At 35.0% G+C, this 48,481-nt stretch carries 48 protein-coding genes; 11 read left to right on the plus strand and 37 right to left on the minus strand.

What is annotated here, in order from left to right; translation table 11 throughout:
* Nucleotides 1-284 precede the first annotated feature (284 nt).
* Nucleotides 285-1,760: an alanine/glycine:cation symporter family protein gene (locus tag J2Z35_RS09625; RefSeq protein WP_209661190.1), complete on the minus strand. Its 1,476-nt coding sequence runs from the start codon at nucleotides 1,758-1,760 to the stop codon at nucleotides 285-287.
* Nucleotides 1,761-2,303: 543 nt separating this feature from the next.
* On the opposite strand from J2Z35_RS09625, the gene J2Z35_RS09630 reads away from it, so the two are divergent.
* A complete protein-coding gene (locus tag J2Z35_RS09630) occupies nucleotides 2,304-3,071 on the plus strand; it encodes a hypothetical protein (protein WP_209661191.1) in 768 nt (255 codons plus the stop codon).
* 76 nt (nucleotides 3,072-3,147) lie between these two features.
* Here the strand turns inward: J2Z35_RS09630 and J2Z35_RS09635 are convergent, their stop codons facing one another.
* The 7 genes from J2Z35_RS09635 to J2Z35_RS09665 form a co-directional block, all read right to left on the minus strand.
* Nucleotides 3,148-4,764: a mannitol dehydrogenase family protein gene (locus J2Z35_RS09635; RefSeq protein ID WP_330623425.1), complete on the minus strand. Its 1,617-nt coding sequence runs from the start codon at nucleotides 4,762-4,764 to the stop codon at nucleotides 3,148-3,150.
* A 4-nt stretch (nucleotides 4,765-4,768) separates the two neighbouring features.
* Nucleotides 4,769-5,893 carry a mannonate dehydratase gene (gene uxuA / locus J2Z35_RS09640; protein ID WP_330623426.1) on the minus strand — a complete coding sequence of 375 codons (1,125 nt, stop codon included), beginning with the start codon at nucleotides 5,891-5,893 and terminating at the stop codon, nucleotides 4,769-4,771.
* Between the two features lie 48 nt (nucleotides 5,894-5,941).
* Nucleotides 5,942-6,619 carry a GntR family transcriptional regulator gene (locus J2Z35_RS09645; RefSeq protein ID WP_209661192.1) on the minus strand — a complete coding sequence of 226 codons (678 nt, stop codon included), beginning with the start codon at nucleotides 6,617-6,619 and terminating at the stop codon, nucleotides 5,942-5,944.
* A gap of 74 nt (nucleotides 6,620-6,693) precedes the next feature.
* Entirely contained in the window at nucleotides 6,694-7,710 is a 1,017-nt protein-coding gene (locus J2Z35_RS09650; protein ID WP_209661193.1) for a zinc-binding alcohol dehydrogenase family protein, read from the minus strand.
* 14 nt (nucleotides 7,711-7,724) lie between these two features.
* Complete coding sequence (locus J2Z35_RS09655) at nucleotides 7,725-9,002, minus strand: TRAP transporter large permease (RefSeq protein WP_245330837.1); 1,278 nt, start codon at nucleotides 9,000-9,002, stop codon at nucleotides 7,725-7,727.
* Nucleotides 8,995-9,513, minus strand: a complete 519-nt coding sequence (locus tag J2Z35_RS09660; protein ID WP_209661194.1) for a TRAP transporter small permease — start codon at nucleotides 9,511-9,513, stop codon at nucleotides 8,995-8,997. The genes J2Z35_RS09655 and J2Z35_RS09660 overlap by 8 nt, the downstream gene beginning before the upstream one ends.
* A gap of 53 nt (nucleotides 9,514-9,566) precedes the next feature.
* The gene (locus J2Z35_RS09665; RefSeq protein ID WP_209661195.1) at nucleotides 9,567-10,592 is read right to left on the minus strand and encodes a TRAP transporter substrate-binding protein; all 1,026 of its coding nucleotides are present in this window, start codon (nucleotides 10,590-10,592) and stop codon (nucleotides 9,567-9,569) included.
* Between the two features lie 263 nt (nucleotides 10,593-10,855).
* On the opposite strand from J2Z35_RS09665, the gene J2Z35_RS09670 reads away from it, so the two are divergent.
* The gene (locus tag J2Z35_RS09670) at nucleotides 10,856-11,071 is read left to right on the plus strand and encodes a CDIF630_02480 family spore surface protein (RefSeq protein ID WP_209661196.1); all 216 of its coding nucleotides are present in this window, start codon (nucleotides 10,856-10,858) and stop codon (nucleotides 11,069-11,071) included.
* An 84-nt stretch (nucleotides 11,072-11,155) separates the two neighbouring features.
* Here J2Z35_RS09670 and J2Z35_RS09675 read toward each other — a convergent pair whose 3' ends face one another.
* Nucleotides 11,156-11,767: a hypothetical protein gene (locus J2Z35_RS09675; RefSeq protein WP_209661197.1), complete on the minus strand. Its 612-nt coding sequence runs from the start codon at nucleotides 11,765-11,767 to the stop codon at nucleotides 11,156-11,158.
* Nucleotides 11,768-12,013: 246 nt separating this feature from the next.
* Nucleotides 12,014-13,003 (minus strand): UDP-glucose 4-epimerase GalE, encoded by a 990-nt coding sequence (gene galE, locus J2Z35_RS09680; RefSeq protein ID WP_209661198.1) that lies wholly within the window; start codon nucleotides 13,001-13,003, stop codon nucleotides 12,014-12,016.
* A 203-nt stretch (nucleotides 13,004-13,206) separates the two neighbouring features.
* Between galE and J2Z35_RS09685 the strand changes: the two genes are divergently transcribed.
* From J2Z35_RS09685 to J2Z35_RS09705, 5 genes are all read left to right on the plus strand, one after another.
* Complete coding sequence (locus J2Z35_RS09685; RefSeq protein WP_209661199.1) at nucleotides 13,207-14,520, plus strand: putative bifunctional diguanylate cyclase/phosphodiesterase; 1,314 nt, start codon at nucleotides 13,207-13,209, stop codon at nucleotides 14,518-14,520.
* Nucleotides 14,521-14,602: 82 nt separating this feature from the next.
* Nucleotides 14,603-14,992, plus strand: a complete 390-nt coding sequence (locus tag J2Z35_RS09690) for a MarR family winged helix-turn-helix transcriptional regulator (RefSeq protein WP_209661200.1) — start codon at nucleotides 14,603-14,605, stop codon at nucleotides 14,990-14,992.
* A gap of 174 nt (nucleotides 14,993-15,166) precedes the next feature.
* A complete protein-coding gene (locus tag J2Z35_RS09695) occupies nucleotides 15,167-15,520 on the plus strand; it encodes a carboxymuconolactone decarboxylase family protein (protein WP_209661201.1) in 354 nt (117 codons plus the stop codon).
* A 91-nt stretch (nucleotides 15,521-15,611) separates the two neighbouring features.
* Entirely contained in the window at nucleotides 15,612-17,312 is a 1,701-nt protein-coding gene (lpdA, locus tag J2Z35_RS09700; protein ID WP_209661202.1) for a dihydrolipoyl dehydrogenase, read from the plus strand.
* Nucleotides 17,305-18,303, plus strand: a complete 999-nt coding sequence (locus J2Z35_RS09705; RefSeq protein WP_209661203.1) for a lipoate--protein ligase — start codon at nucleotides 17,305-17,307, stop codon at nucleotides 18,301-18,303. Before lpdA ends, J2Z35_RS09705 begins: the two co-directional genes overlap by 8 nt.
* A 33-nt stretch (nucleotides 18,304-18,336) precedes the next feature.
* Here the strand turns inward: J2Z35_RS09705 and J2Z35_RS09710 are convergent, their stop codons facing one another.
* A complete protein-coding gene (locus J2Z35_RS09710; protein ID WP_209661204.1) occupies nucleotides 18,337-19,995 on the minus strand; it encodes an HD domain-containing phosphohydrolase in 1,659 nt (552 codons plus the stop codon).
* Nucleotides 19,996-20,341: 346 nt separating this feature from the next.
* On the opposite strand from J2Z35_RS09710, the gene J2Z35_RS09715 reads away from it, so the two are divergent.
* Complete coding sequence (locus tag J2Z35_RS09715; protein ID WP_209661205.1) at nucleotides 20,342-20,986, plus strand: transposase; 645 nt, start codon at nucleotides 20,342-20,344, stop codon at nucleotides 20,984-20,986.
* A gap of 214 nt (nucleotides 20,987-21,200) precedes the next feature.
* Entirely contained in the window at nucleotides 21,201-23,276 is a 2,076-nt protein-coding gene (locus tag J2Z35_RS09720) for a methyl-accepting chemotaxis protein (protein WP_209661206.1), read from the plus strand.
* A 70-nt stretch (nucleotides 23,277-23,346) separates the two neighbouring features.
* Here J2Z35_RS09720 and J2Z35_RS09725 read toward each other — a convergent pair whose 3' ends face one another.
* From J2Z35_RS09725 to J2Z35_RS09735, 3 genes are all read right to left on the minus strand, one after another.
* The gene (locus J2Z35_RS09725) at nucleotides 23,347-25,032 is read right to left on the minus strand and encodes a catalase (RefSeq protein WP_209661207.1); all 1,686 of its coding nucleotides are present in this window, start codon (nucleotides 25,030-25,032) and stop codon (nucleotides 23,347-23,349) included.
* 181 nt (nucleotides 25,033-25,213) lie between these two features.
* Nucleotides 25,214-25,894, minus strand: coding sequence for an N-acetylmuramoyl-L-alanine amidase (locus J2Z35_RS09730; protein ID WP_209661208.1), 681 nt, complete (start codon nucleotides 25,892-25,894; stop codon nucleotides 25,214-25,216).
* A 59-nt stretch (nucleotides 25,895-25,953) separates the two neighbouring features.
* Nucleotides 25,954-26,697: an N-acetyltransferase gene (locus tag J2Z35_RS09735; protein WP_209661209.1), complete on the minus strand. Its 744-nt coding sequence runs from the start codon at nucleotides 26,695-26,697 to the stop codon at nucleotides 25,954-25,956.
* 256 nt (nucleotides 26,698-26,953) lie between these two features.
* Here J2Z35_RS09735 and J2Z35_RS09740 point away from each other — a divergent pair, with 256 nt between their 5' ends.
* Nucleotides 26,954-27,418, plus strand: coding sequence for a hemerythrin domain-containing protein (locus J2Z35_RS09740; RefSeq protein ID WP_209661210.1), 465 nt, complete (start codon nucleotides 26,954-26,956; stop codon nucleotides 27,416-27,418).
* Between the two features lie 142 nt (nucleotides 27,419-27,560).
* Here J2Z35_RS09740 and J2Z35_RS09745 read toward each other — a convergent pair whose 3' ends face one another.
* From J2Z35_RS09745 to J2Z35_RS09850, 22 genes are all read right to left on the minus strand, one after another.
* Nucleotides 27,561-28,712, minus strand: a complete 1,152-nt coding sequence (locus tag J2Z35_RS09745) for a 1-propanol dehydrogenase PduQ (protein ID WP_209661211.1) — start codon at nucleotides 28,710-28,712, stop codon at nucleotides 27,561-27,563.
* Nucleotides 28,713-28,725: 13 nt separating this feature from the next.
* Entirely contained in the window at nucleotides 28,726-29,178 is a 453-nt protein-coding gene (locus J2Z35_RS09750; RefSeq protein WP_209661212.1) for a cupin domain-containing protein, read from the minus strand.
* 1 nt (nucleotide 29,179) lies between these two features.
* Nucleotides 29,180-30,292 (minus strand): ethanolamine utilization protein EutH, encoded by a 1,113-nt coding sequence (gene eutH / locus J2Z35_RS09755; RefSeq protein WP_209661213.1) that lies wholly within the window; start codon nucleotides 30,290-30,292, stop codon nucleotides 29,180-29,182.
* 69 nt (nucleotides 30,293-30,361) lie between these two features.
* Nucleotides 30,362-30,658, minus strand: a complete 297-nt coding sequence (locus J2Z35_RS09760) for a hypothetical protein (protein ID WP_209661214.1) — start codon at nucleotides 30,656-30,658, stop codon at nucleotides 30,362-30,364.
* Between the two features lie 6 nt (nucleotides 30,659-30,664).
* Nucleotides 30,665-31,213: a BMC domain-containing protein gene (locus J2Z35_RS09765; RefSeq protein WP_209661215.1), complete on the minus strand. Its 549-nt coding sequence runs from the start codon at nucleotides 31,211-31,213 to the stop codon at nucleotides 30,665-30,667.
* 10 nt (nucleotides 31,214-31,223) lie between these two features.
* Nucleotides 31,224-32,543, minus strand: coding sequence for a 4Fe-4S dicluster domain-containing protein (locus J2Z35_RS09770; RefSeq protein WP_209661216.1), 1,320 nt, complete (start codon nucleotides 32,541-32,543; stop codon nucleotides 31,224-31,226).
* Between the two features lie 21 nt (nucleotides 32,544-32,564).
* Nucleotides 32,565-32,870 carry a EutN/CcmL family microcompartment protein gene (locus tag J2Z35_RS09775; protein ID WP_209661217.1) on the minus strand — a complete coding sequence of 102 codons (306 nt, stop codon included), beginning with the start codon at nucleotides 32,868-32,870 and terminating at the stop codon, nucleotides 32,565-32,567.
* A gap of 4 nt (nucleotides 32,871-32,874) precedes the next feature.
* Nucleotides 32,875-33,444 carry a hypothetical protein gene (locus J2Z35_RS09780; protein ID WP_209661218.1) on the minus strand — a complete coding sequence of 190 codons (570 nt, stop codon included), beginning with the start codon at nucleotides 33,442-33,444 and terminating at the stop codon, nucleotides 32,875-32,877.
* A gap of 23 nt (nucleotides 33,445-33,467) precedes the next feature.
* Nucleotides 33,468-34,106, minus strand: coding sequence for a phosphate propanoyltransferase (gene pduL, locus J2Z35_RS09785; RefSeq protein ID WP_209661219.1), 639 nt, complete (start codon nucleotides 34,104-34,106; stop codon nucleotides 33,468-33,470).
* A complete protein-coding gene (locus J2Z35_RS09790) occupies nucleotides 34,099-34,950 on the minus strand; it encodes a cobalamin adenosyltransferase (protein ID WP_209661220.1) in 852 nt (283 codons plus the stop codon). The genes pduL and J2Z35_RS09790 overlap by 8 nt, the downstream gene beginning before the upstream one ends.
* A 134-nt stretch (nucleotides 34,951-35,084) precedes the next feature.
* The gene (gene eutM, locus J2Z35_RS09795; protein ID WP_209661221.1) at nucleotides 35,085-35,375 is read right to left on the minus strand and encodes an ethanolamine utilization microcompartment protein EutM; all 291 of its coding nucleotides are present in this window, start codon (nucleotides 35,373-35,375) and stop codon (nucleotides 35,085-35,087) included.
* Between the two features lie 19 nt (nucleotides 35,376-35,394).
* The gene (locus J2Z35_RS09800; RefSeq protein WP_209661222.1) at nucleotides 35,395-36,852 is read right to left on the minus strand and encodes an acetaldehyde dehydrogenase (acetylating); all 1,458 of its coding nucleotides are present in this window, start codon (nucleotides 36,850-36,852) and stop codon (nucleotides 35,395-35,397) included.
* A 1-nt stretch (nucleotide 36,853) separates the two neighbouring features.
* Nucleotides 36,854-37,390, minus strand: coding sequence for a BMC domain-containing protein (locus J2Z35_RS09805; protein WP_209661223.1), 537 nt, complete (start codon nucleotides 37,388-37,390; stop codon nucleotides 36,854-36,856).
* Between the two features lie 8 nt (nucleotides 37,391-37,398).
* Nucleotides 37,399-38,052 carry an ethanolamine utilization microcompartment protein EutL gene (gene eutL / locus J2Z35_RS09810; RefSeq protein WP_209661224.1) on the minus strand — a complete coding sequence of 218 codons (654 nt, stop codon included), beginning with the start codon at nucleotides 38,050-38,052 and terminating at the stop codon, nucleotides 37,399-37,401.
* Between the two features lie 10 nt (nucleotides 38,053-38,062).
* Nucleotides 38,063-38,962, minus strand: coding sequence for an ethanolamine ammonia-lyase subunit EutC (gene eutC, locus J2Z35_RS09815; protein ID WP_209661225.1), 900 nt, complete (start codon nucleotides 38,960-38,962; stop codon nucleotides 38,063-38,065).
* Between the two features lie 16 nt (nucleotides 38,963-38,978).
* Nucleotides 38,979-40,343 carry an ethanolamine ammonia-lyase subunit EutB gene (locus tag J2Z35_RS09820; RefSeq protein WP_209661226.1) on the minus strand — a complete coding sequence of 455 codons (1,365 nt, stop codon included), beginning with the start codon at nucleotides 40,341-40,343 and terminating at the stop codon, nucleotides 38,979-38,981.
* A 23-nt stretch (nucleotides 40,344-40,366) separates the two neighbouring features.
* Complete coding sequence (eutA, locus tag J2Z35_RS09825; protein WP_245330838.1) at nucleotides 40,367-41,815, minus strand: ethanolamine ammonia-lyase reactivating factor EutA; 1,449 nt, start codon at nucleotides 41,813-41,815, stop codon at nucleotides 40,367-40,369.
* Nucleotides 41,816-41,900: 85 nt separating this feature from the next.
* The gene (locus J2Z35_RS09830; protein ID WP_209661227.1) at nucleotides 41,901-43,319 is read right to left on the minus strand and encodes a sensor histidine kinase; all 1,419 of its coding nucleotides are present in this window, start codon (nucleotides 43,317-43,319) and stop codon (nucleotides 41,901-41,903) included.
* Nucleotides 43,316-43,897 (minus strand): ANTAR domain-containing response regulator, encoded by a 582-nt coding sequence (locus J2Z35_RS09835; RefSeq protein ID WP_209661228.1) that lies wholly within the window; start codon nucleotides 43,895-43,897, stop codon nucleotides 43,316-43,318. Before J2Z35_RS09835 ends, J2Z35_RS09830 begins: the two co-directional genes overlap by 4 nt.
* An 18-nt stretch (nucleotides 43,898-43,915) precedes the next feature.
* Nucleotides 43,916-44,347, minus strand: coding sequence for a EutP/PduV family microcompartment system protein (locus J2Z35_RS09840; protein WP_209661229.1), 432 nt, complete (start codon nucleotides 44,345-44,347; stop codon nucleotides 43,916-43,918).
* On the minus strand, nucleotides 44,347-44,697 hold the full coding sequence (eutS, locus tag J2Z35_RS09845; protein ID WP_456298337.1) for an ethanolamine utilization microcompartment protein EutS: 351 nt from the start codon (nucleotides 44,695-44,697) through the stop codon (nucleotides 44,347-44,349). The genes J2Z35_RS09840 and eutS overlap by 1 nt, the downstream gene beginning before the upstream one ends.
* 140 nt (nucleotides 44,698-44,837) lie before the next feature.
* Nucleotides 44,838-45,728: a diacylglycerol/lipid kinase family protein gene (locus J2Z35_RS09850; protein ID WP_209661231.1), complete on the minus strand. Its 891-nt coding sequence runs from the start codon at nucleotides 45,726-45,728 to the stop codon at nucleotides 44,838-44,840.
* 327 nt (nucleotides 45,729-46,055) lie between these two features.
* On the opposite strand from J2Z35_RS09850, the gene J2Z35_RS09855 reads away from it, so the two are divergent.
* The gene (locus J2Z35_RS09855) at nucleotides 46,056-47,597 is read left to right on the plus strand and encodes a transporter substrate-binding domain-containing diguanylate cyclase (RefSeq protein WP_209661232.1); all 1,542 of its coding nucleotides are present in this window, start codon (nucleotides 46,056-46,058) and stop codon (nucleotides 47,595-47,597) included.
* A gap of 174 nt (nucleotides 47,598-47,771) precedes the next feature.
* Here the strand turns inward: J2Z35_RS09855 and cobO are convergent, their stop codons facing one another.
* Nucleotides 47,772-48,335, minus strand: a complete 564-nt coding sequence (gene cobO, locus J2Z35_RS09860; RefSeq protein WP_281063635.1) for a cob(I)yrinic acid a,c-diamide adenosyltransferase — start codon at nucleotides 48,333-48,335, stop codon at nucleotides 47,772-47,774.
* Between the last annotated feature and the right edge of the window lie 146 nt (nucleotides 48,336-48,481).

Below are 48,481 nucleotides of genomic sequence, written 5' to 3' on the forward strand. Positions count from 1 at the left end.
TGAGTAGAAAACTAAAATTAAGAACTTTTATTGTGGAATTTTCTAATTTCTGAATTAAGAGCCTAAATTATTTTTTTATGAATAATTCGGGATAAATATTTTTTTAAAAGTTAAGGGGTTGTTAATACTAAGTTAATGAACAGTTAAATATCTATTTTAATAGAATAATATAAAAAATATAGACATTAAAATATAAAACATTTTCTAAAATATTATTTTGTAATCACAAAAAGCACTTTAGAGTTTTTAAGCTCTAAAGTGCTTTTTGATAATAATATTTTTAATTAAGAAACTTTTTCTGAAGCTTTCTTTTTATATTTTACTGATATTTTTTTCCATACATCAGCATTTTTTATTCCAAGGTCTTCAGGTACGAATATTGGGTCCTTTCCTTCAGCCTTTTGCTTTTCATAATCTCTTAAAGTAGCTATACCTACTTTACTAAGCATTAATATAGCAATAATATTAAGCCACGCCATAAGACCAACACCGATATCTCCAAGTCCCCAAGCAAGATTCGCTGTACGGATAGATCCATAGAATGTCATTGCTAAAAGAGCAATCTTAGTGAAGAAGAAATAAGTCTTATGATTTTTAGAACCTTTAAACAGATATGCAACATTCGTCTCAGCATAGTAGTAATATGCAAGAAGTGTAGTAAATGCAAAGAAGAAAAGTGCTATTGCCACAAAAGCTTGTCCAAATCCTGGTATTAAAGTGTCTACAGCCATCTGAGTGTAGTTAGGACCTATCTCAACCCCAGGAATATTTTCAACTAAGAACCCACCTGCATCATCAGCAACATTGTACATTCCCGTGATTATTATCATAAAAGCCGTAGCTGAACATACGAAAAGTGTATCAACATATACAGAAAATGCCTGTACTAGACCTTGCTTTGCAGGGTGAGAAACCTCTGCCGCAGCAGCTGCCATAGGACCTGTCCCTTGACCAGCCTCATTTGAGTATATACCTCTTTTTACTCCCCAAGAAATTGCAGTACCTATTATTGCTCCAAATGCCGCATCTGCTCCAAATGCTGATCTTATTATAAGCATAAACGCATCTGGAAGTGCTGTTATGTTTACACCTATAATCACAAGAGCTACTATTATATATATTATTGCCATTATTGGTACTATTATCTCTGCAACCTTACCTATACGTTTAGTTCCTCCAAATACTACCGTAGCAAGAAGTCCTACAACTATAGCTCCAGTTAGATAAGGAGAAAGACCAAATGCCGACCCTACCGAACTTGCTATACTGTTCGCCTGTACTCCAGGAAGGAATATCCCTACTCCAAGTACTGCTGATATAGCGAAAAGTACTGCAAACCACTTTATTCCAAGACCTTTTTCTATGTAATAAGAAGGCCCACCTCTATATTCTCCATCCATTTCCTCTTTATAAACCTGTGCAAGTGCCGACTCTATGTATGCCGAACCCGCTCCAAGGAAAGCGATTGCCCACATCCAAAAGACAGCTCCTGGTCCACCGACCCCGATTGCAGTTGCAACCCCAGCTATATTACCTGTACCAACTCTTCCTCCAAGCGCCATAGCAAATCCCTGAAAAGAAGAAACTCCAGAGTCTGAGCTATCTCCACTAATCATTTGAGATACCATATCTTTAATTAATCTAACTTGTGGGAATTTTAAGATAACTGTGAAAAATATCCCTGTTCCAAGAAGTAAATAAACTAAAAAATCACTCCATATAATACCATTTAGAAAATCAACAATGACTTGTAAATCCATAAACTACCTCCTAAGTAATTTCTATCCCGAATTATAAACCATTGCATATTTTGCAATTTATTCGTTTTAACGAAAATTCAGAATATTTTTCTTAAAAGTTTATCATTGATTTTACTTATTTACAACCCAATTTAGTATAAAAATAAAATTTTATGCAAAGTCGTTAAAATATGAAATTGAAACTTCAAAAATGTTTTCTTGCTAAAAAAATAACATTATGATTATTTATTCTTTTTGAATTAATAAAAATACTTTTATTTTTTAGAATATTACTTAAAACCAATTGTAAACATTCAATTTTAAACAATTTCATTATTTCTCTTCTAGTTAAGAAGTTCCAACTTTTAATATATTATCAATGGGTACCTTCCAGTGAATTACTATATGCATAAACTTTAGGTTTGTAAAACAGAATTAAAATTCACAGAAAATTTATTTTTATAAATTACACTAGTTCTATACTAGTTCCATGAAAATATTTTTGATTCACCTTTACCGTGATATAATATTTTATATAATTATTGCCATTAAGGAGATGATAGTTTGGATAGCTTTTTATTAGAATTTATTAGCAAAGTTATATTAGCAAATCTTTGCATATATGGGATTTATTCATTCTTTGAAGAAAAAGAAAATCTATTTTCTCTTAAAAATTTAAAAATGATATTAATTTTTTCATTCCTATCATTTCTAGGCTCATTTTATCCTGAAATCTTGAAATTTTCGATTTGTTTGATTGCCCTTACTACAATAATTTATTTTTTTTACGAAGTAAATATTTTCCAGGCTTTTATTGGTTCTGCCTTAGCCACCCTAATACTTCTTCTTTCTGAAATCTTATGTATTGCCACCATATCCTTTTTCATAGATTTTGATCTTCAAACACTGGCTATGTCAAATATCGATAGAATAAAAGTTATGATAATAGTGATTTTTTATTATTCCTTAGTCACTAAACTTTTGAAAAATAGAGTTAGAAATCTAATTTTTTCAAACTCTGTTTTCAAAAAATCTCATATAAAAATAATAAACATATTTTTAATCTTTACCGTCCTCACATCTTCTATAATGCTGGCTCTTTTGAATATAAACAATAACCTCACAGAAATAAAGATATATTATTCAATGATTTTTTTAGTTGTTTTTTTGGGAATTCTTTATTTAGTTTATAAATTAGATTCAAAACTAAATGAATCAATCACGGATAATCCAGATGATATAAAGAAGGAAATTCTGCCTGGAAGGATACTTGTAAATGGAAAGCTGATTAAGCTAGCATCTTTAGATACCGATTCAGGTTATAGCCAATAGAAAAACCTCCAAGTAGAGCCCTAGTTTTAACTAGGTTATCTACTTGGAGGTTTTTATTTATAAATGTTTTTATTTATTAAGCTTTCTTCAAAGTAGCCCTTACAGCTCCTTCTCCTTTTACAAGGTCTTCAAAATACCTTTCAACCTTATCAGCAAGACCTGCTTCATAAAGATTTACACCAAATATAGTTTCATTGGAAAGAAGAGGTTTAAGGTTTTCTGAAAAAGGTCCCTTATCCCCTAGCTTTATATCCTTTACATAATCCCTTACTTCATCTAACATAGGATCAGGGCTAAGCTCCATAGGATTTCCCATATCATCTACTCCCATTAGATATCTGCACCAAGCCGCAAGTACAAGAGGGATATATTTTAGGGAAGAAGCATCAAGGTCTTCTCTCTTTATATAAGCCTTTATAGTCTCTCCAAATCTTATTCCAAGCTTTTGAGATGTGTCAGTAGCTATTCTTTGTGGAGTGTCTGGCATAAAAGGATTTGGTATCCTTACATTTATTACTTCATCTATAAATTCCTTAGGATCAAGTATCTTAGGGCCAACAACGACTGGAAGTCCTTCTTCATATCCAATCTTCTGTACAAGTGACCTTAAATCTCTATCTTCCATTTCCTTTGATATAAGGTTGAATCCAAGCAAGCATCCAAATATAGCAAGGGCTGTATGAAGAGGGTTAAGGCAGGTACAAACCTTCATTTTTTCTACCTTGTCCACAGTCTCCCTATCTGCAAATATTACCCCTTTATCCTCTATTACAGGTCTTCCGTTAGGGAAAATATCTTCAACCACAAGGTACTGAGGCTCCTCTGCATTTACAAATGATGCAATATAGGTGTTTTTTGATGTAACTATTCCCTGTGCATCCTCAAATCCATCTTTAATGAGGATTTCTTTTACGCTGTCATCTGGTCTAGGTGTTATTTTGTCTATCATGCTCCAAGGGAACGAAACCTTAGTTTCATCGTTCACATAGTCAACAAATCCTTTATCTGCGTGATTATTTTCTGCCCAGTTTTTAGCATAGTCATTTATTGCATTATATAATCTAGTACCATTGTGAGAGCAATTGTCCATACTTACAAGGGCAAGGGGTGTCTTACCATTTTCATATCTTTCATAAAGAAGGGAGGCAACCTTACCCATATAGCTTTTTGGAGATTTTGGACCTTTTTCAAAGTCCTCCTTAACTATAGCAAAGTAATTGCCCTGATTATCCTTTAGGTTGTATCCCTTTTCCGTTATTGTAAAGCTCACCATCTGAAGACTATTATTTTTAAATATGTCTTTTAGCCTGTTCCAATCAGCTTCAGACTCCGAATCTGATATCAGGGACTCTGTGATGCTAGATACAACTGTTTTTTCTATAGCTCCATCTGCTTTTAATGTCACAAGAAGACTCATATTATCATGAGGTCTATAGGTTTTTTCTATTATTTCATAGTCAAATCCCTCTGCAACTACAATCCCTATATCTGTTTTTTTATCGTTTAGGTTGTTTTGATTCACATTAGCTAAAAAAGCTCTGAAAATATTTCCAGCTCCAAAATGTATCCAATTTGGACTACTGTATGTTTTTTCATTTACAAGCTTTTGGTCAAACCTAGGAAGAATATATCCCTTTTCTTCCCAAGGGGTCTTATCCATTAAACCTTCAACTGTGAGTTTGATATGAACCACCCCTTTACTTGTTTGCTTTAGATAATTTATCTATCGCTTCCCAAAGACCGTTCAAATACGTAGCACCAAGTGCCCTGTCATAAAGCCCATAACCTGGCATAGCTACCTCATCCCAAATCATTCTTCCATGATCTGGTCTGATTGGCCCCTCCATCCCTATATCGTAAAATGCCTTCATTATTTCGTACATATCAAGAGAACCATCCGATGATAGATGGGCAGCCTCATCAAATTTTCCTGGTGCATGATGAATTAGGTTTCTTACATGCCCAAAGTGAACTCTTCCTTTAAAGCTTCTTATCATATCAGGAATATCATTATTAGGACTTGACCCTAAAGAGCCTGTACAAAGAGTAAGTCCATTATTCATTACAGGAACTGCATCAAGAATCCTTTTTATATTTTCCTTGTTATTTACTATTCTTGGGAGTCCAAACACTGGCCAAGCTGGATCATCTTGATGTATAGCCATTTTTATATTGTATTTCTCGCAAGTTGGCATTATAGCCTTGAGGAAATATATTAGGTTTTCGAAAAGTTTTTCTTCATCAACCTCTTTGTATAGCTCGAAAAGTTCCTTAACTCTTGCAAGTCTTTCAGGTTCCCATCCTGGCATTACAAATCCATTTGAATTTGAATCTATCTGCTCAAACATAGCAGTCGGATCAATCTTGTCTATAAGTTCTTGGTCATAAGAAAGTACTGTAGAGCCATCAGTTCTCATCTTTGCAAGATCTGATCTAGTCCAGTCAAATACAGGCATGAAGTTGTAACATACTAAATCTATACCAGCCTCACCTAAATTTTCAAGAGTTTCTATATAATTTTTTATATATTCGTCCCTTGTAGATGCACCTATCTTAATATCATCATGTATGTTTACACTTTCAATTCCGCTAAGCTCTAGTCCTGCCTCCTCTACCTCATCCTTCATAGCCTTTATAGCTTCTTTTGTCCAAACCTCTCCAGGCTTAGTATCATAAAGTGTAGTAATTACTCCTACACATCCTGGTATTTGCCTAATTTGCTTTAATGTAACGCTATCATGCTTGCTCCCAAACCATCTAAGTGTCATTTTCATATTATATTCACCGCTTTCATTTTTATCAACTAGTACACTAGTATACATGTTTAGATAGATGACAGAAAAAATCTGTCATCTGCTTAAGGAAGGTTATTAATCTATGATATATTCTGGGTATTTATTTCTTATAAGCTCCTCATCAAGCTTATATCTCGTAAGATGCTCAGTAAGGACTTTCTTAGCCATCTCTTTATCTCTCTTTTTTATAGCATCTATTATAGCTTTATGGTCTTCTATTACTCTATCACTTTTTATAGTTTCTATGCTCAGTCTTCTAACTCTGTCAAAATGAACAGTAGTATCTTCTACTATTTTTCTTATAAACTCCTTGTGAGCAATATTGTATAGCACTCTATGGAACTCATCATCATAATAAAATGTCTTATCATGCATATTTCTCTCTAGATAAAACTCTTGAAGAGAAACCATTTCCTCAAGCCTCATTATGTCCCTATCGGTAGCCATCTCACAGGCTAGCTCTGTAATCGAAGTCTCTACTATAAGTCTGAAAAATCTAGCTTCTTCTATAATCCTATAATCTATCTTTGATATAAAACTACCCCTTTGAGGCACTATCTCCACAAGCTTCATTTTACTCATCTCTATAAGCGCTTCTCTCACAGGAGTCCTGCTTATGCCAAGCTCTTGGGATATCTCATTTTCACTGAGCATTATTCCTGGAGCAAGGTCAAGTGATATTATATTTTCCCTGATTGTTCTGTAAGCATAATCTCTTGCAGTCTCATTAGATTCCCTTTTTAATATATTCACTTTATCTCCTCATTTATGGCAGATTTTAAACATTATAAAAATTATACCATAGGTTTTTTATCTGAAAAATCCTTCTAGAAAGTTAATACTATTTTTCGGACGCTAGGGTCTCCCTTTTCGATAAGAGCTAATGCATCCTTTACATCATTATAGTTAAAACTATGGGATACTGAACCTTCAAAGTCAATCTTTCCTTCATTTACAAGATCTATTACCTCTTGAAATTTCTTGTTTTGAAGTCTTGATCCTCTTACATCAAGTTCCTTGGCAGTTATCTTTAGCTGAGTTATAGGGGATAAATCTTCTGAAAATCCCATAGTTATTACTCTTCCTGCATTTCCAGTGACTTCAAGAAGAAAAGGAAGGGTTTCCTTAGTGCAAGCAGCATCTATTGAAACTGTAGGCCCATACCCATCTGTAATATCCCTAATTTCTTTAAGGGGATCCTCTGCCTTCATATTTATTGTATGATGAGCACCAAGTTTTCTTGCCTCTTCAAGTTTTTCTTCAAATATATCTGCAACTATCAGCTTTGCTCCGCTAAGTCTTGCAACTTTGAGTATACTGCTTCCGAGTGCTCCTGCTCCAAGTATCAACACTGTATCATCTTTAGTTACCTGTGCTCTAGATAGACATTGCACAGAAATAGTTGCAGGTTCTATCATTATAGCTTCTTCATATGATAGCTTTTCAGGTATATGATAAAGGCTAGATTCATCTGCAGTGATATACTCTCTATATCCACCGTGTACATGTACACCTCTCACCTTTAAGTCCTTGCATACATTACCTCTTCCTATCTTGCAGGCGTAACATTTACCGCAGTTCATTACCTGATCTATTATTACTCTATCTCCTTTTTTGAACTTAGTTACGCCACTTCCTATTTCCTCAACCTCACCAACTATTTCATGTCCTAGCACTCTAGGATATGTTGCAACCGCATTTGTTCCGTGATATATATGAACATCTGAGCCACATATTCCCGAAGCTTTTACCTTTATAAGAACTTCTTTTTCGGTTTCAATTACTGGTTTTTCCAAATCAACTATATCAATCTCAAAAGGTTTGTTTACAATAATGCCTTTCATGTTTTCCTCCTATTCTACATAAAGCTCGGTAACCACATTGTCACAGGTTCTACAAAAGAAACTAAAAGCAGTACAAGTAGATTCGCTATTAAAAATGGCATAATAGCTTTTGATATCTTTGCAAGACTTATTCCACCTATTTTTGATGCTACAAATAGACAAACTCCAACGGGAGGTGTCACAAGCCCTATAACTAGGTTTAATACAGCCATCACAGCAAACTGTATATCTGGCATCCCGATTGTTCTAGTTACAACTAAAAGCACCGGAAAAAGTATTACAATTGCAGATATAGTTTCCATAAACATACCTACAAAAAGAAGCAATAGGTTTATAAGTATTATAATCATGATTTTGTTTGTAGTAAGAGAAAGCATTCCATTTGCAACCATCTGAGGAATCTGCTCACTTGCAAGTATCCATGCAAATACATTTGCAAATCCTACAAGCATAAGTATGCTTGCCGAAGATCTGGCTGACTCAACAATAAGATTTGGAATCATCTTTACATTTAGTTCTTTGTAAACAAATATTCCAACAATAAAAGCATAAAGTATAGCAACAATGGCAGCCTCAGTCGGAGTAAATATCCCCCCAAGAATACCAAAGAGTATTATCATAGTCATAAGCACTGCCCAAAATGCTGATCTAAAAGATTTTAAAATTTCGATTATAGGTTTTTTCTCGCCTTTTGGATAGTTTCTTTTCTTTGAAATATAATAATTAACGAAAAACTGGAAAAGGCCTACAAGCACTCCCGGTATAATACCAGCTATAAAAAGTCTACCAACTGAAATACCAGTTAACGTTCCAGCTATTATCATAGGTACACTTGGAGGAATTATAGGCCCTATAGTGGAAGATGCTGCTGTTATCGCCGAAGCATATTCTGCATCATATCCAGATTTTTTCATAGCAGGAATCATTATTCCCCCTACAGATGCAGTATCCGCAATTGCAGTACCTGAAATTCCTGCAAATATCATGGAAGACCCTATATTAGCAAATCCAAGGCCTCCTCTAATATGTCCAAATAGATGATCTCCAAAATCAACTATCTTTTGGGTGATTCCTCCAACATTCATAAGATTACCAGCAAGGACAAAACCGGGTATGCAAAGAAGTACAAATGAGTCCATCCCCCCATACATTTTCTGAGGTATTGCAAAAAGGTCTATACCTGCACCTATTAGATAGATAAACGATGATATACCAAGTGCATAAGCAACTGGAAAACCCATCATAAGTATTATTAAGAAGGATATAAAAAGTATTAAAACCAAACTATCCATTGCTTATACTCCTCTCTTTCTTCTTTTTTAGCTCCATAAGATTTAAAACTCCCATATAAACTTGAGCTATTCCCATTCCAATTATACTGACAAGTATCAATCCATATATGTATTTCATATTAACTCTAAGACCTGGAGAAAGCTGCCTTGCTCCGAGATTCATAAACTTAAATCCAGAAGGAACAAGATATAGTAAAAAGCCAGCTATAACAAAATGTAAAAAAGAGTTGTAAATTATAAGAGCCTTTCCTTGAAGTCTTGAAATAAATAAATCTACAGCAACAAACTCATTATGTAAAACAGCAGATATAGACCCTATAGATATAAGGAATATAAATAGCATCCTTGTTACTTCTTCTGTCCAATGATAAGGTTTTGGCATCAAAGGTGTTCTTCCTATTACCTGAAGCACAACCACACATATCATTAATACAAATGATATCACTGTCAATGTATCTAAAACTTTAGTGATTGCATTTTTGATTCTCATGGCATCTCCCTCAAATTTCAAAATGATTAGAAGACAAAGCATCCAAAAAATCTAGATGCTTTGCCTTGTGAGAATTATTGTATGTTTTTAATCATGTTGTAAAGCTCAAGAAGCTCTGGAGCAAGGTTATCTTCGTAATATGTCTCAGCTCTTGAAATCATTTCTGAAGTATCAGTCTCTACAAACTCCATTCCTTTTTCATTTATTAGAGAGTTAAAGATTTCTTCTTCTGCCTCAAGGAAAAGTTGATGTTCATAATCTTGAGCAACTTTTGCAGATTCCATCATAATTTGCTGTAAGTCTTCTGGAAGAGCTTCCCACTGATCCGCTCCAACAAGCATATATATCCATCCACGTACATGGGCAGTATTATTTATGTATTTCTGAACTTCATAGAATCCGCCACTATTCATAAGGGCAAGAGGATTTTCCTGAGCCTCTATAGTATTTTGCTGAAGAGCTGTAAATACTTCTGAGAAAGCCATAGGAGTCGGTCTTGCTCCCCAATGATTCCATGTTTCTACAAACAGAGGTACATTTGGTATTCTTAGATTTAGACCTTGAAGATCGTTTATATTATTTATAGGCTTATTTGACGTAAGCATTCTTGGCCCTCTTTCAAAATAAGTAAGGACTTTAAGACCTGCTTTTTCATATATTTCTTTATCAAGCACCTGTCCAGGCTCTCCTGCTATTACAGCTTTAAGATGCTCAGAGTCTTTTATTAGATAAGGAGTAGACATTATTCCAACCTTATCAGCCCAGTTCTGAAGAGATTCTCCTGACATTACCATATCCGCTGTTCCAGCTTGAATTGCAGTTACATTGTCAATCTCATTTCCAAGCTGCTCGTTAGGATATACAGTAACCTTTATTCTTCCTTCAGATCTTGCCTCTACCTCTTCAGCAAACTTCATCGCACCCTTATGCCAAGTGTTATTTTCGTCTGCTGCGTGACCAAATTTGAATTCATAAACCTTGTCTGCATCTGCAGAGCCATTGGAAGCTGGAGCACTTCCTCCCGAACACCCGCTAAGTAACGCTGATGATAATAAAGTAAGTGCTAAGAATCCTGTCAATTTGCGAAAATTTTTCTTCATCCTTTTCACCTCAATTAATATTTTGTACTAATAAAATTAAACGCTAAAATCGTTTTCATTTTTCTGACTATTTTACTAGTATACTAGCATGTTATCACTTTAAAAATTCTCTGTCAACGTTTTCTTAAATGATTTTTTATAACACTTTTAACAAATTTTAACATTTTATCAAAAATTTCCTTTTTCTATATAGCTTATCTTTTAAAAAACTGGGTAGATAATATATGTGAACATTGATTTTTATTTTAAATAGGAGGTAAATCATGTCAAAGGATAAAAAAATATCAGAAGAACAAGAAAATAAAATAAACAAAACAAAAGATATTTGTGATGTGAATGAAAAAGATAAAAGCTCAATCCCTGCAACTGATGTTTATGACAGTGTGAAATGTCATACCCCAGATACGAATGTAGATATCCCTACCGAGGAAGCTGTAGAAAAAGCTAAAAAATGGGTAGAGGATGAAAATATAAAATAATAAAATAAACTCCAATAAATTAAATACTCTGAATACTATTAAAGACCCTGCATCAATAGACGCAGAGTCTTTTTTTGAATTAATTTAATCCCATTCCTTTATAAAAGTCTTTTTTATTTTTTTAAAATGATAGTAATTAACCGTACCTGCTTTTTCAAATCCAGCCTTCATTACATTTTTTTCTGAAGCTATATTTCCATCCATCACTATACAAGTAGCAAATTTATATCCTTTACTCTCGGCAATTTTAAGTCTAGATTTTATTGCAAAGAGCTGAACACTATTTCCTCTCATTGATTTAAAGGTATATGAATCAAATAAATAAGCCCGCTCTTCATCTTTTGGGATTTTAAAATTCATCTCTTTTTCAAAATGATTTCCAAAGCTCATGGAATAATAACCATATATATTTTCATCTTTGTCCAAAACCACAAAAGTTTTATCAGAAGAATTTTCCTCTAGGCGGGATTTTAAAACCATATATTTTTCTTCAGACAACTCTTCTTTAAAAACCTCATACATTTTATTTAATATATTTATATCAAGTGGAATAAAAAATTTGTCCTTTTCCTCAATATTTAAAGGAGTTATTCTTATTTTATATAGGAAGTGTTTTCTTAGAATTTTTTTCTGGATTCTTTGAAACAGATTATATAAATTTTGAAAATATACTTTGCTATAGTATCTATCTACCACGAAAATCACCTCCACAAGAACCTATTTATTAGCTCTATAAATATTAGTTTAGAAGTATAAAAAGCCCTTCATAACTTATATTTTTAATTATATAGTCTATGTTTACCCAATATAATCAACACTATTCTAGTATATTTTGATAATGATTTAGTAATATATTTATAAAAAATGCCTCCAAAGTAGATAGTGTAATTTTTACCACACTCTTTACTTTGAGGGCATCACATACGAAAATCTCTTAATTTCCTATACTCCCATTTCAAACCTCCAAGAATCTCTTACCATATCTTCCACCGTCCTGACGGCCTTCCACCCAAGTTCATATTCTGCCTTACTTACATCAGCGTAACAAGATGCTATATCTCCAGGCCTTCTATCAACTACCTCATAAGGAACATCAATATTATTTATTCTTTTAAATGTCTCTACAAGCTCAAGGACAGAAGTTCCCTTTCCCGTACCTAGGTTATATATATTTATGCCTTTTTCAAGCTTTTCAATCGCCTTTACATGACCTTCAGCCAAATCCACAACATGAATATAATCCCTTACACCAGTTCCATCTACAGTATCATAGTCAGAGCCAAAGATACTAAGCTTTTTAAGCTTTCCCTTGGCAACTTGAGTTATAAAAGGCATGAGGTTGTTTGGAATTCCATTTGGATCTTCACCAATAAGTCCACTCTCATGAGCCCCAACTGGATTAAAGTAACGAAGAAGAGATACCGAAAAGCCTTCATTAGCCTTAGATATATCCGAAAGTATTCTTTCGCTCATAGCTTTAGTCTCTCCATATGGATTGGTTGTTTCAAGAAGAGGCATATCCTCTTTAAAAGGTACCTTATTATCTCCATACACTGTAGCTGAAGAACTGAAAACAAACTTTGAGACCCTGTGTCTAATGCAAGCTTTGCTCAAAACCATTGTACTCACGAGATTATTATAGTAATAATCAAGGGGCTTGCTCACAGATTCTCCAACAGCCTTAAGCCCTGCAAAATGAATTACCCCATCTATATTATGCTTTAAAAATATTTCCTCAACCTTACTTTCTTCAGTTACATCTATTTCATAAAATATGATACTTTTTCCAGAAATTTTTTCAATCTTATCAATCGTCTCTATTTTACTGTTACAAAGATTGTCCGCTACAATTACATCATGTCCTGCCGCAATTAGTGATACGCATGTATGAGAACCTATATATCCAGCTCCACCAGTCACAAGTATATTCACAAAATCCCCTCCAGACTTATTCAAATTACATTGTTAAACTAATAATATCATATCTTCCATTAAAGAATATTATTTTTATAGATAATAAATAGATTTTTAACTGTCATATTTCAATACCACTAGACACAATCTTTCACTAAAGATAAAATACTTAATATATGAAAATATTGGCGCGGGAGGGAAAATAGCCTTTAGGCTTTATTATGAAAAACAATATCGAATTTAATATAGATACACTTTCAAATAAAAATCAAATATATAACTCTCTTTTTGAAATCGGAAGAGACTTCGATGCAATAGATAGTATCAGAAAAGCCTTTGTTTACTTAGATATAGACAATTTTAGATATATAAACAGTACAATTGGACATCTCAGAGGAAATCTTGTAATCTCTAAAATTCATGAAATATTGACAAATACTCTTTTATCTTGGAAATTTGGAAAAGGAAAGGCATATAGAGTTAATGCCGATGAGTTTATACTTATAATTTATGATTTTAAAAATCTCTCATGGCTAGATAGAAGTATCGGAGAAATGTTAAAAAATATAAAAAAAGACCCTTGGTTTGAAAGTCTGGGGATTTTTGTGACTCTCAGTGCAGGCATATCAATAAATAAAGTCAATGGAAGCAATATATACGACCTTCTTCCAAAGGCTGATACAGCCCTTTACTGCGCTAAAATTAGAGGAAAAGACAGACATCAGTTTTATAGTGACCATATGTCAAAATCAGTTTATGAAGAAATTGATATGAGTCATAAAATACGTACAGCTATAAATGCAAATATATTTGAAATGCACTATCAACCTATAGTTTCTACAAAACCAGGTACTCTTGTAGGCCTTGAAGCTCTTATAAGATGGAAAGATCATGAGGAGGGATATATACCTCCAGCTAGATTTATACCAATTGCTGAAAAAACAGGTCAAATGAAATCTATAGAAAAACTAGTTATAGATTCTGTATTTTTACAAGTCAAGCAATGGATAGATAAAAAAGATGCCCCCCTTTTTGTTTCTATAAATCTTTCTCCAGAAGGACTTGTACAGCAACATATAATCCCTTTTTTAGAAGATATGAAAGAGAAATATCAATTTCCACCTGAAAAGATACAGTTTGAGATAACAGAAACTGCAATGATAAGAAATGAGATTTACGTACTTCAAACTCTTAACTGCATAAAACAAATGGGTTTTAGAATTTCACTTGATGATTTTGGAACCGGTTATTCTTCAATAAATTACCTCAGAGTTCTTCCAATAGATAAGGTGAAATTAGACAAAAGCTTTCTTTTATCCATAGAAAATGACCCTAAAAATCAAGAGATTGTAGAGACTGTAATAGATTTATGCCACAAATTAAAACTTGAAGTTATAGCTGAAGGAGTGGAAACAGAGAGCCAGAGGGCCTACCTCATTGATATTGGTTGTGATTATATTCAGGGTTACTTATTTTCAAAACCACTTAACTCAGAGGAAATCTCAAAATGGATTGCAGAAACTTACTTTAAATAAAAAGATTTATCGGTACATAAAATGAGGTGAAAAAATGTTTTTTAATTTAGATAGATGAGTTGGTCATATAACTGAAAATGCTATGAAGCAGATTTCAGAAGCCTTTAGTCGAAGGCTAAAAGACACAGGAGTCACAAGAATACAGTGGATAGCCCTTTACTATATTTCAAAATACCAGCCTATATCTCAAAGAGAGCTTTCAAATCTGATGAGCGTACAAGATTCAAGTGCGGCAAGACTCCTTGAAAGAATGGAAAGAGATGGCTTAACCATAAGAACTCAAAGTGAAAAAGATAAAAGGGTTACACTTGTAAGTCTTACAGAAAAAGGCTTAGGTTTATTTAAAAACCTGCTTCCCTATGGAGATGATTTCAACAACGACCTCATAAAAGACATAGAGGAATCTGAACTTATTATATTCGAGAAGGTTCTTTCAAAAATGATTGATAATATTTCTAAAGACCAAAAATAAAGCCTAATCTTCAGAAAATCCTAGACTGTTTGATAGTTAAATTTCGAACTCTCTAGGATTTTTTATTTATTGTAGAATATTTTTTAAAATCGTTTGAAATTTATCAATTTATTTGCTATACTTAATTTATACTTGCTATAGCAAGTAAATTCAAAACTTTATCAGGAGGGCAATATGGCTTATAACGTAAGAGAAATGCTAAATAGTTTTGTAGGTGGACTTGAGAATCTTTCGGCAACAAACGGTGAACAAGTAGGAGCTTTCATGGGTCTTTTAGGAGCAGCTTACGAGCCTAAACACCTTGATTTAAAAACAAAAGAGCTAATGAGCGTGGCTATAGGATGCTACAACAGATGCGAATACTGCATAGTTTATCACTGCTACAAAGCTCTTGAAACAGGAGCTACAAGAGAAGAAATCCTAGAAGCAGCTATGGTTTCAGTTGCATTTGGCGGGGGCCCTTCTATGGCATACACTGTAACTCTTCTTAAAGAATGTATAGATGAGTTTGAGAAAGATTTTAAATAAAAGAGATTTTATTTTATTAAAGTGATATTTTAGATTACTTGTTAATGCCTAGGGGGAGAATATTCTTCCCCTATTTTTTGGAGGAAAAATCATGAATAAAGATATAATTATAGAAAAATTAAACGGTCACGATAAAGAGGCTATAGTTGGAAAATTAAATAAAAAATCAGGGGACAATATTTCAGCTGGAGAAGTGATAATGACAGTAGAGTCAAGCAAAGGAACTTTTCCCATAAAATCCGAGTTCACCGGAAAAATCCTCAACCTTACAATCAGCGAAGGGGACACAGTAAAAAAAGGGGAGAAAATTGGGGATATGGATGCAGACTCATCTTCTTCATCAAATGAAAAAAAGCAAGGCTATACCTTTGGAATAGTAAAACCAATAGACAAATCTGTGGATGTTGACCTTCTGGTTATTGGTGGTGGACCTGGAGGATATGTAGCTGCAATAAGAGGTGCTCAAAATGGTCTAAAAGTAGCTCTTATAGAAGAAGATAGATTAGGTGGTACATGCCTAAATTACGGCTGCATCCCTACTAAGGCAATGATAAGCAGCGTAAATATAATCGAAAGCATCAAATCATCAAATTCACATGGAATTACAGTAAATGATTTTGATATAAACCTTGAAAAGATGGTAGAGCGTAAAGATAGTGTTGTAGATCAGCTCATTGGAGGAATAGAGCACCTTATGAACTCAAACTCCATAGAATATATAAACGGTAGAGCTAAAGTAAATGAAGATAAGACTATAGTTGTAAATACTAAAAAATATAACTATAAATTCACTTATAAAAATCTTATACTAGCACTTGGCTCTAAAGTATCCACCCTTCCTATAGAAGGTGCAGATGACAAAGATATCCTTACAAATGAGGAACTTCTTAATCTCAAAGAAATTCCAAAATCCCTTACTATAATAGGAGGGGGAGTCATTGGTATGGAGTTTGCCTTTATATATAATTCCCTAGGAACAAAGGTAAATGTAATAGAATACACTCCACAAATTCTAGGCCTTTTAGACTCAGATGTTGCTGATGTAATAAAGGATTCTGCAAAAGAAAAAGGCATCAATATATACGAAAATGCAAAGGCGGTTGCCATAAAAAATACTTTAGATGGCTTAAAACTTCTTGAAGTAGAAATTAAAGGAACAATCCACCATATATCGTCAGAAAAATTAGCAATGGCTACAGGAAGAAAAGCAAATCTGGAAAGCCTTGATTTAAATGCCCTTGATGTAAAGCTAAATGAAAAGGGAAATGGAATTTTAGTGGATGAATTTATGAGAACAAGTGCAGAAAACATTTATGCAGTTGGAGATGTGACAAACATAATCCAGCTTGCCCACGTAGCATCCCATCAGGGAATAGTAGCTGTAGACTCCATATGCTCAGCTTCCCACAAAATAGACTATAATGCTATACCAAGTGCCATATTCGTATCACCTGAAGTGGGGCATGTAGGCCTTAGTGAAAAAGCTGCTAAAGAATGCTCTACGGATATCATAGTTAGCAAGTTTCCATTTATAGCAAACGGTAAAGCTATTGCAATGGGAGAATCTGAAGGATTTGTAAAACTTATTGCAGATAAAAACTCAAAAACTATATTAGGAGGAACCATAGTAGGTCCACACGCTACAGACCTTATGGCAGTACTTTCAAATCTAGTAGCCCAAAAAACCACTGTGGAAAAAGCTATAGATGTAATCTATGCTCACCCTACATCATCTGAATCAATCCATGAAGCACTACTTATGCTTGAAGGGAAAGGGATTCACTTTGCCTAAAAAAATCGAAATATATATATCAAATTTAAATGACGGTCCTTTAAATCTGGCACTTGAAGATTATCTACTAAGTACTTGCAGTAAAGATACTGTAATACTTTACCTTTGGCAAAATGACAAAACAATTGTCATCGGAAGACATCAAAACCCTTATAAGGAATGTGATATAGGTAAAATAAAATCTAATAGCGTAAACCTCGTAAGAAGAAAATCAGGAGGCGGAGCAGTTTACCAAGACCTTGGAAACCTAAACTTCACCTTTATATCAAGTACACAAAATCACGATATAAAAAGGCAATATAATGTAATACTAAATGCCATTGAAAGCTACGGCTTAAAGGGAGAAGCCTCAGGGAGAAATGATTTTGTAATTAATGGTGCAAAATTTTCAGGAAACGCCTTTATGGGTCATGATGACTTTCAGTGTCATCATGGAACCCTCCTTATAGACACTGACCTTGATGCACTCTCAAGATATCTTACCCCTTCTCCCCTTAAAATTAAATCAAAAAGTATTGAGTCAGTAAAAGCAAGGGTTGTTAACCTCAAAAGTTTAAATGAAAATATTAACCCCAAGGATTTATCCCTTAAAATCATAGATTCATTTAAAAAAGAATATAACCTAGACTGTGATTTGATAAATATAGATAGAGATAACTTAAACCCTATTGTTTTTGAAAAATCACTTGAATATAAAGACTGGATGTGGAGCTATGGAGCATCCCCATCCTTTGACATCCACCTTGAAGAAAAATTCAGCTGGGGAATATTTGAAATAGGTTTATCCACTAAAGACGGATTAATTAAAGATTGCTCAATAAATACAGACTGTATTTTAAATGAGGATTTTTATAAGCTAAGAAAAAAACTTATCGGAATTTATTTACAACCAGATAATCTGGTTAATTCAATAGAAAATAATCTTAATAACCCTCAAATAATTCAAGATTTAAAGATACTTTTAAACTCAAAAGGCCTCATCCATATTTAAATAAAATGGGTGAGACCTTTTAGGTATTATAGCTTAATTATCTTGTTCATTTAATATATCAAGCAGGGCTTTTACGACTTTACCATCTAACTGAGTGTCACTGCTTCTTATAAGCTCCTCTTTAATTTCTTCTTTAGTAAATACTCTTTTTCTATAGACTCTTTCGCTGGAAATAGAATCATAGGTATCTGCAACCGCAAGGATTTTTGCTTCTAATCTAATATCTTCACCTTTTATGCCATTTGGATATCCATTTCCATCTATCCTCTCGTGGTGCTGTAGCATTATATTTGCAGGCTCTTCCAGAAAATCAACTTCCTTTATTATTTCATATCCAATCATAGGGTGTTTTTTAATTACCTCATATTCTTCCATTGTCAGAGATGAAGGCTTGTTTAATATCCTATCATTTATCCCTATTTTCCCCACATCATGAAGTATACAGGCAAATCTCAAATTGTCCATTTCCCTTTCGCTTAGACCCATCTTTTCCCCTATCTTTAATGAGATTTCACCAACTCTATCACAGTGTCCCCTTGTATATTCATCAGAAGCCTCTATAGCATTGGCAAGCACTGTCACTGTCTTCAAATAGTTTTTATCCCTCTCCTTGATAAGATCTTCTATATGATCCAGCATATGATTAAAGCTATTTGAAAGTATATTAAATTCATCTTTGGATTTTGTATTTGTTCTTATTTTAAAATTTCCTCTACTTACCTCATCAGTTGCTAAAATAAGAGAGTTAAGGGGCCTTAATAGATGCCTTGAAAGTACTATAGAAATAAATATCCCAAATAAAATCACTGTACTTACTATTCCAAATATTCTATTCCTAATAAGCTTGAGCTCAGATTCTAGATTAGTTCTTGTAATTGCAACAAGCTTCCAGTCGTTAATACTAATTGGCACTGAAGAAGATACGTACTCCACAGAATCAATAGTAATAAGTTCATCAGAATTGTATGCAGCCCTTCTAACATAAGGCTTAAGCTCTGGTGGAAATTCTGAATTATGAGCTAGTATATCACCCATTTGATTAAGAAGAAAAATATATGAATGTTTTGAATAGCTAAGTTCATTTATTATCTCTGTAAATTTTTGAAGCTCTATATCAAGCCCTACAACTCCAACTAGTTCATTGTTTCTGTAGACTCCCCTAGATACAGTTTGAAGTAGCTTGCCTGATTCCCCTGCATCTATATAAGGCTCTGTCCAAAAGACATCACCATTTTCTCTTGCAGTTCCAATATACCAATCTCTTACTCTTGCATCATAGTCACTGGGCATGGTTTCATCCACAGGTGCAATAAAAATAGAACCATCTTCCTCTAGAGCATAATACATCCAGGCGATATTTTCCATAGATCTTATAATGCCTACCCACTTGCCTTGGATTTCTTCAAAATTTTCTGGAATGCTTTTCACATACCTTCCCTGTCCATTTTCCTTTTCGTAGCTAACTATATCCGAATCCTCTGCCCAAGTCTTTACAATGAACTCCATATCATATATTAGCTTTTCGAAATAATAATCGCTTATATTTCTTAGCTCAGACTGATTATTTTGTTTTAGAATATCTATGGCAAGCATTTTTGAATCAGTATAATTAGAAACCCCTAAGAACATCCCCCCCGTAATAAGCATGAAAACCATGCTAAGCACTATCTTAGTCCTTATGCTTTTAGTCATATAGCTCTCCTTTTTAAGTGTCTTATTATCTAATTGATAAATAAACTACGGAAATTGTTCAGAAAATTCTTATATATACGATTTTATCACATCTTGAAATGAATTTCTTATTTATTTTTCAGCTAAATAAATCCCAATTGAAATATTACCTTCAATGGGATTTATTTTATCCTGAATTATTCATACACTTCTTTTAAAATCTTTAAAACCATTTAAGCTTAAGCTTTACAAAGGCGTAGCCTTTTACACCTATTAGGTGAAAATACAAAAAAAATAGAAAAGGACTCAATTTCGTGTTAAAGTTTAAGTGCCTAAACCAAAACCAAACATGAGAGGAGCCTTTTCTATGTCTAGTTTACAGCAATATTCATTTAACTTCAACAAAAGTATTTCATATAATTTTCAAGGTGGTAATCTTTCTTCCGATTCTGGTCTTTTAACAATCAGGTCATTTGTTGAAAAACTTGGAGTTAAGCCGCTACTTGAAGATATTTTTAAAAGTCATTCATATAAAAAACATAGTTTTGCTTCTATCGCTGAACAACTTATTTACACTACTATTGCTGGCTATCGCCACGATTATGATTCAGATAGTTTAAGAAGTGATCCTGTATTTACAAATATCTTAGGCAAAAAAGAATTAGCTTCCCAGCCTACTATTTCTAGGTTTATCAATTCACTTGATAAAAAAGATATAGCTTCTTTAAATGATTTGCTTTTAACTTTATTTGAAAAAGGAAATACCTTTGAAACTACTGAAAATATGGTTTTAGATATAGACTCAACAAATTTTAGAACCTTTGGAAAGCAAGAAGGTAGTAACTACAACTATCATTATGCAGCTAAAGGATATCATCCTCTAATGCTATTTAATGGCCTAAATGGAGATTTAATGAAAGTAGAATTAAGAGAAGGGGGCGAGCTTCTTCCAAGAGTTACTTTTATTGCTACAACCCTTAAAAGTGAACCTGAAAATATTGTAAGAGCCTAAATTATTTTTTTATGAATAATTCGGGCTAACATAATATTTTTTTAAAAAAAGTAGTCTAAGATTATTTTGTTCATTTTGTAACAAAACCTTTTATTTATAATTTTTTATGTTATTATGAATAATACTGCTTAAAAATATTTTTTTTAGGTATATACAACTATCTATAAGTCATAAAATAAGACCAGAAGATTTTAGCGAAAGGATGATTATAATAATGAAAAGCATTACTAACAAACTTATTTTATTTGTAACCTCTATTCTTCTTATTAGTCTCATGACTACACTTGCTGTACAGATTTATGCAATATCAAATGGTATAAAAAGCTCAGCAGATAATTTACATGATGACTTAGAAGGCTTGATACATAGCACTGCCATAAATCAAATTCATGGTATAGTAGGGGCTGTAGATTCAGAACTTGATTTAATTGAACATTTTACTCATATAATCTCAACAGATCCAAATGCAATTGGAGTCTCTAATAGTCCTAGTTCTGAGAGTATACCATGGCTTATTGGAGCCATGGATAGTTTTAAAAAATCTCACGATACTATAATGGCCATTTATGTTGGAACTGAATATGGTAGTTTCATTTTAGATAGTACATCCAATACCCCTCCAGCAGATTATGACCCAAGAACTAGAGTATGGTATGAAGGCGCAAAAGACAATCCAGAATCTACATACTGGTCTGAACCTTACACAGATATGGCTACTAATGACATTGTAATTACTGCCTCAAAAGCAATACTCGGATCAAATAATCAGGTAATTGGAATTGTAGGAATAGATCTAAATATGAGACAATTATCAACCCTAGCAAGTAGCTATCACATAGGAAATACCGGAACTATATCATTGATTCATAAAAATGGAACTATTACAGGACATATAGATTCATCTAAGGTAGGTGAAAAAATAGAAATTCCCGAAATTATAGATACTCTTAGCCATGCATCTCCTAATGATGCAAAACTAGTTATTTATGAAATAGAAGAAGATAATCAAAAGAAGTCCACTGCTTCAGTGGTTAAGGCAATGCCAAGGGGTGATATGATTCTTGTTGGAAGCCTAAGCGAACGAGATTTCATAGAGGTCGTAAATCCTGTAAGATCAGAGCTAACTGCAATGGGAAAAAATGTTGCTTATACTATATTGATATCCATTCTAGTTATACTAGTAATAGCAGGTATTTTGACCCTCGTATTATCAAAGAGGTTTGTATCTCCAATAATAAAATCTATAAATGCCACTGAAAAACTTGCATGTGGAGAATTCGATTTTGAATTAGAAGTTTCTGGAAGTGATGAACTTTCCAAACTTTCAACTTCAATTAATGCCTTAAAGCAGACTCTAAGCACTATAGCCCTAAGTCTTAAAAATACGACTGATGTAATGGAGGAAGGGGTAGAAAAACTTACTAACCAATCAGAAGCATCAGCTGAGGTATCTCAGAGTATAGCTTTCGCTATAGAAGAAATAACTAGAGGTGCTGTAAGCCAAGCAGAAGAAGTGGAAAGAACACTATCTAAGTCTGAGGATTTATCCAAGGAAATCGAATTTGTTGTAGAAAACTCATCTAGATTAAATGAGTTTGTGGATATTGTAAAATCTTCTGCCCATGATGGTGATGTTAAAATAGATCAGTTATCTAGTCAAAACATTGTAACCGAAAGTTCCTTAGACAAAATTAATGAATCGATATCTAATCTTTCTATTACACTAAATGAAGTCAAAAACTTTACAGATATAATTAAAGGCATAGCAAATCAGACAAACTTACTTGCACTAAACGCTTCTATCGAAGCTGCGCGAGCTGGAGAAGCTGGCAGAGGTTTTGCAGTTGTTGCTGAAGAAATTAGAAAACTTGCAAATGGAACTGTTGATGCTAATGAAAATATCCAGAGCCAGATAGAAAATATAATGTCAGAAATGAATTCTGTACTTTTAAATTCACAGGAAATCAACGCAAATATATCTTCACAATCTGGTCTTACATCTGATGTCAAAAATGCATTTAATACACTTGAAAAAAATATAGAAAAGGCAATTGATGATATACACAAAATAGGAACTAGTGCTCAATCCATGAATTCTGCAAAAGAAGAAGTAATGGATTCAGTAAAATCTGTGGCTTCTATATCAGAAGAGACTGCAGCATCAGCAGAAGAGATATCGGCATCCACAGAAGAGCAATCTGCTTCCGCTTCCGATTTAGCTCAAAGAGCTGCCGACCTCAAAAAAATAAATGAAGATTTAATAAAAATTTCTGCTCAATTTAAAATATAGATATCTTAAACTATATAAACAATAAAAGAGGACCATATGATTAGTATGGTCCTCTTTTATTGTATGCATATTACAAAAGATATGGATCTTTCATAGGATCTATAAACGATTTTGGATCATAATCAGTCTTTATTTCTTGCCAATCTTTTTTTGACATATCCTCACTAGGTTTATCTAGCTCTGGGTGGGCATTATTGGCCTTATAGTTGTTTTCCTTGGAATCTCTCTTTGGAAGATTAAGATCTACATCTTCTATATTTATATTTAATGCTTTTGCTACTCCTTCTCCATACTCCTTGTCAGCCTGATAGCAGTTGTTTATATGTCTATGCTTGATTTGTAAAGTAGCATCTGCCATATTTCTAGCAGTATTTTCGCAAAGTACCTGCTTTTGCTCTTTAGTCATTGCTCTAAATAGCATCCCAGGCTGAGTGTAGTAGTCATGATCATCTTCCCTAAAATCATATCTGTATACATGTCCCCCATCTTGTTTAGGTTCATAGTCCCTTTCACTTTCTGTCCAGTTACCATAACTATTTGGTTCATAATGAAGCTCAGACCCTAAATTGCCATCTACTCTCATCTGACCATCTCTATGAAAAGCATGAGGGTTCTCAACGCCTTTAGGACTATTTACTGGTATTTGATGATGATTGACTCCCAGTCTATATCTGTGGGCATCTCCATAGGAAAATAATCTCCCTTGAAGCATTCTATCCGGCGAAAAACTAATCCCAGGAACCACATTGCTAGGAGCAAAAGCTGCCTGCTCTACATCTTGGAAATAGTTATCTGGATTTTTATTAAGAACAAACTCCCCTACCTCAATAAGAGGAAAATCTTTTTTCGGCCACATCTTAGTAAGGTCAAAAGGATTTGTCTGCATATTCCTTGCTTGCTCCTCAGTCATTAGCTGGACATACATGGTCCACTTTGGATATTTTTTCTTCTCAATAGCTTCATAAAGATCTCTTTGGTGAGACTCTCTATCTCCAGCAATAATCATCTCAGCCTCTTGATCTGTAAAGTTTTGAATACCTTGATTTGAACGGAAATGAAACTTCACCCATGTCCTCTCATTGTTTGCATTTATAAAAGAATAGGCATGACTGGAAAAACCATGCATAAATCTATATGAGCTAGGTATTCCCCTATCACTCATTACTATTGTCACTTGAAGTAGTGCCTCTGGAAGAGATGTCCAGAAATCCCAGTTTGTATTTGGACTCCTCATATTTGTTCTTGGATCTCTTTTTATGGCGTGATTTAAATCTATAAATTTCATAGGGTCTCTAAAGAAAAATACAGGAGTGTTGTTTCCAACCATGTCCCAGTTTCCCTCATCTGTATAAAACTTAAGGGCAAACCCTCTTATATCTCTCTCTGCATCTGCCGCCCCTCGTTCACCTGCAACTGTAGAAAATCTAGCAAACATTTGTGTCTTTTTTCCAATCTCAGAAAATATGGACGCTTTTGTGTACTTAGTTATGTCGTGAGTCACAGTAAATTCTCCAAATGCACCAGAGCCCTTGGCATGCATTCTTCTCTCAGGTATTACTTCCCTGTCAAAATGAGCCATTTTTTCCAAGAACCATACGTCTTGAAGCATAGCAGGCCCTCTTTTTCCTGCAGTTAGAGTATCTTGATTATTTCCAACTGGAGCTCCTGCACCTGTCTTTATTTCTGTAGTTTTACCTTTATGGTCGTTTTTGCTAGGTAGATTTTCTCCAAGATTGTTCTTTTTTCTAGGATCCATTTTTTTCCTCCTTTACAAAAGCTATTTTCAAGCTTCAAACCAAAGTTTTCAACATACATTTTCAAATTAATTAATACCCAAAAGAAAAATTTATATACATTCTCAAATAAAAAAAATCCCCTTTTGATTTTTATCGAAAGAGGACTGAAATAAATATAACTCTAATATTTTTAGTTGAATTTTAATTATAGGATATAAAAGAATCAAATCCGCTTTTTTTAAGCTTTTCAACTAAATCTGCTGCATTTTTTCTTTCACGAAATGCTCCTGCTTGAACCCTATAATATTTTGTGTGACTATCCAAATGCTTTTTTATTTCTAATCTAAAGCTATCCATATCCATATTATGCTTTGGAAACCAGTGCATTACATCCATATGATTAGATGCTATGGACTTCTTAAACCCCTCACTATGGCATATTATATCTTTTTCAGTTAAGCTATATATTTTACAAAGATAGACACATAGGTTTATTGCATTTTTAAATGCCCTATTAAAGTATTTTTCATTTTTATCTGCATCATATCCAATCATTTTGGTGCCAGAATATGAAAATCCTGAGGGTTCACATATCTCTATTCCTATATGGGTATTGTTAGCAGAACCTCCTGCATGCCATCCCCTATGGTCCCATGGCAGATACTGCCATATTTCCAAATCATCAACAAACGCATGTACACAAACCTGTCTTTGTATTTCTTTTTTTTCAAATGACTTGTTCCATCTTTCAAACCACATTTTAGCCATAATCCCAGGAGTAGCAGTTGAATGAATCATTATTCCCTTTGGCAGTATCTTTTTGTTTGAAGTGTAGCAGTCATTTCTAGTCATAAATCTTGTGTTTAAATTTTCTAGTTTCATAAAAACCCCCTTTTTTAATTTCATATGGATGATTTTATGAAATAGTAGGTGAATTTTTTCTACATAGATTTAACTTTGCTATTTAGATTTCTACTTATTTTTTCGTTTACTCTTTTTATTTTATTATCATCCCACTCGTATACTTTTGATATGATTTTTTTTCCTAGAATATAATGTCTTACCTGACCACTTCTTTGGAAACCCGCCCTCAATACATTTGTTTCAGAAGCTTTATTTTCCTTCAGTACCATACAGGTAGCATATCTATAGCCTCTATCCTTGGCTATGTTTAGACAAAACTTGAGCATATAAAGGAGTGACCCAGAGCCTCTTTTGTCTGCAAATATATACCCATCAAAGAAATATACCCTCTCATCACTAGCTGGTATGAATATTTTTAGAAAATCTTCATTATGATCTCCAAAACACATAGAGCAAAATCCATGAATATTTTTTTTGCCATCTAAAAGCACAAAGGTTTTGTCAGGAAAACTAGGATCTATCCTATCTTTTAAGACTGCATATTTCTCTTTGGAAACTTCTTCCTTATAGTCACTAGCCATCTTATTAAGGAGCTTCATGTCTAAAGGCAAAAAAGAAAAATCTTGGGGATTAAACTCCTGCTCTTTCACATCTATCCGATACAAAAAACTGGTTCTATATATTTTATTTAGTACTTTTTTAGGTATTTTTATTAAAAAATTGTCTTTTTGTAAATAGAATTTTTTTTTGCTTATCGCTGAGGATTCATTTGTTTTCGCTCTGGATTCTGGACTTTTATCGAATTGATGTTTAGTTGCCATATAAACTCCCCCTAAAATAATTCATACCAAAAAAATTCCTATCTTTATTTTTTACCCATTTTTTTTATTTTAAATTAAATAAGTTGATTTAAATATAAAATTTTATTTTAGATATAATTTTATATTCATTCACCTTTACTCTCTAATTCAATAGTTTCTATTTCTAAAATCCAAAAGGTGTTTAAACATTATGTTTTAAACATAGGATATGTGGAAATAATTATAAAGTATGTAATTAAATAAAGAGGGGGATTATATGGATATCTTTAAGGAAATCAAAAGCGAGCATGAGGACTTTAGAAAAATACTAGAAAAAATTAACGAAACTACAGACAGAGCAATAAAAACAAGAACTGACCTTTTTCATAAGCTTTATATTAATTTAACTGCTCACCACGAAGCCGAAGAAGAGGTTTTAGTCCCTAAACTCAAGGAAAAGAAGGAAACTAGAAAAATGGGTCTTGAAATTGTCGAAGAGCATCATGTTGTTGATGATTTGTTAGATCAGCTCAAGACTCTTTCAGTTGATGACGAAACATGGATTGTAAAATTCGGAGTTATGAAAGAAATTGTAGAGCATCATCTTGAAGAAGAAGAAAACGAAATATCAGAAGAAGCCCACAAGCAATTTTCCCAAGAAACCCTAGATAAGCTAGGAGAGGATTTTGAAAAAGAGGAGAAAAGACAAAAGGAAAAATTACTAGCTGAAGAGAAAATATAGCTGTAAGAGATGAACCCCTACACTATTTGAAAATATCTAGAGTGAGATAAATCTTGACTACCTCTTTATGTATTTAAAAAAAGAACTAAAATGGTACAAAATGTACCCTTCTAGTTCTTTTTTAGTATCATTTAATTAATTTTTATTGAAAAGCAAGCTTTAAAAGTTTTTCAAGGTCAAACTTTGTTGCCTTCTTAGGATTAGAATCTGTACAGATATCTCCTAAAGCAGAGTTTGCCATTTCTGAAATGACTTTTATAAAATCATTTTCATTGATTCCATATGCTCTAAAGGAGGACTGAATCCCCATGATCTCATTTAACTTTTTAATAAGCTCAATAAAGGCTATAATCCTTTCTTCCCTTGTAGCTAAATTAAGACCTAGTTTTTTTGCAATCTGGTCGTATTTTTCACCATAAATCTCTGTAGTTTTGTCTAAGAGTCCTGAGTTGAAAGAGATAATATGTGGCATTAAAATTGCATTTGCACGTCCATGACTTATTTTAAACCTACCCCCAATTGCATGGGCCAAGCTATGATTGATTCCAAGACCTGCATTTGTAAAAGCTATTCCAGCCATGCAAGAAGCATCATGCATGTTTTGTCTAGCTTTTACATCACTTCCTTTTTCATAGGCTGTGATAAGGTTTTTTAAGGCTAAATCAAGAGCCTTTTCTGCATATACATCAGAAAATGAGCCTGCGCTGTTTGAAACATAGGCCTCGAGAGCATGGGTTATCACATCCATTCCCGTATCTGCAGTTACAAATGGAGGAACGCTAAGGGTGAATCCTGCATCCAAAATAGCAATATCAGGGAGCATTAAAGGATCAGTCAAAGGAATCTTTGTGCTAGCACTGTAGTCAGTAATTACAGAAAAAGAAGTCACCTCTGAGCCTGTGCCACTCGTAGTTGGAATCGCTATGAAAAGAGGCTTGTGAATCTCCGATTTATGAACAAGCTCTTCCTTTGTTTTGATGCAAAAGAACATTATTGCCTTTGCAGCATCTATTACAGAACCTCCCCCAACTGCAATCAAAGCATCGGGTTTGTTTTCTATTATATGATTAAGTCCTTTTCTTACAGTATCAAGACTGGGGTCAGCCTCTACGCTGTCAAATATTCGATATTTGATGGACGCCTTATCTAATACCTTTGCAATTCTTGCCAAAGCCCCTATCTTAATCATTGTCATGTCAGTGACGATGCATACACTATTTACATTTAGAGTTTCGATATATTCAAGGGAGCCTTCTCCAGATAATATCTGAGTTTTAAGTCCAAAAGTATGCATATTTGCCTCCTGTCTACGCTTGCTCTGCCCAGTTTGCAGGATAAACTACGTAAAGGAATCTAGTAAAATCAGGTGTAGAAAACTGAATCTTTGATCCTTTAGGTATCAAGATTACATCTCCTGCTTTTCCAACTACCTTTCTTCCATCAATTAATATTTCAAGAGTTCCCTCTATAATATAATCTATTTCATCGTAGTTTAGAGTCCACTCAAAAGTAGTGTTGTCAAGCTCCATAACACCTGCTCCGATTCTTGGACTTTCATTAAGTGAAAATAAATCTGTAAGACCTACCTTGTCTCCCTCTTTACCTGTATCGAATGGCTCAGCCTTTATATTTCTTGCTTTTACACTCATAATCCCGCTTGGGTCAATATGGCGATTTGAGTCTTTAAGTTCACTTCCCATTTGCTCTGCTATTACTTTTTTTACTATCTCTTCAATAAGCTGAGAATTTATGATTTGCATATTAAGCCCCTTTCTGCATTACTTCTTTGCCCTTGTTTTTCTCAGTAATCTTTAGGAAAACCATAGCTACGAAAACTGCAGTAACTCCCCCAACAAATTTTCCTACTATCATTGGGAATATCAGTTCTCTTTCTACTCCTGCCGTATAGCCAAGGTGGTCACCAAGGATGAATGAAGCACTTACTGCAAAAGCTACATTGATAACCTTTCCTCTTTCATCCATATCCTTCATAAGACCAAACATAGGAATATTATTTGCAAGTGTAGCTACCATTCCTGCAGCTGCTGCATCATTCATTCCTAAAACCTTACCCATTTTCATAAGAGGCTTGCTTAGTACCTTTGTAATTACATGAACCATAGGGAAAGCACCAGCAAGTACTATTGCTATATGTCCTACTACCTCAAAACCTTCAGATATAGGGTCCATTCCAGGTATTATTACTATTCCTGTTAATGTCTCAATAATAATCGCAGCAAGTCCTATTGTGATTACGATTACTACCCCTTTACCAAATACCACGAATCCATTTATCATCTTGTCTGGAATTAATGCAAGTCCTACTGCTAAAAGAAGTGATACTATTATGATTGGAACAAGGTTTGAAAGTACCATCCCAAGGTCAAATCCTGCTGCAATACCTCCAGCAAGGCACCCAATAGGAATAGTAATAAGTCCCGCAAGTATACCCTTTGCTAATGCCTTATGGTCTTCTTTTCCAATTATTCCTAGAGCTACAGGTATAGTAAATACTATTGTAGGTCCCATCATAGCTCCAAGTATAATTCCTGCAAACTGACCAGCTTCAGGAGTAAGCGCAAGATTCATAGCAAGTGGATAACCACCCATATCGTTTGCAAGTAAAGTAGTTGCAAACATTGCAGGGTCTGCTCCAAGTGCAGTATATATAGGTACTACTATTGGAGACAGCCACTTCGCTAGCACAGGTGCCAGAGAAATAACCCCTATCATTGCAACTGCAAGTGCTCCCATTGCAAGTATCCCCTCTTCAAACTTTTCTCCAAGTCCAAATTTGTTTCCTATGATTCTATCTATAGCTCCTAAAATCATAAATCCAACCATGATATACAGGATAATATCATTAATACTCATAAGTACCCTCCCAGTTTTTAGTTATATTAAACTAATAGATATGTTATTTTAAATAATAGATTAATATAATTATTTTTTTAATTTTTGGATTACTGCTTTAGTTATTTTTTCAATTTTGTCCTTGTCTTTTATATTAAAGCTATCTTCCAAAATCCTTCTAACCTTGCAGTCCAAAGATTCTTCTTTTTCTTTTATATTTTCACTTACATTTTCTTTAAAACAAATAGTATAGCTGTTGTTGCGAAGATAATCCTTCGCCCCAGGTGTTAACATCATGTCTTTTTTAAGAACAAAGTTTTGACTACCAGGCACTAAAAACTCATTAATATTTTTAATCGTTACAAGTATCTTTCCGATAGTACTCACTCCTTTCTATCCCAGAGAATCCATAATACCTTGATGAGGCCTTGGTATCACTGCCTTATTGACAAGAAGACCTGATTCCATGGCTGCATCTGCTCCAGCCTCTATAGCCGCATTTACAGCACTAACATCTCCAGTTAGAGTCAAAAACGACTTTCCACCAACTGCAAACCCAAGTCTAATCTCTATAAGCTCTACATCTGCTGCCTTAGCCGCTTTATCAGCAGCTACTATTCCGCTTGCTACAGCGAAAAACTCTAAAACCCCTAGAGAATCTCCATACCCTATCTCTCCCGTCCCTGTAATAGCAGGAATGATTCCAGGATGAAGATTTGGAAGGATTAATTCATCTACTACAAATTCTTTTCCAATTTCAAGCCCTGCTTCAACAGAAGCATTTACAGCTCCTACATCTCCACTTACCATAGCAATAAATTTCCCAGGACAAATGGAGTGAGCCTTTACTAGCTCTACATTAGCTGATTTTAGCATGGCATCTGCTACCTCATATCCTCTTGCTATGCTGTTTAGTTCAATAAGTCCTAATGTTCGAATCATAACTCCTCCATCACCTTTTTTCTACTATAATATATCCTTCTTTAACAGAAACCAGACCATCTATGCTGCTATGAACATTTGCTCCAAGACTTTCTCCAATAGATGCTATAAGCTGTCCCTTAACTACATATTCCCCTTCATCTACAATAGGAGTCGCAGGAGCTCCAATATGCTGCTTCAGTGATATTATAGCTCTAGAAGGTTCATACTCTATTACATCATCAAATGAATGCTTCACATATTTTGAAAGGTCAAGTCTTCGAATCAATCTCTCTGTAGGAACTTTTCTGTATTCCCTCATATCACTTACTTCATATTCAAGTCCTTCTTTGTTTTCCCACCTTACATTTTCCTTTAAAAACTCAGTTTTTACATACTGGTTTATTGTCTTAGGGGATAATCCCATAGGACAAGCATACATCTCGCATATACCACATTCACAACAAAGCATTGCTGATTTGCAGGATTCTCCCTTAGTATCTGAAAATGCCGCTGCCCTCATTACAAGATGAGGATAAAGTGGATGTCCGTTTAGATATCTAGGACAAAGATCAGTACACATACGGCACTGAATACAAGCACTTGCCGCCCTAGATAGTATGTGCTTTATTGATAGATTATGTCTATTTATAATTGCATGATCCTCTGGAAGTACTATAATCCCTCCAAGAGTCTTGGTCACATATGTTGTTGATATATCCTCTTCATTGCATGGTTTCCCCATCATAGGTCCCCCTAAAATCACTTTAAAGCCATGTATTTTAGGTCCACCAGCAAGCTCTAGACATTCCTTAATACTTGTTCCTACAGGAACCTTTATCAAGGTTGGGCTATTTACTTCTCCAGTCACTGTAATTACTCTGTGAGTCACTGGCATTTCACTCATCACATCAAGTACAGTTGCAACATTTGTGACAACTATTCCCTTAGAAAGAGGTATTTGAGTAGGAAGTATTGTAACTCCTGCAACTTCTCTAACCAGCATCTGTTCATCACCAGCTGGATAAAAATTTCCTACTTCCTTCACTTCTATATCTAAGTTAAGATTTTGTATAGCCTCTCTTACCTTAGCTATCTCTTTTTTGTTCTTTGACTTTAGAGCAATAACTTTTCTCTTTGCAGATATTTCACTGCCTATTTTCTCAGTTCCTTTGACTAAATCTTCTGGAAAATTACGAATTAGATATTTGTCGGTTTCCAAAAGGGGCTCACATTCTATTGCATTTATTATTAAAATATCGGCTTTGGCATTTAGCTTTACATGGGTAGGAAAACCTGCCCCGCCTGCCCCAACTACGCCAGAGGCTTTAATGGTTTCTAAAAATGTCATATTACCTCCTCTTTCGCCTTCTTACTGTGAAATTTCGACTTCATCAATAATGCCAACTACAGTAGCATCTACAGCAGTCTCTGTCTTATGAAGACCTCTTCTTGCCGAACTTCCAGAAACTACAAGTACAAGGTCACCTATACCTGCTCCCACTGAATCAGCTGCCACAATCTCATGTCTTGACTTTACAAAGTCACTAGATGGAACTCCATGGTCTGAATCTATAGAGCTGTAATCAACTGGTTTTATAACAAGGAGCTTTAGACCGTTTAAAGATTCTTCTTTTCTAGTTGCCCATACATTGCCAATCACTTTTCCAATTATCATTACATCACTCCTTACGCCACTTTATCTGCATTGACCTTAATGCATCTTCTCCCAGTGGTGTGAGTATAGTATTTTGTCCTAAAACAACTTCTTTGACAGCTTCCCTTGACCAGTTTAGTACCTCTTTTTCTCCAAGGATTTTTTTGTCGTAGTATTTTAGGGAATTTGGAGTTTTATTTTCATTAACTATTGTTAGTCCGCTGCTTTTGAGAAGCTCAAGAGCTTCTATATGTTTTTTTAGAAGTGGTGAATACTCAAACAAATCTTCTTTAAATTCCAGTCTCTCTTTTTTGACATGGACCTTCACTCCTTTTAAAAGAGCATAAAGACACCAATTGCTAAGCTCATCAACTGGGATTCCTGCTGCAATGCTCATCATTTGTGAGCTGCTAAGAGCAGGTAACCAAAGTATCATATCCCTTTGAAGGTCCTGGATTTTTTCAATTGATATAGTATAACCAAAGTCTTTGAGGTCATCTTCAGGATAATCAATCCCACTTATCAAATGGGCTTTATTTAAATGTCCTATCCTAAAGAGTACTTCTTTTACTATCCCATCGATATCTAGATTCACGCTCTCCTCCTTTAGTTTTTAATCTATTTAGCTTGTTTTTCCAATATTTCTCCGTATGCATCCTTAGAAAGTCCAACTGCATTTGCCTCATCATAGTCTATATGCATACTTAATGAAAACCTTGGATTTACCCTTACAAGTACATCTTCAAATATTATCTTTCTTTCTCCATAAACCCTTACGGATACTTCATCCTTGTCTTTTAGATTAAAGGCTTTTGCATCATCAGGAGTCATATGAATATGACGCCTTGCCACAATAACAGATGATTTTGCTTCAATCATACCGTATTTTCCTTGAATCCAAAGTGTAGGACAATTTTTTATATCCCCAGAGTCTCTAACAACAGGTTTTATACCAAGGGCTCTAGCATCTGTCATAGATACCTCTACTTGAGTCATATCTCTTACTGGTCCAAGTACAGCTACCTCTTTAAAATCGCCCTTAGGGCCAATTATTCTAACCTTTTCTTTACAAAGATACTGACCTGGTTGTGAAAGTTCTTTAAGAGGAGTAAGGGTTTCTGTCCCAAATAATTTTATGGCATCCTCTTTACTCAGATGGACATGTCTTCCTGAAGCTTCCACACGAATATGCTTTTTTAAAGCTTTTATCTCGTCTATTACTTTTGACACAATAGATTCAATTAAATTTTTATCCATAATAATTTCCTCGAATTCTACACATTAATATATATGTCCCACTACTCATCCTATTTAAAGCTCTTATCAAATCTTCTCTAACTATAGTTGAGCCCTGTCTGAAAGTCTCCATAGCTACAAGCTCTAGCTCTCTTATATTGGTTCTTAGCTTATTTAAAAGCACTATCTCATATCCCATATCAGCACTTGGTAGAAAATGTTTTACCCCATAATGCTTATCTGGACTATGAGAGTGAGCTCTTAGGTTCATATCATCCAGTCCAAACAAAGTGGATATTTGATATGGTTCATCAAGGACTTCGGCTCTAAGAAGATTTCTTGAGATATTTAAAAGTTCATCTATATCTGAAAGCAGCCCACTATATTTTGTATCTTTAAGTAGATACTGAATCTCAAGTATAAGGCTTTGAAGACTGTCTATCTTCCCTCTGAAAACTATTCTTTTATCATCTTTAAATACAAGTCTGTTTCCTTTTAGATGGGTCATATATTCAGGCTTTACTTCGTAAAAACCTCCATCATAGTTGGATACAAATTTAGGTTTAAAAGATCCCTCTAGAGCTTCAAATGGTTTATATTCATTTTCAACAACCTTGTATTCAGATGATTTTTCATTTTCTATACCTTGAAATCTAATATCCTTATCTCTTTGCCTTTTAGATTCGTGAGGTCTTTTGATTTCACTTGAATTAGATGTTTTTAGTATTTTGTCAAGCTCTATGCCTTTATCTCTAAGATACTGCCTAGCAGAGGGGGTGATTACATCCTTTGCCGAGATTTCAGGTATTTCATCTGGTCTTTTTTTGAAATGTTCTCTTAATGACGCCTCGGTAATTACACTCATAGCATGACGCCTTTCTCTTAGTTTAGTTGTGAAGCGCTGCTTTTGCAGCGCTTCCTAAATAGTTTCCATTTATAAGTCACTTACCCCTAAGGAGTCTTTATGTTCAAATCGATATTTTATAGCTTATATTAGTCTTATTCTGCTTTATTGCTCTTTGGTAGGATAACCTCTACTTCGTTGTGTGGTCTTGGGATTACATGAACTGAAATAAGTTCTCCAACTCTCTCAGCAGCTGCAGCTCCAGCATCAGTAGCAGCCTTTACAGCTCCTACATCTCCTCTTACCATAACTGTAACTAATCCTCCGCCTATTTGCTCTTTACCTATAAGCTGTACATTTGCTGCCTTTACCATTGCGTCTGCTGCCTCGATTGCTCCTACTAGTCCTTTTGTTTCGATCATTCCTAATGCGTTTAAAGTTGCCATAATTAATTCCTCCTAAGTTTTAGTTTAAATTTAGATTTTTTAATTGATTTACAACAAGTTCACATATTTTATCAATATCAATAGAATCATCTGACTCTAATGAACAAACTGGTTTATCTTCCTTTTTTTCTTCTAGCCCATATGCCATCCATCTTATATTGATAAGATGAAGCGGAGTCACGTTGTCACTTGTAGCACTTCCTCCTACAGTTCCGCACCCTAGGGTAAATGATGGTGCAAGTCCTGTGCTCAGTCCTACAGCTCCATGAGTCGAAGGTGTATTTACTAAAAATCTGGATACAGGCTTTTCAAGAGCAAACTTCTTTATGATGCTCTCATCATTTGAGTGAATAGCAAGGGTATGTCCAAGTCCACCATTTTGAAGGAGCTTGTGGCATAATTCGCATGCCTCTTTCCAGTCTTCCACTGTATAAAAAGCCATAAGCTGTGTTAGTTTTTCCTTTGAAAACGGAAAGCTTCTTCCCACCCCTTTTTCATCACTTAAAAGAAGGGTGGTTCCTGCTGGGATTTCAATATTTGCAAGCTCTGCTATATATTTTGCAGTTCTTCCAACTATGTCTGGATTCATACCTCCATTTGGCTTTTCCATTATACGTTTAACCTTTTCAAGAGCTTCTCCCCTTAAGAAAAAGCCTCCCCTTTTCACTATTTCAGCCCTAACCTTGTCTTCTATGGATTTTTCTACTACAATAGCCTGCTCAGATGCGCATACTGTCCCATAGTCAAATCCTTTTGATCTAAATATCTTTTCTATTGCATCTTCTACATCTGCTGTTTTTTCTATAAATGCTGGCACATTTCCAGGTCCTACTCCAAGAGCTGGAGTCCCTGAGCTATAAGCTGCCTTTACCATAGCTGAACCACCTGTTGCAAGTATCATACTTACATCTCTATGCTTCATAAGAGCATCTGTGGCTTCCATAGTTGGCATACTGATGCAACCAACTAAATCCCTTGAAACTCCTGCTTTTGCAAGAGCACCCTTGATTACATTTACTGTTGCCATGATGCACTTTAAAGCTGAAGGATGAGGGCTAAATACTATACTGTTTCCAGCCTTTAGTGCTATTAAAGTCTTGTATATTACAGTTGATGTAGGATTCGTAGATGGTATTAGACCCGCAACAACTCCCATAGGAACACCTATTTTTACAACTTTTTTTACTGTATCCTCTTCTATAAATCCAACAGTTTTTATATCCTTCATAGATTCCCAAAGAGACTTGCTTGCAAGGACATTTTTTGCCATCTTGTCTTCCCATTTCCCAAATCCAGTCTCTTCATTTGCAAGCTTTGCTAGACCTTCTGCATTTGAAAAAGTTGCAAGGTATACTTGCTCTACTACATTGTCAATTTGACTTTGGGATAAAACCCCATAATCCTTTTGAGCATTTTTTGCACTCTCTACAAGATTTCTAACCTCCTGCACCGATGCTAAGTCTTTGTCTAAAGTCAAATTATTTTCCTCCTTTCGACTTCCTAATAGCACTTAAGAGTTCACTTTTGTTTGCAAACTTTATTTTTCCTCTGTCCATGCTATCAATCTGAAGCTCTCTTGCAAGCCTTCTTAACTGAACTACCTTAAGCCTATCTATACCGCCTTTTTTGAAAACAAAGTAGTCCTTATCTTCAAATCTTACAGTCTCATTAACATTAAACTCAGGAGATTTTGATTCGGTTTTTATTGGTTCATCGTTAAGATTAGCTAGTTTACTATCATTTTTTTTTGGCTCTATCATCTCCATTACTTCATCAGAAAGCCTTGGAATGACATGTCCTGTGACTGCTATTTGAAGGCGTTTTACCGCCTCAACCGCCGCTTCAACTGCTGCATAAACAGAGCCTACATCTCCCTCAAGGGTAATGGTTACTAGTCCTGCAGATACAAGTTCCTTGCTAATCATATTTACAGATGCCGCCTTCAAGGCTGTATCCGCTGCAACATAGCAACCAACTGCTCCATAGGTTTCTATAATCCCAATAGATTTTCCCATAAAGGCACCTAATACTTAACTGGATTGTCTGCAACCTGAATTACTGCATCTGCAAAAGCATCACAAGCTGCTTTACAAGCAGACTGAGAGCCAGTTAAAAGTCCTCCCCCAAAGTTTGTCTCAGATGGCGGGCCATAAAAAGCAACTAACTCTACATCTGCGGCTTTAAGTGCTGCATCAAGTGCATACATAGCTTCAATAGGAGGTGCTATAAGATATGCAATAGCTTCCCCTTCAGGAACTCCAGCTATATCCGAAAGATATGAACCAGTTCTTGAAACGCAGTGTGCATAGTAAGCTATGGAGTCATCATCGTTTGCACTATAAAAGCAAGCGTCATTTTCTATAAAGTCAATTGCGGCGTTTAGACCACTTTTTACCTCTGCTGGACTTGGTCCAGAGATTATTCCAATAAATTCTCCAGCTAGTTTTGTATTTGCATTTACAGCTCCTCCATAAAAGGACTTTGCATAAGCAACCTTAACTTCAGCCTTTTTTGTTGCTTCATCAAGGGCAGTGTAGCCCACATCGTCACAATCTGTGGTAATCATACCTATTGCACGATGGTCTTCATCTATTCCAAGGTGTTTTCTCATCCCTTCATCTACATTTGGGATTACCTTGACACTTAATACATTGACTTTAATCGGATCGTATCTCATTAGCTGCCTCCTATAGTTTTAAATCTACTCCACTTTTCTTTTCATCAAGGATTTTCTTAAGTATATCCGCAATATGTGCCCCTGCTTCAACTGCTGGAGTACCGTTTTTGTGGATATTACTGATTACCGTTCTTGCAGACTCTGGGGTACCTACTTTTCCCTTGTAAATCATATAGCAGCTCATGGATTCTCCAGTTGCAAGTCCTGGTCTTTCACCAATAAGTACTGCTGTAACCTCAGCTCCTGTAATTTCTGAAACGTGGTCCATGGAAGGCACACGACCATATTTTACAAAAAACGGAGTTCCCATATCTATGTTGTGATTTTTTAGTCCCATCTCGATAGCCTTTAGAGCATCATATGCGTTTGTCTCTATAGCAGTTGAAGAAAGTCCATCAGCTACATATACCTGAACTCTTGGAGCTTTTGAGTTTAGAGTTTTGAGCTTTGCCACAGATTCATCATCAAGTATTCTTCCAAGGTCAGGTCTTGTAAGATATTCGTCCTTGTCATTAATTAGGGTCTGAAGCTTTGGCCAGCCCTTTGACTCTACAAATTCATCAGGAACATCTGTAAATACAGCATCTTGAGCTACCGCATGGTCGGCTCTAAATCTTAAATAAGTATCTGTCTTGTATCTTGGTCCTGCTCTCCATATTCCAACTCTTGCAGGTGTAGATTTTTTGTAGTTTTTGTATGCATCTGGGTTCTCAGCATTTGGGACTTCAAAAAAATCTTCCATTTCATAATCAGTCACGCTTTTTCCATCATATGATTCATCTGATGATTCACTATGAAGGATTTGGCTAGTTATCCTTTGAAGATTTTTGTCATCCACCTTTGTTTCTTCGCTTCCATTAAGCTCTTTTAATACCTCTTCTATTATTGATTTTAGTTGCATTTCATTCATCTAAGCCACCTCCTCTCTATTTCATAAAGATTGATGCGTCACCAGCACGCTCAGTTAATTTGCCATCTTTTATTAATCCCATTTTTTCCATCCACTTTTCAAACTCTTTAATAGGTCTTTTTCCACTTACAGATCTTAGTGAATGAGCTTCATGATATCCAGTACACTGGTAGTTGAGCATGATATCATCTCCAGCTGGTATCGCCATAAAGTAGTTGCATCCTGCCATAGCAAGAAGTACTGCAAGGTTTTCTATATCATTTTGGTCAGCCTTCATATGGTTTGTGTAGCATGCATCAACTCCCATTGGAAGTCCATGAAGCTTGCCCATAAAATGGTCTTCAAGTCCAGCTCTAGTAACCTGTTTGCTGTCATAAAGGTATTCTGGACCAATGAATCCAACAACTGTATTAACTAAAAATGGTTTGAAATGTCTAGCAAGGCCGTAGCATCTTGCTTCCATAGTCACCTGGTCTGCACCATGATGAGCATCACTGGAAAGCTCTGAGCCTTGACCAGTTTCAAAATAAAAATAGTTAGGACCAGTAGCTGTACTATATCTTTCCATAAGCTCTTGAGCTTCTCTTAATGTATCTAAAGTAAATCCAAATGCCTCATTTCCCTTTTGTGAACCTGCTATTGACTGGAACATAAGGTCAGTTGGAGCACCTTTTTTGATAGCTTCCATCTGAGTAGTAACATGAGCAAGTACGCAGGTCTGAGTAGGAATTTCCCATTTGCGCTTGAATTCATCAAACATTTTAAGTACATTTCCAACGCTTTCCACTGTATCTATTACAGGATTTAGCCCAAGAACCGCATCCCCTGCTCCATATGAAAATCCTTCCATTAAGGAAACCATTATTCCATCTAGGTTGTCAGTAGTGTGGTTTGGCTGAAGTCTAAATGCAAGCGTTCCACTCTCTCCTATAGTAGTATTACAGTGAGCAGTAACTATAATCTTTTGACCTCCAAGAACAAGGTCAAGATTGCTCATTATTTTTGTAACTGCAGCTATCATCTCGGACGTCAGACCCCTTGATACTCTCTTTATCATTTCGTTGTCTGTGTTTTCATCAAGTATCCACTCTCTAAGCTCAGATACTGTCCAGTCCTTGATTTCATTGTAAATAGTCATATTGAGGTCATCATAAATCAGCTTAGTAACCTCATCTTCATCATAAGGAACAGATGGGTTATTGAAGATGTCCTCAAGTGTGAGATTGCTTAGTATTTCCTTTGCAGCAATACGCTCCGTTACAGTTTCTGCTGCAACTCCAGCGAGCTTATCTCCTGACTTTTCTTCATTTGCTTTTGCAAGCACTTCTTTTACGCTGCTGAACACATAAGTTTGTCCAAACAGTGACGTTTTAAGTCTCATACTTTTTCCTCCCATTACTTTATTTAGTAGCCGAAAAGCAAGGTCTTTATCACCACTGGCACGACCTGTCCTCCAGCAATTGGAACACCTATATCAATGTAGTCTCCATTGTCTACGCTGACAGAATCTATACAAATCACAGGCTTGTCCTTTGGAAGAATACTTCTAAGGCAAAGCCCCAATGATTTACCAAAATCACTTTCGATGATTACAATCAAAGGCAGATTTTGATCGGTCATCCTCTTCATACCTATGGCTATATCCTTAGCTAGTCTTTCAATGGCTTCAAAGCCATATCCTCTTTTTCCCCTAAGCCCTAGTGCCACTAAAGGGGTGTCAGACTGCTCTACAAGCCATCCTAGCCTGTCAGATAGAGCATTTTGTCTTTGCTCTTCATTTAGCCCTTCCTCATCTGCTGTAAGGTGAACTATCGGGATATTTTTAATTGGAAGCTGATTCAAATCATAGTGGATGGTGCTGCCGCTTATATCAGTAGTGTGATTTCCTGCCCCAACTACTGTGGCCCTTATTGTCTCTTCACCATATTTCAAAGTATGACTCGTCTTTTCAAAAGCCTTTTTAATAGCTCTTCCAAGAAGGATTCCAATATCTCCATATCTGAGAAAATCCTCTTCATCATTTGCCACGCAGTCTGCAACTCCACCTGATAAAAATGCTGCATCTATTTTATGGGTCATTCTAAAATCATGGTCAGTAATCAAAAGCTTGTATATACTATCCTGTGACCCCGTGTTTGCAATTTCAATAATTGTCTCTGCCATAGCAGAGCAAAATACTTCTAGGGATGAAATCGATGCTTTTTTCCCTATTTCTATATCAATATCTAATCTATTAATTAGAGCCTTTGCCTTTTCTGATAGGTAGTATACCTCCCCATCCCCTCTTAACTTAATAAGTCTTCCACCAATATCAAAGCAGGCTGTATCCATAAGCTTGCCATTTTGAAATACTGCAACGTTGGTGGTTCCTCCTCCAATATCAAAATTCATTACAGTTGCGCTATGCTCTTTTGAGTATTCAAAGGCTCCAGAGCCTTTACCTGCAAGTATTCCCTCTAAATCAGGCCCTGCAGTAGCTACCACAAAGTCTCCTGCAAAGCCGCTAAGCATCTTTAGTACTTCCTTAGCATTTTCTTTTCTTGCAGTCTCCCCTGTGATTATTATGGCTCCTGTATCTACATCCTCTGGAGTCATATTTCCATTTCTGTATTCCTTTTCCACTATCCTTTTAAGTCCTTCTGCATCTATTACTACAGGAGTAAGAAGAGGGGTGAAATGTATATCGCTTCTAAATACTACTTCTTTTCCTATTATCTTTACGGTCGGAACTGTCCATGCAGATGCCGTATTTTCTACAGTAATCTTTGAAAATACAAGCTGGGTGGTGCTTGTTCCTATGTCTATCCCAACACTAGTTAATGTTTGAGGCACAGCTGCTGCTCCTTTCCCCAAAAAAAGACGTCAAAAAACTCTCCTTTAATCAAGAGTTTTTTAACGTCTTTGTTAAAAATGAGATATACTTCATCGTATATCTTTATTATTCTTTTTTCATTCTAAAATCAAACATTGCTTTTGTTCCCTTTGGTGATGATTCAAGGGAAAATCTTCCCTTGAGTTTGTCCTCTACAATGCTTTTTACAATGCTCATTCCAAGACTACCAAGTCTAGTCTCTTTTATATCAAATCCAACTCCGTCATCCTTTACGACGATGCTTGAATACATTATTCCTTTTTCTATATTTATTTCAATCTGACCTTCTTTTCTTCCTACAAAAGCATACTGCATGCTATTTTGTACGAGCTCATTTACTACAAGGGCTATTGAGGTAGCAAGGTCAGAGCTTATCTCAAATGTTCCTCCTGTGATTTTCAAATTAATATTGCAATCCTCATATGCAATACTTACCGCATTGCACATTACTCTTTCAAGTATGGTTCTAATATCAACCTCATCTACCCCATTTTGGGCAAGTATTTCATGGGTTACAGCAATACTTATAACTCTATTAATACTTTCATCAAAAGCCTTTTTTGCCTCAGAAGAATTAATTCTTCTTGACTGAAGCCTAAGAAGACTTGCTATTGTCTGAAGGTTGTTTTTAACTCTATGGTGAATCTCCCTCATAGCCATAGACTTTGTTATAAGCTCTTTTTCTATGGCCTTTTGGTCTGTAATATCTTTGATTACCATCATTAGCCCCGATAAAGATGCGTCATCAAAGGATAGAGTTGCGTACTTTACCTTAACCGTCATCTCTCCAATACTTACCTCTGACATTTTTGAATTTACAGATTGACTCACATCTTCAAACCTGTTTCCATCAAGGGCTAGATTTTCAAATGGAATACCCACAAGCTCATCCAGGTATCCTAAGCTTCTGTACATTTGAGAGGCCACAGGATTTATCTTCTGGGAAATTCCGTTTTTGTCAAATATTACAATACCATCGTTTAGATAGGGCTGAAGTAAAATCTCTTCCTGAAGTGTGCCCATTAGAGTTTCTGATAGTTTTTCCGCTGTCTCTGTGAGCATTTTAATCTTGGCATGCTCCTGCTCTGATTTATACACGTCGCTTTCCATTATAAGGCAGCCAATTACAGATTTTTCGTCATTAAATATAGGTACTACATTTTGCCTTACCATTTGTTCCTCTTGGGTGATTGCCCTCAAATCTCTTGTTGGCATTCCTAACTCAAGTGTCCTTATGGCTGCTGGCTCATTGTGTCTATGGGCAAACTTGCCTACCACCCTTTCTTTATAGTGGGATGGACCATAAAATGGCCTTGCCTCTGCAACTACAACAGCTACTCCACTTTCCCTGCTAAGTACATCTATAAATATATCTGAACGGGTAAGGTTTGCCATAATTTGAATTTGAGAAGCAACTTTTTCAAGTTTTTTTATATCTTTATCATTTAGATTTGTATAAGTTTTACATAACTTTTTTATACTCATTTCACGCCTTCTTTGCTCATAAGAATAATGCTTGCAATATCCTTCATTGTGCATCTTTTGTCCATGCTCATCTTACGTATGTAATTATAAGCCTCTTCTTCACTCATCTGAGAGTCGCTCATTAGTATGCTCTTGGCACGATCCACAACAATTCTAGATTCTAGCCTATCATTTGTCTTTTGATGGGCTTTTTTAATATCTAGTATTTCTTTCCCTTTGTGGATTGCTATTTCTACAGCTGGTAAAAGGGCTTGTTTAGTAACTGGCTTTACAAGATAAGATAAAACACCTACGCTTTTTGCCTTTTCAATAAATTCCTTACCGCTATATGCAGTGAGTAGTACAATTGCTCCTGCCAGCTCTTCTTCAGAAATAATCTTTGCAGCCATCAGGCCATCAAGAAGTGGCATTTTAACATCAAGAATAACTAAATCAGGTTTAGTTTTTTTGCACATCTCTACAGCATCAAATCCGTCAGAAGCTTTGCCCACTACATCGTAGCCAGCCTCAATAAGCATCTCTGCTACATCCATTCTTGTAATCGGTTCATCGTCAGCGATGACTATCCTCTTACTCATATCAAACCTCCGAATTAATCAAATCTGTTTTGAAAACAGCCTCGAAATCTGCTCTATACCCTCATTGGTATAAGAGCTTACCATATATATGTGAGTCGCTCCTGCATTTTTTAGCCAGTCCTCAGAGCGTTTTACGTCAGAATCTTTATGGTCTATTTTAGTTATTATTCCCACCACTTTTTTGTTGAACATAGCTCCAAATCCTGGTGGGAAAAAGTTTTCAGATGATGTACTGTCGTGGACAAGAGCTACGAGATTAGCATCAAATGACAAGGTTATTATAGCATTATAGTATCTGGGATTTTCTAGATATTCCCCAGGAGTATCTATGATATTTGGATAATACTCAACTGCTTGAGTCTTTTTATATTCAAGCTTTTCATTAATTAGTTTTTGAATCAATGTGGTCTTTCCAGCACCCTGTTTTCCTACAAATATTATATCTTTCATTATGACCTCGTTATTCCAGTTGGAGTGAATTTCATTACATTGGTGAGCATATTGAGCACCGATTGAAGTGCTTCTTCAACACTTCCCACATCTCCTACAAGAACCAGTGAGCCGCTAAATCGATCCAAAAATCCAATCCTTACATCAGATGCCTTAGTCGCCACATCCCCTGCTATAATCGCTCCTTCACTTGGAGTGATAGTCAGTATTCCAATAGCTCCTGTCTGATCTTCTGAAAGTCCAAGCTTTTTGCATACATCCCTCCTTGGATTTGCAATAAGGTGGGCAAGGGTGACCTGTTTGCCTGGAACATATTCCTGTACTACTCTTTGCTTTTCGTTTTCCATTATGACGCCTCCTACAACAAAAAAAGCCCGCAGTTTCCCCTATGGTTAAATAGGTAACTACAAGCTTCGATGCTTCGTTATTTTCAGCACGCCATTGTACTTTTTTTAGTATATCATTTTGATTTTAAATATTCAACCAATTTTTATGAGTTTTTTATCATAACTTTTAAATGTTTTGGAAGAACCTTGATATCAAGTGGAAGATTGGGCCCTTTTTCTCCATCAATATCACTTTCCTTTTCTTCATGCTCTACAAGTCTCACATTAATATTATCTGTAGTAAAATAAATCACATTTTCAGACTCAGTTATCTTTCCAGTGACTGCAGATGGAAGTATTTTTAGAGCATTCCCTATATCAAGAGATTTTATAGCAAGGACGTGAAGCTTTCCATCATCTGGTTTAGCTTCTTTTAAAAAATCTCCAAACCCTGCAAGTGCTCCACTTAATCCTATAGCAAGAAGAGAGATTTTAAGCTCAGATAGTTTATTTTCGTACTTTAACTTCACTAAAAAGTCTTCACTATTTATCACTTCCTTTGTCCCTGCAATAAAATAAGCCAATGGACCAAGCTTTGATTTCTCTTCGCTTTCTACCTCATGAACTGCCTTTGCTATGTTTCCTACAGATACTACATTTGTAAAATATCTTTCATTTACCATTCCAATATCTATTTCTTTTTCTTTAGAATCCTTAAGCATATCAATTGCTTCCTCTGGGTCAAGTGGTATATCAAGTGCTCTTGCAAGATCGTTTACAGTTCCCATAGGAATTATTCCAAGTGCAGGTCTTTTTTTATTTGGAGCAATACCGTTTACAGTCTCATTTACTGTTCCATCTCCTCCTAAGGAAATTACAAGGTCATAGTCTTCATTTGCAGCCTCATATGCAAAGTTTTTAGCATCGTTTTTCTTCTTAGTATATTTGATATTTATTTCATCATATCTTGGTTTTAATACCTCAACTAGCTTCTCTTCATAGCCCTTAGCCTTTTCCTTGCCAGATGAAGGATTGAGTATAATAAGCGCTTTCATAAATGCCTCCTGGATAATTTTTTATAATATGTTCTGACTTTACTCTCTAAATTTTTTTAGTATGTTTTTATACTTGTCTACTAATGCCTTTACAATATAAAAAATATACCCAATTCTTATATGTATAAAATTAAATTTATATCTCTATTTTTCTTTTAACTTAATTTATTTTACGTAAAGCAGTTAATATATGTTAAAATATTTATAACATTTTTTTATCAAACCCCTATAAATTTATGCTCTATTTTATAAAGAGGAGGTCTTACCATAAACCTAACCCCTATTAAATCAAAAATTTCAATTTCACTTATATTCATACTACTATTATTGCTCCCTTTATCAGGTTGCACCTTTTCCAGCGATACAGAGATATTTCTAACAGATGAAGAGATAAGCTGGCTAAATGAACATGAAGGTCAAATAAAAATCGGATATACCACAGATTATCCCCCAATAGAATTTTTAAAAGATGGAGAGTATGTGGGTATGACAGCTGATTATTTTAGGCTACTTGAAGAAAAGCTTGGCTTCAAAATTAAAATGGTGAGATACGATGCTTGGCCTGAGCTTCTTGAAGATGCAAAAAATAAAAAAGTTTCGGGCATCACTGCTGCTTCTAAAACTGAGCAGAGTCTTGAATACTTTAACTTTACAGTTCCCTATATATTCAATCCCAATGTAATAATCACCCGCAAAAACTTCTCAGAAAAACTAACTTTTGAAAAGCTAAACAATTCAAGTATGAGCATAGTGGCAATAGAAGGGTTTTCTGTCCTTGATGAACTAAAACTAAATTATCCAGACCTAAACTACCAAACAGTAGCAAATGCCAAAGAAGGACTTAGAAAGGTTTCCTTTGGTGAAGCTGATGCAATGATAGTACAGCTTATCAGCGCATCTCTTTCTATAGATTCGGATAATATTACCAACCTTATGGTAAATTCAGAGACAACATATGACTCAAACTTATCTATAGCTACTAGAAATGACTGGCCTATCTTAAATGATATTTTCAACAAAGGCCTTGCCCAAATTACTGACTCAGAAAAAAATGCCATTAAATCTAAATGGGTTCCCCTTTATCAAAATAAATTTTATGACAATCCTTACTTTTTACCTATTCTTATTGCTATTATAGATTTCTTTATATTTCTTTTTATAATAATTTTCTTGTGGAATATCACACTAAAAAAGAAGGTTAGAGAAAAAACCGCAGAACTTGAAAAATCTAAAGAAGAGCTTTATTTTAAGTCTTATCACGACGATTTAACTAAGCTCTACAATAGAGCCTACTATAATGAACAGATAGAATATTACTCTTTAAACCCAGTCCTTCCTTTTACAATTATAATTGCCGACTTAAACGGATTAAAAATTGTAAATGATACCTTCGGACATGAAAAAGGTGATATTCTTATAAAAAAAATTGCTCGTATTTTAAAAGATGAGTGCAGGGAAAAAGAAATTATTGCAAGAATTGGGGGAGATGAGTTTGTAATCTTGATGCCACAAACCTCGTACGAAGATGCTCTAGCACTTTGCGAAAATATAAAACAGGCATGTCTAAATGCAGACAAATACCCTATAGCTCCATCTATAGCCTTGGGAGCCGCTACTCAAATGCATAAAGATGAGAGCCTTCAATCAGTATTCAACAAGGCCGAGGATATGATGTACGAAAACAAAAAAATCAATAAAGACAAAACCTATCTGACTTTTATAGATTCCTTAAAATATCAGCTAAACAATTTAGATCCTGAAGATTCGGACCAAAGAATAAAAATCCAAAACCTAGCAATAGAGCTAGGAAAAAGACTTTCACTATCTGAAAAAGAAATAAATGAACTAATAGAACTCTCCGACCTCTAGCCACTAGCCACTAGCCACGGGGACACTAGCCACTAGCCACGGGGACGTATCTATCGTCCCACTTTTTTGGGTAGCCACGGGGACGTATCTATCGTCCCACTTTTTTTAATATCAAACACTTTATTTATATATGAAAACATAAACTTTTACATTTTTATGTTTTCATATATTTGTTTAGTTTTCTATACCTACCCTAGCACTCACTCCATTATTATAATAGTGCTTAATTTCTTTCATTTCAGTGACTAAATCAGCTATTTGTATTATCTCATCAGGTGCATATCTTCCCGTCAATATGACTTCTGTCTTATCTTCTTTCAAACTCAAAACCTCTAACACTTCATCAACTGAGATAAGCTTAAAATATAGAGCTATATTAATCTCATCAAAAACTACTATATCATAATCTTTTGAAACTAGTGCTTCCTTCATTCTTTGAAGCCCTCTTTGAGCATCCTTTATATCTTCTTCTTTGGGATTCTCGTTTACAAAGCAAACACCACCAAATTGTTCTATATGAAAATTTGGGAGATACTTTACAGCATCCAGTTCGCTATAATGCTGACCCTTTAAAAATTGTCCAAAAAATACTTTCTTGCCAGCGCAAATCGCCCTCAAACAGAGTCCTAATGCTGCAGTTGTTTTACCTTTGCCATTTCCTGTGTATACTTGAATATAACCTTTTTCCATATTTATCATACTCCTAAGTTTATCTCTATAGGTTTTATATAAAAGCAACCATTACTATGGGGCGTTTTCCTTCGGAGACGGACGGGAAGCAGGGACGAGGGGGCTGTCGGGAAATAGCCCCTTTCTAAAAAGCGACTTTGTCGCTTTTTTTAATTCTTAAAAAAATATAAAAAAAAGGCAGCAAATTAATGCCA

The sequence above is a fragment of the Acetoanaerobium pronyense genome (assembly GCF_017874355.1).
In the GTDB taxonomy this organism is placed as follows: domain Bacteria; phylum Bacillota; class Clostridia; order Peptostreptococcales; family Filifactoraceae; genus Acetoanaerobium; species Acetoanaerobium pronyense.

What these genes read in the sequence shown, in the direction of transcription:
- J2Z35_RS09625 (WP_209661190.1), bottom strand. Translation starts at nt 1,760, where the DNA reads ATGGATTTACAAGTCATTGTTGATTTTCTAAATGGTATTATATGGAGT.
- uxuA (WP_330623426.1), bottom strand. Translation starts at nt 5,893, where the DNA reads ATGTATACTAGTGTACTAGTTGATAAAAATGAAAGCGGTGAATATAAT.
- J2Z35_RS09650 (WP_209661193.1), bottom strand. Translation starts at nt 7,710, where the DNA reads ATGAAAGGCATTATTGTAAACAAACCTTTTGAGATTGATATAGTTGAT.
- J2Z35_RS09655 (WP_245330837.1), bottom strand. Translation starts at nt 9,002, where the DNA reads ATGGATAGTTTGGTTTTAATACTTTTTATATCCTTCTTAATAATACTT.
- J2Z35_RS09665 (WP_209661195.1), bottom strand. Translation starts at nt 10,592, where the DNA reads ATGAAGAAAAATTTTCGCAAATTGACAGGATTCTTAGCACTTACTTTA.
- J2Z35_RS09670 (WP_209661196.1), top strand. Translation starts at nt 10,856, where the DNA reads ATGTCAAAGGATAAAAAAATATCAGAAGAACAAGAAAATAAAATAAAC.
- J2Z35_RS09685 (WP_209661199.1), top strand. Translation starts at nt 13,207, where the DNA reads ATGAAAAACAATATCGAATTTAATATAGATACACTTTCAAATAAAAAT.
- J2Z35_RS09690 (WP_209661200.1), top strand. Translation starts at nt 14,603, where the DNA reads ATGAAGCAGATTTCAGAAGCCTTTAGTCGAAGGCTAAAAGACACAGGA.
- J2Z35_RS09695 (WP_209661201.1), top strand. Translation starts at nt 15,167, where the DNA reads ATGGCTTATAACGTAAGAGAAATGCTAAATAGTTTTGTAGGTGGACTT.
- lpdA (WP_209661202.1), top strand. Translation starts at nt 15,612, where the DNA reads ATGAATAAAGATATAATTATAGAAAAATTAAACGGTCACGATAAAGAG.
- J2Z35_RS09710 (WP_209661204.1), bottom strand. Translation starts at nt 19,995, where the DNA reads ATGACTAAAAGCATAAGGACTAAGATAGTGCTTAGCATGGTTTTCATG.
- J2Z35_RS09715 (WP_209661205.1), top strand. Translation starts at nt 20,342, where the DNA reads ATGTCTAGTTTACAGCAATATTCATTTAACTTCAACAAAAGTATTTCA.
- J2Z35_RS09720 (WP_209661206.1), top strand. Translation starts at nt 21,201, where the DNA reads ATGAAAAGCATTACTAACAAACTTATTTTATTTGTAACCTCTATTCTT.
- J2Z35_RS09725 (WP_209661207.1), bottom strand. Translation starts at nt 25,032, where the DNA reads ATGGATCCTAGAAAAAAGAACAATCTTGGAGAAAATCTACCTAGCAAA.
- J2Z35_RS09730 (WP_209661208.1), bottom strand. Translation starts at nt 25,894, where the DNA reads ATGAAACTAGAAAATTTAAACACAAGATTTATGACTAGAAATGACTGC.
- J2Z35_RS09735 (WP_209661209.1), bottom strand. Translation starts at nt 26,697, where the DNA reads ATGGCAACTAAACATCAATTCGATAAAAGTCCAGAATCCAGAGCGAAA.
- J2Z35_RS09740 (WP_209661210.1), top strand. Translation starts at nt 26,954, where the DNA reads ATGGATATCTTTAAGGAAATCAAAAGCGAGCATGAGGACTTTAGAAAA.
- J2Z35_RS09745 (WP_209661211.1), bottom strand. Translation starts at nt 28,712, where the DNA reads ATGCATACTTTTGGACTTAAAACTCAGATATTATCTGGAGAAGGCTCC.
- J2Z35_RS09750 (WP_209661212.1), bottom strand. Translation starts at nt 29,178, where the DNA reads ATGCAAATCATAAATTCTCAGCTTATTGAAGAGATAGTAAAAAAAGTA.
- eutH (WP_209661213.1), bottom strand. Translation starts at nt 30,292, where the DNA reads ATGAGTATTAATGATATTATCCTGTATATCATGGTTGGATTTATGATT.
- J2Z35_RS09765 (WP_209661215.1), bottom strand. Translation starts at nt 31,213, where the DNA reads ATGATTCGAACATTAGGACTTATTGAACTAAACAGCATAGCAAGAGGA.
- J2Z35_RS09770 (WP_209661216.1), bottom strand. Translation starts at nt 32,543, where the DNA reads ATGACATTTTTAGAAACCATTAAAGCCTCTGGCGTAGTTGGGGCAGGC.
- J2Z35_RS09775 (WP_209661217.1), bottom strand. Translation starts at nt 32,870, where the DNA reads ATGATAATTGGAAAAGTGATTGGCAATGTATGGGCAACTAGAAAAGAA.
- pduL (WP_209661219.1), bottom strand. Translation starts at nt 34,106, where the DNA reads ATGGATAAAAATTTAATTGAATCTATTGTGTCAAAAGTAATAGACGAG.
- J2Z35_RS09790 (WP_209661220.1), bottom strand. Translation starts at nt 34,950, where the DNA reads ATGAGTGTAATTACCGAGGCGTCATTAAGAGAACATTTCAAAAAAAGA.
- eutM (WP_209661221.1), bottom strand. Translation starts at nt 35,375, where the DNA reads ATGGCAACTTTAAACGCATTAGGAATGATCGAAACAAAAGGACTAGTA.
- J2Z35_RS09805 (WP_209661223.1), bottom strand. Translation starts at nt 37,390, where the DNA reads ATGGGAAAATCTATTGGGATTATAGAAACCTATGGAGCAGTTGGTTGC.
- eutL (WP_209661224.1), bottom strand. Translation starts at nt 38,052, where the DNA reads ATGAGATACGATCCGATTAAAGTCAATGTATTAAGTGTCAAGGTAATC.
- eutC (WP_209661225.1), bottom strand. Translation starts at nt 38,962, where the DNA reads ATGAATGAAATGCAACTAAAATCAATAATAGAAGAGGTATTAAAAGAG.
- J2Z35_RS09820 (WP_209661226.1), bottom strand. Translation starts at nt 40,343, where the DNA reads ATGAGACTTAAAACGTCACTGTTTGGACAAACTTATGTGTTCAGCAGC.
- J2Z35_RS09830 (WP_209661227.1), bottom strand. Translation starts at nt 43,319, where the DNA reads ATGAGTATAAAAAAGTTATGTAAAACTTATACAAATCTAAATGATAAA.
- J2Z35_RS09835 (WP_209661228.1), bottom strand. Translation starts at nt 43,897, where the DNA reads ATGAGTAAGAGGATAGTCATCGCTGACGATGAACCGATTACAAGAATG.
- J2Z35_RS09840 (WP_209661229.1), bottom strand. Translation starts at nt 44,347, where the DNA reads ATGAAAGATATAATATTTGTAGGAAAACAGGGTGCTGGAAAGACCACA.
- J2Z35_RS09850 (WP_209661231.1), bottom strand. Translation starts at nt 45,728, where the DNA reads ATGAAAGCGCTTATTATACTCAATCCTTCATCTGGCAAGGAAAAGGCT.